At 42.0% G+C, this 41,358-nt stretch carries 31 protein-coding genes; 13 read left to right on the top strand and 18 right to left on the bottom strand.

Features of this window, described 5'->3' with window-relative positions; genetic code table 11:
* A partial coding sequence (locus tag V7K40_RS08765) for a hypothetical protein (protein ID WP_334958652.1) occupies positions 1-190 on the top strand: 190 nt, incomplete at its 5' end.
* An 82-nt stretch (positions 191-272) separates the two neighbouring features.
* On the opposite strand, the gene V7K40_RS08760 is transcribed toward V7K40_RS08765, so the two are convergent.
* Positions 273-911: a lysophospholipid acyltransferase family protein gene (locus V7K40_RS08760; protein ID WP_334958650.1), complete on the bottom strand. Its 639-nt coding sequence runs from the start codon at positions 909-911 to the stop codon at positions 273-275.
* Positions 912-1,275: 364 nt separating this feature from the next.
* Between V7K40_RS08760 and V7K40_RS08755 the strand changes: the two genes are divergently transcribed.
* Positions 1,276-6,732 (top strand): AAA family ATPase, encoded by a 5,457-nt coding sequence (locus tag V7K40_RS08755; RefSeq protein ID WP_334958649.1) that lies wholly within the window; start codon positions 1,276-1,278, stop codon positions 6,730-6,732.
* Here V7K40_RS08755 and fabD read toward each other — a convergent pair.
* The 4 genes from fabD to V7K40_RS08735 form a co-directional block, all read right to left on the bottom strand.
* Entirely contained in the window at positions 6,729-7,610 is an 882-nt protein-coding gene (gene fabD / locus V7K40_RS08750) for an ACP S-malonyltransferase (protein ID WP_334958648.1), read from the bottom strand. The two genes, V7K40_RS08755 and fabD, sit on opposite strands and share 4 nt — an antisense overlap.
* Before the next feature lie 331 nt (positions 7,611-7,941).
* Positions 7,942-8,934, bottom strand: a complete 993-nt coding sequence (locus tag V7K40_RS08745; RefSeq protein WP_334958647.1) for a beta-ketoacyl-ACP synthase 3 — start codon at positions 8,932-8,934, stop codon at positions 7,942-7,944.
* Between the two features lie 143 nt (positions 8,935-9,077).
* Positions 9,078-10,100, bottom strand: a complete 1,023-nt coding sequence (gene plsX / locus V7K40_RS08740; RefSeq protein WP_334958646.1) for a phosphate acyltransferase PlsX — start codon at positions 10,098-10,100, stop codon at positions 9,078-9,080.
* Positions 10,101-10,428: 328 nt separating this feature from the next.
* On the bottom strand, positions 10,429-11,910 hold the full coding sequence (locus V7K40_RS08735) for a leucyl aminopeptidase (RefSeq protein ID WP_334958645.1): 1,482 nt from the start codon (positions 11,908-11,910) through the stop codon (positions 10,429-10,431).
* A gap of 212 nt (positions 11,911-12,122) precedes the next feature.
* Here V7K40_RS08735 and V7K40_RS08730 point away from each other — a divergent pair, with 212 nt between their 5' ends.
* Positions 12,123-12,284: a hypothetical protein gene (locus V7K40_RS08730; RefSeq protein WP_334958644.1), complete on the top strand. Its 162-nt coding sequence runs from the start codon at positions 12,123-12,125 to the stop codon at positions 12,282-12,284.
* Between the two features lie 354 nt (positions 12,285-12,638).
* Here the strand turns inward: V7K40_RS08730 and V7K40_RS08725 are convergent, their stop codons facing one another.
* The 4 genes from V7K40_RS08725 to V7K40_RS08710 form a co-directional block, all read right to left on the bottom strand.
* Positions 12,639-13,805, bottom strand: coding sequence for an EcsC family protein (locus V7K40_RS08725; protein WP_334958643.1), 1,167 nt, complete (start codon positions 13,803-13,805; stop codon positions 12,639-12,641).
* Positions 13,806-13,957: 152 nt separating this feature from the next.
* The gene (locus tag V7K40_RS08720; protein WP_334958642.1) at positions 13,958-14,359 is read right to left on the bottom strand and encodes a type II toxin-antitoxin system PemK/MazF family toxin; all 402 of its coding nucleotides are present in this window, start codon (positions 14,357-14,359) and stop codon (positions 13,958-13,960) included.
* Positions 14,360-14,747: 388 nt separating this feature from the next.
* A complete protein-coding gene (locus V7K40_RS08715; RefSeq protein ID WP_334958641.1) occupies positions 14,748-15,563 on the bottom strand; it encodes an alpha/beta hydrolase in 816 nt (271 codons plus the stop codon).
* Positions 15,564-15,621: 58 nt separating this feature from the next.
* Positions 15,622-16,347, bottom strand: coding sequence for a 1-acyl-sn-glycerol-3-phosphate acyltransferase (locus V7K40_RS08710; protein ID WP_334958639.1), 726 nt, complete (start codon positions 16,345-16,347; stop codon positions 15,622-15,624).
* Between the two features lie 364 nt (positions 16,348-16,711).
* Here V7K40_RS08710 and metG point away from each other — a divergent pair, with 364 nt between their 5' ends.
* From metG to menH, 5 genes are all read left to right on the top strand, one after another.
* Positions 16,712-18,316, top strand: a complete 1,605-nt coding sequence (gene metG, locus V7K40_RS08705) for a methionine--tRNA ligase (RefSeq protein ID WP_334958637.1) — start codon at positions 16,712-16,714, stop codon at positions 18,314-18,316.
* 164 nt (positions 18,317-18,480) lie between these two features.
* Entirely contained in the window at positions 18,481-19,110 is a 630-nt protein-coding gene (locus tag V7K40_RS08700) for an NYN domain-containing protein (RefSeq protein ID WP_334958635.1), read from the top strand.
* Positions 19,110-20,312: an LPS export ABC transporter periplasmic protein LptC gene (gene lptC, locus V7K40_RS08695; RefSeq protein ID WP_334958633.1), complete on the top strand. Its 1,203-nt coding sequence runs from the start codon at positions 19,110-19,112 to the stop codon at positions 20,310-20,312. The genes V7K40_RS08700 and lptC overlap by 1 nt, the downstream gene beginning before the upstream one ends.
* Positions 20,313-20,411: 99 nt before the next feature.
* Entirely contained in the window at positions 20,412-20,813 is a 402-nt protein-coding gene (locus tag V7K40_RS08690) for a metal-sensitive transcriptional regulator (protein ID WP_334958631.1), read from the top strand.
* A 399-nt stretch (positions 20,814-21,212) separates the two neighbouring features.
* Positions 21,213-22,031 (top strand): 2-succinyl-6-hydroxy-2,4-cyclohexadiene-1-carboxylate synthase, encoded by an 819-nt coding sequence (gene menH, locus V7K40_RS08685; RefSeq protein WP_334958629.1) that lies wholly within the window; start codon positions 21,213-21,215, stop codon positions 22,029-22,031.
* 14 nt (positions 22,032-22,045) lie between these two features.
* Here the strand turns inward: menH and V7K40_RS08680 are convergent, their stop codons facing one another.
* Entirely contained in the window at positions 22,046-22,696 is a 651-nt protein-coding gene (locus tag V7K40_RS08680) for a glycoside hydrolase family protein (RefSeq protein WP_334958627.1), read from the bottom strand.
* A 1,009-nt stretch (positions 22,697-23,705) separates the two neighbouring features.
* Here V7K40_RS08680 and V7K40_RS08675 point away from each other — a divergent pair.
* Both V7K40_RS08675 and V7K40_RS08670 read left to right on the top strand, forming a co-directional pair.
* Positions 23,706-26,720: a S8 family serine peptidase gene (locus V7K40_RS08675; protein WP_334958625.1), complete on the top strand. Its 3,015-nt coding sequence runs from the start codon at positions 23,706-23,708 to the stop codon at positions 26,718-26,720.
* A gap of 77 nt (positions 26,721-26,797) precedes the next feature.
* On the top strand, positions 26,798-26,923 hold the full coding sequence (locus V7K40_RS08670) for a hypothetical protein (RefSeq protein ID WP_334958624.1): 126 nt from the start codon (positions 26,798-26,800) through the stop codon (positions 26,921-26,923).
* Positions 26,924-27,024: 101 nt separating this feature from the next.
* On the opposite strand, the gene V7K40_RS08665 is transcribed toward V7K40_RS08670, so the two are convergent.
* Positions 27,025-27,681, bottom strand: coding sequence for an NAD(P)H-binding protein (locus V7K40_RS08665; RefSeq protein ID WP_334958622.1), 657 nt, complete (start codon positions 27,679-27,681; stop codon positions 27,025-27,027).
* A 178-nt stretch (positions 27,682-27,859) separates the two neighbouring features.
* Between V7K40_RS08665 and V7K40_RS08660 the strand changes: the two genes are divergently transcribed.
* Positions 27,860-28,534 carry a DUF1997 domain-containing protein gene (locus V7K40_RS08660; RefSeq protein WP_334958620.1) on the top strand — a complete coding sequence of 225 codons (675 nt, stop codon included), beginning with the start codon at positions 27,860-27,862 and terminating at the stop codon, positions 28,532-28,534.
* Positions 28,535-28,595: 61 nt separating this feature from the next.
* Here V7K40_RS08660 and V7K40_RS08655 read toward each other — a convergent pair whose 3' ends face one another.
* A complete protein-coding gene (locus tag V7K40_RS08655) occupies positions 28,596-29,066 on the bottom strand; it encodes a DUF4079 domain-containing protein (protein WP_273766424.1) in 471 nt (156 codons plus the stop codon).
* A gap of 209 nt (positions 29,067-29,275) precedes the next feature.
* On the opposite strand from V7K40_RS08655, the gene V7K40_RS08650 reads away from it, so the two are divergent.
* Both V7K40_RS08650 and V7K40_RS08645 read left to right on the top strand, forming a co-directional pair.
* Positions 29,276-30,559, top strand: a complete 1,284-nt coding sequence (locus tag V7K40_RS08650) for an ankyrin repeat domain-containing protein (RefSeq protein WP_334958617.1) — start codon at positions 29,276-29,278, stop codon at positions 30,557-30,559.
* A gap of 430 nt (positions 30,560-30,989) precedes the next feature.
* A complete protein-coding gene (locus V7K40_RS08645) occupies positions 30,990-31,115 on the top strand; it encodes a hypothetical protein (RefSeq protein WP_334958615.1) in 126 nt (41 codons plus the stop codon).
* 238 nt (positions 31,116-31,353) lie between these two features.
* Here V7K40_RS08645 and V7K40_RS08640 read toward each other — a convergent pair whose 3' ends face one another.
* The 6 genes from V7K40_RS08640 to V7K40_RS08615 form a co-directional block, all read right to left on the bottom strand.
* Entirely contained in the window at positions 31,354-32,745 is a 1,392-nt protein-coding gene (locus V7K40_RS08640; RefSeq protein ID WP_334958613.1) for a PP2C family protein-serine/threonine phosphatase, read from the bottom strand.
* A 1,484-nt stretch (positions 32,746-34,229) separates the two neighbouring features.
* Entirely contained in the window at positions 34,230-35,882 is a 1,653-nt protein-coding gene (gene ftsY / locus V7K40_RS08635) for a signal recognition particle-docking protein FtsY (protein ID WP_334958611.1), read from the bottom strand.
* Positions 35,883-36,289: 407 nt separating this feature from the next.
* Positions 36,290-36,931 (bottom strand): transcription antitermination factor NusB, encoded by a 642-nt coding sequence (gene nusB / locus V7K40_RS08630; protein WP_334724298.1) that lies wholly within the window; start codon positions 36,929-36,931, stop codon positions 36,290-36,292.
* A 122-nt stretch (positions 36,932-37,053) separates the two neighbouring features.
* Entirely contained in the window at positions 37,054-37,818 is a 765-nt protein-coding gene (locus V7K40_RS08625; protein ID WP_334958609.1) for a DUF502 domain-containing protein, read from the bottom strand.
* A 1,064-nt stretch (positions 37,819-38,882) separates the two neighbouring features.
* Positions 38,883-39,791: a glycosyltransferase family 2 protein gene (locus tag V7K40_RS08620; protein WP_334958607.1), complete on the bottom strand. Its 909-nt coding sequence runs from the start codon at positions 39,789-39,791 to the stop codon at positions 38,883-38,885.
* Between the two features lie 124 nt (positions 39,792-39,915).
* Positions 39,916-40,758, bottom strand: coding sequence for an HpsJ family protein (locus V7K40_RS08615; RefSeq protein ID WP_334958605.1), 843 nt, complete (start codon positions 40,756-40,758; stop codon positions 39,916-39,918).
* Positions 40,759-41,358: the final 600 nt, after the last annotated feature.

The raw sequence follows: 41,358 nt of genomic DNA, 5'->3' as shown, positions 1-41,358 counted from the left end.
TTATTTCGGCGTACGCATTCGTTATTTCGGCGTACGCATTTGTTATTTCGGCGTACGCATTTGTTATTTCGGCGTACGCATTTGTTATTTCGGCGAACGCGTTTCTTATTTCGGCGTGTCCATAACGCACCCTACGAAACTACTAAAAGAGTTGAAACCTATGCTGGTCATACTTGTGTGTACACCCTAGCCCTACTTGGGAAAGGGATTTAGGGTGAGGGCAAAAACTACGGTTCTCAATATAGATGAGGTTTATGTATTGCTTGTCTAACTCATCTTCCTAAATCATGCATCTGGTTAATTACCGTGGCACACTTTTGTGTCAACGCTTCCAATTCCTCTTTATTAATAGAATTAGGCGCATCAATCAAGTTACCAATTCTCACAGTGATGGGAACTGCGCGAGGTCGGGACGATCCTTTTTCTAAAATCCTCTCAGTACCCCAGACACTCACCGGCAATATTGGGGCTTTTGCTTTCGCCGCCAGCAGTAATGCGCCTCTTTTGGGGTCTGTAATTCGACCATCTGGGGTGCGAGTACCTTGTAAGAAAACACCGATAGCCCAACCGTTATTGAGATATTCTAGGGCGGAACGGATGGCAGTGCGATCGGTATTTCCCCGACTCACCGGGTAAGCACCGTACAATTTAATCGCTTGCGCCAAAATGGGGATATTAAATAACTCTTCCTTAGCCATGTATGCCACTGGACGACGTACACAGTTGGAGACAATTGGCGGGTCAAAGTAACTAGCGTGATTACTGACTACCAATAGCGGCCCTGATTGGGGGACATTTTCCGCACCATAAATCTGGCCCCGGAAGTAAGCGTGAAGCATGGGGCTGACTACCGACCATTTAAAGGCGTGGTAAAGTGCCAGACTGATAAACGGTTCGCGGTTTTTGTCCACAGAAGATAATGCAAATCAAACTGAATTTAGCATACGCGATCGCAAGGCCCAGAGCAAACTCAAAAAAGTTGTAGAAACACAAGGTACTAATTTCGGCAATTTCAGTTGATGCTTGGTGAGCTTTTTTACTACATTCCCTACCTTTGAAAACATCATTTTAGGAACTTCCACTTATTCTAAAATACAAGGGTGCGTCAGGCGAAACGCTGTAATGCATCGTGAGCAATAAGATAGATATGGTGCGTTAGCGAAGTGTAACAGACTCTACGAATATCGGATAATTTCTTTTTTGGTATTCATTTAAATTATGAATTGCTTCACCTATCTGGGAACACTAAATCTGGAATTGTCAGGATTTAGCAGTATGGTTACCACTCTAGTTACTATTCCCGGATACCAAATTAAGGAACAACTTTACAATGGTTCGAGAACCCTAGTTTATCGTGGTTATCGAGAAACTGACTCTTTACCTGTAGTGGTTAAACTGCTGAAAAATCCATATCCGGGTTTTTGCGAATTGGTGCAGTTTCGCAATCAGTATACCATTGCCAAAAATCTCAACTCACCTCTAATTATCCAAACCTACAGCTTAGAACCTTACCAAAATGGCTATGTGTTGGTGATGGAAGATTTTGGGGGAATTTCTCTTAAAGAATGGGGAACAGGGTCAAGTTTACGAAATCTCACGGAGTTTTTACAGATAGCGATTGCCCTGTGCAATATCTTAAATATACTCTATCATCAGCGGATTATTCATAAAGACATCAAACCTGCCAATATTTTAATTAATCCAGAAACCAGACAAGTTAAAATAATTGACTTTAGTATTGCATCCCTACTACCACGAGAAACCCAAACACTCATCAATCCTAATCTATTAGAAGGGACACTCTCTTATATTTCCCCAGAACAAACAGGCCGAATGAATCGGGGGATTGACTATCGGACTGATTTTTATTCAATCGGTGTTACTTTTTACGAGTTACTTACAGGTGAGTTACCTTTTCAATCAAACGACCCGATGGAGTTGGTGCATTGTCATATTGCAAAACTTCCACCAAATATGAATAAATCTTACCTGCATAAAGCACCCTTTCCTTACCAAGGAGAGGGTTGCGGTGAGGTTGATTTTCCGATTCCCCAAGTTCTCTGTGACATCGTGATGAAATTGATGGCAAAAAATGCTGAAGACCGCTATCAAAGTGCATTAGGACTGAAATCTGATTTAGAAAATTGTTTAACTCAACTCCAAAAAACTGGTAATATTGAACACTTTGAAATTGCTCAAAGGGATGTGTGCGATCGCTTTGTTATCCCTAATAAACTTTATGGAAGACAAACAGAAGTAGAAATTCTCCTCCAAGCATTTGAGCGAGTTAGCTTGGGTGCAACCGAAATGATTCTGGTAGCTGGTTTTTCGGGTATTGGTAAAACTGCGGTTGTTAACGAAGTTCATAAACCCATTGTTCGTCAACGTGGTTATTTTATCAAAGGGAAATATGACCAATTTCAGCGAAATATCCCCTTCAGTGCATTTGTGCAAGTATTCCGAGATTTAATGGGGCAATTGCTCACAGAAAGCGATACTCAAATCCAGGAATGGAAAAGTAAGCTTTTAAAAGCTGTCGCGGAAAATGGGCAGGTAATTATTGAAGTAATTCCGGAATTAAAAAGAATTATTGGTATCCAACCACCAGCACCTCAATTATCAGGAACTGCGGCACAAAATCGCTTTAATTTATTGTTCCAAAAGTTCACTCAAGTCTTTACTCTTGCCGAACATCCATTAGTAATATTTTTAGATGATTTGCAATGGGCAGATTCAGCATCGTTAAAGTTAATTCAGCTATTAATGACTGATCCAGGGCATCTTTTGATTATTGGTGCGTATCGTGATAACGAAGTTAATTCAGTACATCCGTTGATGTTAACCTTGAGTGAAATCGAAAAAGCACTCTTCACGATTAATACGATTACTTTAGCACCACTGAGTCAAGTGCAAGTGAATTATTTAGTTGCTGACACACTTAAGTGTTCAGAAAATTTAGCTCTGCCTCTTTCTTTATTAGTATTTCATAAAACTCAAGGTAATCCGTTTTTCGCTACCCAATTTCTCAAAGCATTGCATCAAGATGAACTGATTGAGTTTAGCTTTGAGTCAAGCTGTTGGGAATGTGATATTACACAAGTTACTCAGCAAGCGGTGACAGATGATGTTGTTGCTTTTATGGCATTTCAATTGCAAAGACTACCGACATCAACTCAAAATGTATTGCAGTTAGCTGCTTGTATTGGGAATCAGTTTGATTTAGGAACTTTGACTATTGTTTCGGAAAAATCAGAGATAGAAACAGCAGCTTGTTTGTGGAAAGCATTACAAGAAGGGTTGATTTTGCCCACTGATAATATTTATAAATTTTATGTCGGGCAAGAAAGTCAAGCAGTTACTCAAGAAATTTCTCAGACTGTCAAATATAATTTTTTGCACGATCGCGTCCAACAAGCCGCTTATTCTCTGATTCCAGATGAGCAAAAGAAAACAACTCATTATCGGATTGGTCAACAGTTACTGAAAAACACATCTGAGAATGAACAAGAAGAACGAATTTTTCAGATTGTTAATCAAATCAATGTTGCTGTCGAATTAATTGAGCAGCCAACATCACGAGAGGAATTAGCAAAGCTAAATTTAATCGCTGGGTGCAAAGCTAAAAATTCTACTGCTTATAGTGCAGCGGTTAAATACTTTGCAGTTGGGCGCAATCTCTTAACTAGCGATCGCTGGCAAAGTCAGTATAACCTGACACTAGCACTGTATGTAGAAGCAGTGGAGGCAGCCTATCTCAATACTGATATAGATGAGATGGAACAGCTTGTAGAAGTAGTACTGCAACAAGCAAAAACAGCATTGGATACAGTCAAAGTGTATGGTGTGAGAATTAATGCGTATACATCACAGGGTCAGTTACTCGAAGCCATCAAGACTGGATTGACGATATTAAAGCAATTTGAGATCCCTCTCCCTGAATCACCAGATTTAGAAGATGTTGCACGAGTGAGTCAACAAACACAAGCTCTTTTAGGTAGTGAAAAACCTACGGATCTGCTAAATCTGCCAGAGATGACGAACCCTCAAATTTTGGCAGTGATGCAAATTCTCAATGAAATATCTGTCCCTGCTTATTTGACAAAACCAAATCTATATTTATTGATAGTCATGACGCAGATGAATTTGTCAATGACTTATGGAAATGCGTCTATTTCTGCATTAGGTTACTCTCAGTACGGATTATTTCTTTGTGCTGTTGCTGGCGATATTGAGCAAGGCTATGAATTTGGTCAATTGGCGTTGAATTTATTATCTAAATTCAAAGAAAAAAAGATTGAAGCTAGAGTATTATTTGTTACGTCTATTTTTATACTTCATTGGAAAGTTCATGCCAGAGAAACCTTAAAGCTGCTGCAAAATGCTTACTCTAGTGGTTGGGAAAGTGGAAGTTTAATCGACTTGGGCTACGCAGCTATGGGTTACGGCTTCCACGCCTATTTTATGGGTTATCAGTTATCCGAGCTAGAACAAGAAATGACAGCCTATAGCAAGGTGTTGTCACAAATTAATCAACAAACGCAACTTAACTACAATGAACTTTATCGACAAGCAATTCTCAACTTGCTTGGTCAAACGGCAAGTCCATTTCTGTTGCTTGGTGAAGCAAATAAAGAACAGGAACTGTTAGTACGATATCAGCAGACAGATGACAAAACAGGTTTATGGCATTTCTTTTTGAACAAGTTAATTCTGTGTTATTTGTTTCAAGAATTTGAGGCAGCGCTTGAGCATATTGAACGGGCAAAACATCATGCATCTGCGGGAAAAGGAATGTTTAATATTCCTGTGTTCTATTTTTATGCTTCTCTGGCTTGGTTAACTGTTTTGCCTAACTATCCTAAATCTGAGCAAGAAAATATCCTGCAACAAGTTGTAGCTCATCAGAAAAATATGCAGGAATGGACAAGTCATAACCCAACAAATCATCTACACAAATTTTATTTAGTAGAGGCAGAACGACATCGAGTTCTTGGTGAATATTTAGAAGCAATGAAAAATTATGACCTGGCGATTTCTCTTGCTAAAGAAAACGGCTACATCCAAGAAGAAGGACTGAGCAACGAACTCGCAGCCAAATTCTACCTCGACTGGGGTAAAGAAAAAGTCGCTCAAGCATATATGCAAGAAGCATACTACTGTTATGCTCGCTGGGGTGCGAAAGCCAAAACCGATGACTTAACAAAATGCTATCCCAAACTGTTGCAACCCATCCTGCAACAACAAATAATTAACTTCAACCCTCTAGAAACTATTGGCTTTTCTAGGACTTTTTCATCTACTCACACTTCTAGCACTAGTAGCACCAATATTTCCAATATTCTAGATTTTACCTCTGTCCTCAAAGCCTCTCAAGCTATCTCCAGTTCTCTGGAAATAAATCAACTCATTACCAGTCTCACCCGCATTATCCTAGAAAACTCTGGCGCGAAAAAATCTGCACTAATTCTTCCTCAAGGAGATACTTGGCAAGTTAAGGCAATTACCTTTATCAATCATGGATCAAATTCTCATATTGAGATACAAACCATTCTTAATTCACAACCACTAGATGCTTGTCAAGATATTCCCACAACAATTATTAATTACGTCAAAAATACCCAACAAACAGTTGTGATCGATAACTTGCAAACAGATATTCCTGGTGTAATTGGGGAATATATGTACCGAACAAAACCCCAAAGTGTATTATGTACCCCGATTATTAATCAAGGACATTTGGTAGGTATTATTTACTTAGAAAATAAACTGACTCCAGGAGTGTTTACTAGCGATCGCCTCAGCGTTATTAATCTCCTTTCTTCCCAAGCAGCAATATCTCTAGAAAATGCTCAACTTTATCAACAAGCCGGGCAAGCATTACAAGACTTACAACAAGCCCAATTACAACTTGTCCAAAGTGAGAAAATGTCTGCATTGGGTAATTTAGTTGCCGGGGTAGCTCATGAAATGAATAATCCTTTGGGCTTCATTTCTGCCAGCCTTCAACAAGCTAAACCTAGCCTTGCAGATATTGTTGAACACTTAAAACTCTATCAATCAAGTCTCCCCAATCCCGATGATGAAATTATCGACCATGCCAAAGAAATAGACTTGGATTATAGCTTAGAAGACTTACCTAAGATGATTGATTCAATGGTGATGGCGTGCGATCGCCTCAAAAATATCAGCACCAGTCTCCGCACTTTTTCCCGTGCTGATAAAGATTACAAAGTGCCGTTTAATATCCACGAAGGTATCGACAGTACGATTTTAATTCTCAAACATCGCCTGAAAGCTAACGAACAACGTCCAGCAATTGAAGTGATAACTGATTATGGGGATTTGCCCCAGGTTGAATGTTTTCCTGGGCAATTAAATCAGGTATTTATGAATCTTCTGGCAAATGCCATTGATGCGCTGGATGAATCAAATACGGGACGGAGTTTTAAGGAAATTAAGGCCAATCCCAACCGAATTATAATTAAAACCTCCCTCGATAATGAAAGTGTGAAAATTGCTATTATTGATAATGGCAAGGGGATGAATGAATCAGTGAAAAAAAAGATTTTTGACCACTTATTTACTACAAAAGGTGTAGGTAAAGGAACAGGATTAGGATTAGCGATCGCAAAGTCTATCGTTGAAGAAATCCACAATGGTAAATTGAGTTTTAACTCTGTTCTGGGTGAGGGTACAGAATTTTTAATTGAAATGAAGCTCCAAAAAAATTAAACAGGTAAATCAGCAGCACTTTGGATGTTTTCTAATATTAAGTCAGGGCTACTACGTTTAATCAAGCCAGTTAAGACTTTACCAGGGCCAATTTCAACTACTCGCTGGATACCGTTGGCTGGTAATTCCAGAGAAATTTCTCGCCATCTTACAGAACCAGTCATTTGTTTGTTCAGGCGTTGCTTTAAAATCTCGGCATCAATAGACGGAATTGGTTCTACATTAGACAACACTGGTACAATAGCTGGCTGAAATTCCACAGATTCTATAATGTCTTGGAATTGGGCAGCTGCTGGTGCTATTAAATGCGAGTGAAATGCTCCAGAAACTTTTAGGGGAATAGCACGCTTTGCTTTTACTTGAGTCATCACCGCTTGTACAGCCTCAGTCGTGCCTGAAATTACCACCTGAGCCGAACTATTATCATTTGCCAGCACCACATCAGGCGTTTGAGCAATGACTTTTTCTAACTGTTCGCGGTCAAAGTTCATCAAAGCCGCCATCATACCACCGACGGCATTATTCATAAGTTCTGCACGACGCTTTACTAGATATAAACCAGCCGACCACTCAAAGACACCCGCTATGTAAAGGGCAGTATATTCTCCCAAACTGTGTCCAGCAACTAAATCTGGGTGGTGTCCTCGTTCTCCAAGAAGGTCAGCAAGAATGCTTTCTACCACATAAAGAATTGGCTGAGTGTATAGCGTCTGTGATAACTTTTCTTCTTGGTTTTGACAGATTTCGGTTACAGACCAGCCCAAAATTTCCTTGGCTTGGACAAATTTGTTTTTAGCGGCGGGTATATCTAATAAGTCTATTCCCATTCCCAGTGCTTGGGAACCTTGTCCGGGAAACACCCATGCAGTTTTAGTCATTGGTCATTGGTCATTAACAAAGGATAAAATATTCACCGAATTTTAGATTTTAAATTTTGGATAATGGAATTGAATAATTCAAAAGCGTTCGACTAAGCGCTAACGCCGTACCACTTCGTGGAAGCAAGCTACGCGTAGCGTTCCGCAGGAAAGTTCAAAATTTAAAAAGGTCTCAGAGCAAGCGAATTTAAACGCGAGAACAAATCTAAAATCTAAAATTCTTGATCGTACCCCTACGGGGAAGCAAGCTTGGCGCAGCGTCCCGTAGGGAAGAAAGAGCATTCATGCATGGAATCAATCTAAAATCCAAAATCTAAAATCCAAAATTGAGTCACCTTCCCCATTGAAAAATTGCCGCACCCCAGGTAAGACCGGCACCAAAGCCGGATGCAGCAACGATGTCATTGGGTTTAATTTTACCTTGCCGCACTGCTTCATCCAAAGCTAAGGGAATGGAAGCAGCAGAGGTATTGCCGTACTCGGCGAGATTACTTATAACTTTATGTTCTGGGATATTTAGGCGTTGGGCAACGGCATCGATAATCCGCTGATTGGCTTGATGCAACAGCAGCCAATCTATTTGGTCAACACTGAGGTTGGCTTGAAACAAGGCTTTGTCAATGATTTCTGGCACTTTTTGGACAGCAAAGCGGTAGACTTCTTTGCCATTCATAGTAATGGGTTGGTAAGTGCCTTTAGTGACATTTACACCTGAAAGTAGTTCTTGGGAAGCGCCTGCATAGGCAAGATTGAGGTGATGGTTTTGAGTGCCATCACTTTTAAGTGCAAATCCTAACAAGCGATCGCTTTTGTTAGCCTGCAAAACTACTGCCCCTGCACCATCACCGAACAAAACACAAGTGCGCCGATCTTGCCAATCTACCCAGCGAGAGAGGATATCTGCCCCGATCAAAAGTACATTTCGGTAAACGCCTGTTCTAATATATTGGGCTGCTGTAACCAGACCAAACACAAAGCCGGAACAGGCAGCGGTCAAGTCAAACGCTACTGCGTTGGTGGCTCCCAATTGAGCCTGTACTTGACAAGCACTACCAAACAAATCATCAGGGGTAGAAGTGGCTAGTAGAATTAGGTCTAGGTCTTCTGGTTTAATTCCCGAAGCTGCGATCGCCTGACTGCTGGCGGCAGTAGCGAGTATACTCAAGGACTCAGATGGCTGTGCTAATCGCCGTTGACGAATTCCCGTTCTTGTGGTAATCCATTCGTCTGATGTTTCAACTACTTCACTCAATGTCTGGTTGTGTAAGGAAGTTGCTGGCACTGCCGAGCCGCTTCCGGTAATTGCTACGCCTAAATTATGCACTCCTAATCTCCCGAGCTATCAGCTTTTTGCCTTTTTTGCCTTGTCTTTTGTCCTACCCTGCCTTAAGCCGCCCTTCAGGCGTCTATGTCTTTCGTCCTGGCAAATGACAAATGACAAACGGCTCATGACTTATAACTGAATCGCTAACCGCTCTCGCGCTCTAGGATATATTGGGACTGAATTCGTTGTAGCACCTGGTTATCAACAGCTTCTTTTGCCATACGAATTGCATTAAAAATTGAAGGAGCTTGTGAGCTACCGTGACCGATAAAACAGACTCCTGCCACGCCTAACAGCAAAGCGCCGCCATGTTCTGCGTGATCCATCCGCTGCTTAACTCGCTTCAGGTTGGGTTTTAAGAGTGCTGAACCGATTTGACCGTGCAATCCTTGGGGTAATTCTTCCCGCAGAATTTGCAAAATCACTTCTCCGACGGCTTCGGCAAATTTTAACAATACATTACCGACAAACCCATCACAGACAATCACATCAAAGCGACCGGAAAGCACATCACGCCCTTCGGCATTGCCAATAAAATTAATTTGGGAATTTTCGCGGAGCATTTGGTGGGCGCGGACGGCTACATCATTGCCCTTAGAGTCTTCTTCACCGATATTCAATAAACCCACCTTAGGTTCGGTTGTACCCAAGACATATTGACTGTAAGCCGAACCCATGACACCAAACTGCTCTAAAAACTTGGGACGGCAATCTACATTTGCGCCGACATCAAGTACTAGCACTGGCTTACCAGCAATAATCGTGGGAAAAACTGTCCCTATGGCTGGGCGGTCAATTCCCGGCAATCTTCCTAAGCGAAGTAAAGCTGATGCCATCGCTGCCCCAGAGTGACCGGCAGAAAATACGGCATCTGCCTGCTGCTGCTTGACTAAATCCATCGCTACATTGATCGAAGCCTTGCGTTTGCGTCTAACTGCGTTTAAAGGCTCCTCATCCATAGCGATCGCTTCCTCAGCAGTCACGATCTCTACCTGCCCTAAATTCGTTTTTGGCGGCAAGGCAGCTTCTATTTGTTGGGGATCACCAACTAACAATACATTTACACCCAATTCTTCCCGTGCTCGCAGTGCGCCAGCAACAATTTCACCGGGTGCGTGATCCCCTCCCATTGCGTCAATTGCGATCCTTACACGAGTCGATCCCATTGCTCAGAGCTTTTAGAAACCTTATAAATTTTACCAGATGGCAATGCCCGAAAAAGCTTAACTTTCTGACCGCCAAATTATTTCTGTTACTATTGCAACAATTTTTGCTGGCAAGCTCAAGATAGCACGAATTGTTTGTGACTGGGCATTGGGCATTAGGCAATTCAATTTTGGATTTTAGATTTTGGATTTTAGATTGAAATTTAATCTAAAGTCCAAAATCGTTCGACTGAGCGACTTGCCTTGAGCGTACCCCTGCTCTTAAGCAAGCTTGGCGCAGCGTCTCCAAGAGTTGCCGAAAGGAGCCGAAGTCTAAAATCTAAAATTCTTACTCCCCACTCCCTAGTACCCAGTCAACTAGCGTCCGAACGCCGTAGCCAGTTGCCCCCGCGCCGTTGTAGCCATTTTCTTTATCTGTCCACACTGGACCGGCAATATCTAAGTGCGCCCAAGGGGTTTCTTTGACGAATTGCTTGAGGAAAAGAGCAGCGGTAATTGCGCCACCCGGACGCGGGCCTGTATTCTTCATGTCCGCGATCCCAGACTTTAGCCCTTCAAAATATTTTTCTTCCATTGGCATCCGCCAAATCTTTTCCCCTGATGTTTGGGCAGCTTTTTCTAGCTGGGAAGCTACAGCATCATCGGGAGTGTACAAACCAGCAATATCGTCACCCAAGGCAATGATGTTGGCACCAGTCAGGGTGGCTAAATCCACGATCGCATCTAATCCCAATTTTTCGGCATACACCAAGGCATCTGCTAAGGTCAAACGTCCTTCAGCGTCGGTGTTGTTCACTTCGATTGTTTTGCCGTTTGATGCTGTGAGAATGTCTCCAGGGTGCATGGCGTGACCGCTAATCATGTTTTCAGCTACCGCCGAGATAAAGTGAACCTCGACATCTGGCTTAATTTGAGCAATTGCTTTTGCCGCGCCCAAGGTAGCAGCTGCACCGCCCATATCCATTTTCATGGTTTCGATGCCGCTACCAGCACCTTTAATGTTAAGTCCGCCGGAATCGAAGGTTACACCTTTGCCAATAATTGCTAGCTTCTTTTTGGCTGTACCTTCTGGCTTATAAGTCAGGTGAATGAATTTAGGTGGCAACTCCGAACCTTGCGATACTCCCAAAAATGCACCCATGCCTAACTTTTCACAGTCTTCTTGTTCCAGAATTTCCACTTGTAAACCGTGATCGTTAGCGATCGCTTGAGCAGTTTCTGCCAAAGTAAGCGGTGTTACTGCATTGGCTGGCGCTGCTACTAACTGCCGTGCCATATTTACCCCGGAAACGATTTGATTGGCGCGGGTGATTGCTGCTTCTTGTCCAGCGAAACCTAGTAAATCTACGGTTTCAATTTGTGATCCTTTCTCTTCTGGTTCTGATTTAAAGCGAATATCTTGGTAAAGCGCCAATTCGATGCCTTCTGCGATCGCTTGGGCGCTGGCTGCTGGATCGTTGTTCCACAATGGAAAACTAAATCCCAAAATTTTGCTTTTTTGCTTTTTTCCTACCCTGGCTACAGCAGCAGCAGCGCGGCGCAGAGTATCTAGTTGTAGTGCATCTGGTTTTCCTAAACCTACCAAAATCAATTTCCGCACTGGGCTACCAGGATTCACACGGCTGAAGATGGTACTGTTGGCTTTACCTTTAAATTCTTCTTCAGCAATCAGTTCTTTTAAGACGCCGGAAAACTTTTGATCTAAAGTAGCGAGTTCTCCGGTTAACTCTACTGCATCTTCAAATAATCCAATTGCCAAACTATCGCCTGCCCACTCTAGCAAAGGCTTATCACTAAGTTGAATTGTCATTTTGGTTGGGATTTTGTGTAAATATTCCTTCTTGTACCAGTATTGCTCAAAATTCTTGTTTCAGGATGAGGGGAATGGGCACTTGTACTGAGCGTAGCCGTAAAGCCTGCGGCATAGCTACGCTTAGGGCGCAGCCTCTCCAAGAGTTGTATTGGGTATGGAGGAGCAGGGGTCAGTAGCTATAATTTAGCGAGTTAGTATAAATAGCAATCTTGAATGAGGCTTTGATACTCGTTAATCCACCTCAGAACTCCGTTAACGAGTCTTTGATACTCGTTAATCCACCTCAGAACTCCGTTAACGAGTCTTTGATACTCGTCAATCCACCTCAGAACTCCGTTAACGAGGCTTTGATACTCGTCAATCCACCTTAGAACTCCGTTAACGAGTCTTTGATACTCGTTAATCCACCTCAGAACTCCGTTAACGAGGCTTTGATACTCGTTAATCCACCTTAGAACTCCGTTAACGAGTCTTTGATACTCGTCAATCCACCTCAGAACTCTATTAACAAGTCTTTGATACTCGTTAATCAAGCTAGGAACTCCACTCTTTTACTTCCTCTGTCCCATGCCCAATACAACTCTTGGAGAGTCTGCGCCAACGGCTTACCTCGGCTTTGCCCTTCTCTACGAGAGGCTGCGCCAACGACGCCGCCCTTTTCTACGAGAGGCTACGCTCAAAACAAGCTCAGTACAAGTCGGCACAAGTCGCTCAGTACAAGTGCCCTATGCCCCAATTCCATTTGTGTCAATGTCAAACTTATTAGCGATCGCTGTGATTATATGTTGCTCAACTGGTGTAATCTGATTGTCAAGCTGGGCAATTTTGTAACACTGAGCCAACAAGGGTATGGCAAAATCACGATTTAGCTGATTGAGCAGTATATCTAAAGACTTAAGTGATTTGATATTTTGGGCAATGGTATCCAACGAGTTATGACTGAGGTTTATTGCTTGTAATTCTGGCAAAATTTCTTTTAAAGTCTTGTCTGGATGACTAGCTAGGATCATGTGAACTAAGATTTGATCCATAACGGCTTCTTGAGTGATCGCACTTTGGAGATACTTTTCACTCTCTGCTTTTAATGTTGCCAATGTCTGTGGCGATTCCAGGGAAGTTGATTCATCCAGCTTGGCTTCGTAAAATCGACAAGCAGCATAGCCCAATGAATAGATCATTGTCGCATTTGAACTAGCTGCGATCACTGCACCCGCCAAGGGTACATTTCGCAGCAAGCCTAATCCCGCAGCTTTCAACAGACGACTTCCACCCAAAGCTAAACCAAAAATTGCCAAGATTTCACCTTTACGGGCAGGATTTTTTAAATCTAGCCCGTAGACAGATGCAATTTGATAAAGCATTTCCGACTGCAATTTTGTTGTCGCTGTTAAATCAATTGCCAACAATGCCACTGCTATTCCTGGCAAAATACTAGTGGCTAGTCCAACTGTGCCTGCTTGAGTTGCTTTTTCCACCATGATTCGGTGAGCAATCTGGCTGGGTAATTCATTTGGATACTGTTTCTTCAGCTTGTTTACCGCAACTTCTGCTTTTTCCAAATCAACAAGATTAGTATCACTAATTAGCCAATTTAGATTTAACACTCCAGATAGTTTTCTAATCAGCCAATTTTCACTGAGGCGATTCACAACCTCACCGCTGGTTTGAGTTGTTTGCTCAATTAACTTGTGTGTTTCTTTCGCCGTCGCTTCTCCCACCCCTACTGCTGTGTCTAAAACTGCTTTGCCAGTCTCAGCAACAGTTTTAACAAAAGACTCTAATATAGATGGTTCATTTTCTACTGATGATTGAGTCTGGATTTTTACTTGTGAAGTTTCTCTAGGTGAATTAACTAATTTATTCACCTCTGGTTCTTGGGGTTTGTCTGCCATTGCTTGATACCATTCTGTAAAGCCTCTCTCTTTAAACTTGTAGCGAAGTATGAGCGGCTTGACATCTCCCAACAAGTACAATTTGCCAGAGTCAATAGGAATTATTCTGAGACTTAACTATAGATGTGCCAAGAGTGACAGAGGTTCTGATTTTACAACTGATAACCTAATGTCAACAACACTTTACCTTCTAAAATAGTGAGTATTTCTGGAGTCATAACGTCCACTTTTATTTGCAATCTTGTTTTGTCAATTACCCGCAATTGGTAGCTAAGAGCAACTGCTCGTTCTAATCCACCTTCACCACTTTGAATTAATAAACAGGTTGGCAAAGACACACGACGTAAATTTGTTGTTAGAGGAATAATGATGACAGTGGTGGAAAATTCGGCAACGATATCATCTTGAAAGATAATAACTGGTCTTGTGCCCCCTTGTTCAGAACCCTTAGTAGGGTCTAAAAAGCCCATTCCGTAATACTTTTGACTTTTGACTTTTGACCTTTGACTTCCGCCTTGCGGTATTAGCCATACTTCACCTCGCTGAACCCTCATTTCAAATCTTCTTGTCTAAGAAGTTCTGCATATTCATCTAATCCTGCTTCAGCTAGTTGACGATCTTCCTGGGCAAATTCCCTGTAAAGAGCAGCCATTTTATTTTTATCTATTTGCCAACTAATATTTCTGCTGCGGAATTTGAGAAAGGCAATAAAATCACTAACTTATTTGAGTTGTTCTTCATTCAATTTGTCTAATTCTAAGCTAAGGAACTCTTTGAGAGCAAGCATTTGAGAGTCTCCAAAAATATGTAGTTAAGGTTTTTGAGGACACAAACATTATTTGAAGGTGACGATATATTAGCTTTTTTTACCCTATCTTCTCACCAAACAAGGCAAAAGAAACAAAGGTTGTGAACTGCTTGAATTTATGTTTAGTACACTTTTTACCTTTTAATACCTATATCAGCATTAGTTTCTAAAAAGTTGTTAGCTTTAAGAATTTCATAGAGATTAATATCTTCCTCTAACAAACAAGCGTGTCCGCAATTGGGCAGCACCACAATTTTGGTATTTGGTAAAATATTCGCGATCCGCTTCACTTCTGTTACAGAAGGCAAAAGGCGATCGCTAGCACCAGCAATCAACAAAACTGGTTGAGTTAAGCGAGTTAACTGCTCGTCATCAACATCAAACTCTCGCAGTAAAGACAACCGCCAAAGAACGGTTTCTGCTGGGACAGAACGCATAGTTTTCAGCAGCTCATGGCGATCGCTCCCAGATATGCGTGGCAAAGATGCTAGAAACGGCAACAACCCCAGTGCGCCAACATCATACAACCCTAATGGCACCAAGGAAGTAAATTGGGATGCCCAATTCAACCAAGGGCGAAGACGAAAGGCAGAAGCTGGGTTAATTAAGATAATTCGCTTAAATAACTCTGGTGCTTGGATTGCAACTTTCATTGCCAAGCAACCACCAAAGGACTCACCACACAAGTAAACTGGCCTTTGAGAGCTTTTTTCTAATTCAGCATCGATCAAGTCCAATACACTTTTAGCTAGCACATCCCAAGTGTTCAGGTCTTTCCGTGGTAGCGCCAAACAACGGACATCAAAGCCAGTTTCTAATCCAGCGGTTTGCGATCGCAATAATTGACCTGTTCCATCCATTCCAGGCAAATATACCAACAGCGGATACTCTGGCTGTACTCGTTTAGGAGTCAGGAAACAAGGGTTTAGCTCAACTTCTGTTATAGTCATTGGTAGATAAATTTTGGACTGGTAATTGTTAGTTATAAAAGTTTCGGTGCTTTTGATTCTAATAGCAACCTTGACGCAGTAAATTGCTAATTTCGCCGTGACAGTGTTCTGTCAATTCAGCCACAACAGTTCTAGCTTGTTTCCCGTGATATTTTTTCTGCTGTTGGGGCGTAATCCAATAAGGGCGACCGATTAACACAGCAACCCGACGATAAATTACCAGAGGATGCCAACCAGGTTGGTTAAATAAAGGTTCTGAAGGGTCAAAAACACTCAAAAGCCTTAAGGGAAAACCAGAAGTGTTTACCTCTTCTAAGGAAGCGATCGCGATCGGTAAAATAGCTAGATCTTGCACATCAGCTCGCAATGCCAAATGGGCAAATCCCCGCTGAAATTCACCCAGCTGATTTGGCACAGTAAATTTCACCATTGGTTCAGTTCCTTCTGGAAATACTCCCACCATCTGCTTGGACTGTAATAGCAGCTGCGACTGGCGAAAAAAGCTTTGCTGGCGGTTTTGAGTTTCTTCCAAAGGGAAACACCCCATAAGTCCGGTGACAATCTCCCGCATTACTGGCACTTGTCCCATGTAGTGATGGCAAGCAAAGCGAATCGGACTTGATAACGCCGCCATTAAAATCAGTGCATCCATAAAGCTGCGATGATTGCTGACTACCAATACACTGGCATCCCGGGGAATGCGATCCTCGTAATAACGAAACATTTGCGTTGAGAGTGCTGCCATCAAAGCGTGAGAAATTTCCAGGGGGCTATTTAGACTCATACCTAATCAATATATTTTCCGGTAAAGATGGCAGTTTATCTTAATTTTATTTTTACATTTCTTTACTATTGCCATGACTGTCTTAAGATAGAAGTGTCTAATCCACAAACCCAGCTAGATTTTCTGCGCTTGGGATTCTGTATTTTTGAACACAATAATATCTAATAGAAAGTATTTAAAAAAATTATGATTAGTTAATTTCCAGATTTTAGGCACAAATTAGCTGAATTGATGGATATTACAAAACAATTATTGACTTGAGAAATTTGCTAATATAAAAAAAGTATGGGAAAAATATAAATAATATTGTATAATTTATTTTTTTTGCCGATAAAAACGTTTTAAGAAGTTGATTTTTTTTTGCATGAATCTAGTGAAGAAAACAGAAAAGACATTTGCACTGACAACACCGCTATATTATGTAAACGATATTCCTCATATAGGCAGTGCTTATACGACGATCGCAGCAGATGTAGTCGCGCGATTTCAGAGGCTGCTGGGGTATAAGGTATTACTAATTACAGGTACAGATGAACATGGGCAAAAAATCCAGCGAACGGCAGAAAGTTTAGGCAAAGCACCACAAGAGTTTTGCGATGAAATTGTCCCTAGCTTCATGAGTTTATGGGAGTTACTAGACATTCAATATGATCGCTTTAGTCGGACTACTGCGCCTCGTCATGAGGCGATTGTTAAAGAATTCTTTGAGCGAGTATGGGAATCTGGTGATATCTACCAGGGACAACAAAAAGGCTGGTACTGTGTATCCTGCGAAGAATTCAAAGAAGAACGGGATCTGCTAGAAGGACACCGTTGCGCGATTCATACTAACAAAGAAGTCGAGTGGCGAGACGAGCAAAACTATTTTTTTCGCTTATCCAAATATCAAACTAAGCTGACAGAATTTTATCAATCTAGACCGGATTTTATTCAACCAGAAAGTCGGCGGAATGAAGTCCTCAGCTTTGTAAATCAAGGGCTGCAAGACTTTTCCATTTCCCGGGTGAATCTAGATTGGGGTTTTCCTGTACCAGTTGATCCTAAGCACACCCTTTATGTCTGGTTTGACGCGCTGCTAGGTTATGTCACAGCATTACTAGAACCAGATGCAGAACCGACTTTAGCAAATGCTTTAGAAACATGGTGGCCAATCAACCTGCACCTAATTGGTAAGGATATTCTGCGCTTCCATGCAGTTTATTGGCCCGCAATGTTGTTGTCGGCTGGCTTACCCTTACCAGGGGGAGTATTTGGGCATGGTTTTTTGACTAAAGATGGTCAAAAAATGGGTAAAAGTCTGGGTAACACCCTTGATCCTGTGGCGTTAGTTCAGCGCTATGGTAGTGATGCCGTTCGTTATTACTTCCTTAAGGAAATCGAATTTGGCAAGGATGGAGATTTTAATGAAGTTAGGTTCATTAATGTTCTGAATGCAGATTTGGCGAATGATTTAGGTAATTTGCTCAATCGCACCTTGAGCATGGTGAAGAAATACTGCGCTGACAATAATGTCCCATCAATCGGCAATGAAGGAATTCCTGACGAAAATCCTTTGAAAAAAATTGGTTTACGTCTAGGGGAACATGTAAAACATGCATATAAAGAGCTAGCTTTCAGTCAAGCCTGCGAGGCCATCCTTTCACTGGCGCAAGCCAGTAATAAGTTTATTGATGAACAAGCTCCTTGGACATTATATAAACAGGGACAGCAGGAGTCTGTGGAAAAAGTTCTCTACGCAGTTCTAGAATCAGTTAGACTAGCAGCTTATCTCCTATCCCCAATTATTCCGAACATCAGTAGCGATATTTATCAGCAACTGGGCTTTGGAATAAACTTTAACGATCAAATACAAAGTTCAGTTACCGCTCCTTTTGCCACCCATGCAACATGGGGAATACTATCGAGTAAACAACAGTTGGGTACACACCAACCAGTTTTTAAGCGAATAGAACCCCCTAAAAACGATTAGTCCTTATCAAACTCTGATTTTGTTCAATTTCTTATTCTCTTGTAAAAATTTATCGGGGCTTAACTTAAATTAGCCCCGGAACATTATCATAAGCCGCTGTGACTAGCATCTAAAAGTTCGTAAGTATCAAAAATAACAAGGATAAAAATCGAGGTATGAGAACGATGTTGAATAATTTAGAAAACGATTCAATATTTACGCCAGAACAAGTTTTAGAGAATCGGGGCAGGGTCGCCATATTTATTGATGGCTCAAATCTATTTTACGCTGCACTGCAACTAGGGATTGAAATCGATTATACGAAGCTATTGTGTCGATTAACAGGAGGTTCTAGACTCCTGCGTTCTTTTTTCTACACTGGTGTAGACCGGACAAACGAGAAGCAACAAGGGTTTCTGTTGTGGATGCGTCGCAATGGCTATCGAGTCATTGCTAAGGATTTGGTACAGCTACCAGATGGCTCTAAAAAAGCTAATTTGGATGTAGAAATAGCAGTAGACATGATGGCGTTAGTAGATTCTTATGATACCGCAGTTTTAGTCAGCGGTGATGGGGATTTAGCATATGCGGTCAATTCAGTGAGCTATCGTGGCGTGCGAGTAGAAGTGGTGAGTTTGCGTTCAATGACCAGCGACAGCTTAATTAATGTAAGCGATCGCTACATTGATTTAGAAGCCATCAAAGAGGATATTCAAAAAACCCCTCGCCAAAGCTATCCATATCGGCCGTTATCTGGTATTGGTTTTTTGGAAGACCCCAGAACTAGTGATGAACACTTAGAAATCCAAGAATAATGGCGCATCAATTTCATCAAAGGGGGAGAGAGGGGGTAAAAAAAATTCAAAATTACTCTACTCCCTCCTTGCTGCTTTTTCCTTTGACTTTTTTCTTGGTATTTGGTTTAGTTGCCTGCGGGGGTAAATCCCCCCTAGCTTCTCAACAAAATACTGCGGCTTTATCTAATCAAGATAGCAATTTAACCTTCTTTGATGTCACATTAGAACAAGCAGATGAAGTGGGAAGACCGATTTGGAAAGTTAGGGCTAAAACCGCAAAATACACTAAAGAAAAACAAATTGGGCAAGCTGAAAGTCCTTATGGTGAACTATATCAAGATGGCAAAGTAGTTTACCAAATTAAGGCAGATGTAGCAGATATTGAACAAGATGGGAAGCAGTTGTTTCTTAAGGGTAAGATATTTGCCATAGATCCTAGTAATGGGATTGTGTTGCAAGGTAATGAATTAGAATGGCGTCCCAAAGAAGATTTGTTGATTGTCCGCAAGCAGATTAATGGTAATCATAAACAACTACAAGCAGTGGCGCAGGAAGCGCGAGTTAAAACCCGCGAACAGCGCATGGAATTTTCTGGAGGGGTAGTGGCAAATTCCACTGATCCCCAGATGCAAGTAAGAACTGAGCATTTGATCTGGAATATTAAAGAAGAAAAACTCATTGGCGATCGCCCGTTACAAATTGACCGCTACAAAGATAATAAAATTAGCGATCGCGGCAAGGGAAATTCTGCCGAAGTCAACTTAAAAACAAAAATTGCCACTATTCAACAGAATGCTCAATTAGAATTACTAGACCCACCAATGCAAATAGCTAGTAACTCTATGACCTGGAACATGAACGCAGAAACTGTCACCACAAACTCGCCCACGCGAATGTTCCAGCGTGCCGAAAATGTTACAGTGACAGCCAATCAAGGTGAAATGAAAATACCGCAAAAAACCGTTTATTTAACAGGTAACGTCAACGCCGTTGGTCAGCGTCGCCAGTCTCTAAGATCCAATACACTAACTTGGTATCTAGACAATAAGTTAGTTGAAGCTCAGGGAAATGTGATTTATCGGCAAGTTGACCCGCCGTTAAATTTTGCGGGTGAAACAGCCGTTGGTAATCTGCAAACAGAAAATATTGTTGTCAAAGGTGGCAGTTCTAGCGGTAGAGTAGTAACGGAGATTATTCCCCAAGAAAGAGCCAATCGTTAGTAGTAAAGTCAGGGGGAATGGGGCCCACCCTGACCGATAAATTTTGGGTTGGTCGAGTACTAGGCTAGGATCTTAGTACTATAAGTCTTTTAATAACTCATGAATGGATCAAACCGATTAGGTAAGGAATCCTTGCCAACATCCCAGCAAGCAGAACATTCCCACGATCACCATATAGACCACGAACATACAGATCATGCTCATGGGACTGGAGAGTCGGCTCATTCTCATGTCCATAGCGAAGAGTCTTTACGGCGAATTGTCAATCGATTATCGCGGATAGAAGGACATGTTCGCGGTATTAAGACAATGGTGCAGCAAAGTAGCCCTTGTCCTGATGTTCTACTGCAAATTGCCGCAGTGCGCGGCGCATTGGATCGGGTAGCGCGAATTGTTTTGGATGAACATTTAACTGAGTGTATTGGTAGAGCCGCACAAGAGGGTAATATTGACGTTGAAATTAAACAGTTAAAAGCTGCTTTGGATCGATTTTTACCTTAAAAATTAGAAAAATAAAAAATTATAGGGGTTCTCATCCTGGTGAGGTACGTTTTCAAAGCTATTAACCTTGGTAAAAAAGATTTGGGTGTACCTCAGTTGCTTAGGAAGCCCGATAACTAGCACAACAAAATATTTTGTAGAGAGCCAAAATTTTGTGTATTTACTTAGGTAGAGTGTTATTTTATGCAAAAACTAACATAAGTATTTCACAGTCATAGCTGATAGTTTGGGCGGTTCCAAAGCAGTTACAGGGCAGTAAATAGACCCTAAAATTTGTAGTAAGCGCTTACTAGAAACCTTGTGGATAAGCCATAAAATAATCCGGTGTGTGATCGCACTTAATTTCTACTGTAAACGAGCGATCGCGCTAACGTAATTTATGCGCCAACTTACTAAAATATGATTCTGAAAAATTATCAATTTCATTATTCTTTAATTGGCACTTTATATAAACCACTAATTCTTTTTTTGCATGGCTTCATGGGTAACATTGATGAATTTGATGAAACCATAAAATTACTATTAGACGAATTTTCTTATTTAACAATTGACCTTCCTGGACACGGAAAAACTAGAGTTGTGGGTGGGGATGATTACTATACAATAACAAACACGGCCCATGCCTTAATCAACTTGCTGGATGAGTTAAAAATTGCCAAATGTTTCTTAGTTGGTTATTCAATGGGTGGAAGATTGGCTTTATACCTCACCCTACATTTTCCCGAACGTTTCTTAAAAGTTGCGCTAGAGTCAGCTTCCCCAGGTTTATTAGCAAAAGCAGAACAATTAGAACGCATTAAACTTGATAGGCAAATAGGTAGAAAATTAACAAGAATTGTTACTAAAAGTGATTTTGCTGCTTTTCTATCAAATTGGTACAATCAACCAATTTTTGGTAATCTAAAAAATCATCCAGAATACGATCGCATGGTAGAAAGTCGGTTGCAGAACAATCTCCATGAATTAGATAAATCACTGTGCTTTATGGGGACTGGCTGCCAACCATCTTTATGGGAAAAGCTACAAGATAATAAAATATCTATGCTTTTACTAGTCGGTGAATATGATGAAAAATTTATATCTATTAATACAAAAATGGCTAAAGTATGTGAAATTGCCCAGCTAAAAATAATTAGTAATGCTGGACATAATATTCACTTTGAAAATACCTTGGCATTTGTAGAAAATATCAAATATTTTTTGTCCGCAGCAAGTTAAAAATTAGGATAACTTCACTGCTTCTTTACTGCCTTGCTAGAAGGAGTTGGAGATGGTGTCAATTTCGGGGCTGTTCGTTGATTAGCTGCGGTTAATTCCTCTTGCAACATTTTCTGATAAACCTTAGGCAAAGAGCTACTAACAAAATTAGTTTCTATACCATATCCTAGACTTGTCCAAGTGGGAGAAAGTCGCCGCAAAACATCATTTAACTTTCCTTGACGCAATAGTTGAGAAATATCAGTTCCCCAAACTTTAGAATCACTTAACCAACGGTAAACTACTATATCTTGATATTCTGCTTCAAAACTATAAGTAGTCCAAAACATCATCTGCATCGGCTTTGGGTGATAACGGGGGGCTAAACGATACCAAGTAATGTTGATAATTTGATATCTGCCAGCAGCCGTAGAACAATTACCTGTGTTGGGACCTGTGACAATTGTGACGCATATTTCAGGATGTCTGCTAAGGTCGTTGACTTGCTGTCCACCATATAACAACGAATAGGGACGGTTGCCACTGGCTTCACTCGCTGAGATGGTTCGCATTAAAGCGCGGATATAGGGGTCGCCCTGTTTCATGACCAAAGGCGGCTGTTTAACTGCAAAGATGGGATCAGAAGGCGATCGCAAGTCTCCAATATACCATTGCAACAAATACACAAAGCCAAGAAGCGCGGCTATTGGCCCAATAAGTTTTTCAACACCTTTGAATTCAAAGCCTTTCAGAGTCCGACTCCTTCAAATTCGCTCTCTTTGCTAACAAAAATCATCGACGAACTCATTCTGACAAAGTTCACACCTGATTGTTAGTTATTATTTTCGATTTGCTCATTTTTTTAGAAATTAGGAAAAAAGGGGATGAATAAGTATAGCAAGCGAGATACTCCCAACAATACCGATTAAGTATAAGAAAATGTTTGGAAAGTCAAAAAAAGCTTAAGTAACAATATTCTGTCAGTAGATAAAAATGCGACAGATTTTTGAGGTTGTACATCGTCCCACTCAAACAAAGGCTTTGTCCTTTTGCCCAGACGTTGGGTTGTGGAGCGTAGTAATGGGAGGGTTTAATTGGTGCTGTCGATTGAGCAATTTCAGTTAGTGCCAAAAGCCTTTAAAGACTTACACGAAAACTCTCTGAAACTCTTATTTCTTCGTGTCTTTTGCGACGGCAGTCGCTCATGGGGGAAACCCCCTACAGCCCTTTGGGCATCCTACGGCAGGCGCTAGCCTCTCCCTTTGGGAGAAGACCGCGCTGCCTCCCCTTTGTGCTTCGTTCTTTCTTAATTTTGGGTAAGTCCTGTTCTTAACTGAACCCTATTGAGGCATAGCTTCAGTATTATAGTACGTGAATCGGAGTATCTTCGAGTGGCAAAATACTTTAATTTGCAAGTGAAAAATACCTTTAATTTTTAAATTAAAAATTTTTAATAATGAAAACATAAGTCCTTTAGTTATGCATAAAAAATCAATTTAAAGCTATTCATTTTAGAGATAGAATGTCAGAATATTTAAATGGAGTTAGAGGATGTTTGAAAAGTTGACAGTTGAGTAAAAAAAGCTGTAATGGTCAGACGACTTGCATAATTTTTTATCCCCTTCGACTTTTCAAACATCCTATAAGTCCTTAGTCAAGGATTGTTTGTTTATAATATTTGGAGCAAATTTAAGGATGTTTGAAAATTCAGATTTTTACATCGATTCATCTTTGTCAACATTGGGTAATACCTCAAATTATTTAGGTAATAATTCGGTAAATCCTTTGCAAGCGGATTGGACAGGATTTAATTCCCAGAGACTTTTAACGTTAGCAGGTGAGATGCTGATTAACGTATGGCAAAACCAAACTAACCCAACCCAAGTATTGGTTTACACTGCTGCGAGTATTTTCAATCCTAATTTTGCGGCTAATGCTCAGGTTGCCTTTGGAGAAACCTTTGATATTAGCAAAGGACAAGCATTAGGTGCTGACATACTGGGTGGAATCTATGGTGTCTTGCCAGATGTGAAATTTCTTTCCAATTCTGAAATGAATGGTGCTTCGGGCGCGTATGCCAAAAGTAGTAACACAATCTACCTTAACAGTGTTTTTCTGACGCAGAATGCGTCTAATCCAACCGCTATCGGCAAAGTTCTTGTTGAAGAAACAGGACATTTCCTAGATGTTTACGCCAGTCATATTGGCTCACCTGGCGATGAAGGTAACATCCTTGCACGGCTCAAAAATAACGAAAAAATCTCTAATGAAGCATTAAAGGGATTAAAGTCTGTAATTGGTAGCTCTGGAAACGATATTCTTACTGGCAACAGCTTTAATAATAGCCTCAATGGCAACAGCGGTAATGATGTTTTGGATGCCTATGGTTCTGGTCTTCTTGAGCCAGATGATTTGCTGAGTGGTTTAGGAAGCGATCGCTTTATTCTTGGAGATGCTAACAATACTTATTATGCTCGAAGCGGAAGCAGTGATCTTGCTGCGATCGCTGATTTCACGATTGGTGAAGACACTATTCAACTTAGACAGCTTTCTAATTCTGTGACGAATTCTAGTCAAGCCTATGGCTATCGTTTAAACACAGTAGGAAAGAATACAGAAATTCGTTTAGACAACAATGAACTCATTGCTATCCTGAATGGTGTGACAGGTCTAGATCTCACTAGCTCTGCTTTTCAATTTGTTGGTACTGTTCCGCCTCCTGACTATGCAGGAAATAGTATCAGTACAGCTTCTAACATTGATATATTAAATACTTATCGTAGTTTTAGTGATTGGGTAGGTGCAGCAGATACAAACGACTACTATCGCTTCTCTGTGGAATCTCAAAGTAACTTCAATCTCAGTTTAACAGGTTTAAGTGCTGATGCTGATGTCCAGTTACTCGATGATTTAGGTAATGTCATTACCAGTTCTACTAACAATGGAAGTAGTTCCGAGTCTATTATCCGTCAGTTAAGTGCAGGTACATACTTTGCGCGGATTTATCCTTTGAGTAATGCCAATACTAACTACAACCTCAGCTTGACGGCAAACCCAATTCCTAACATTAGCTTTAGTTCTTTTAATGTTTTTGATGCTGCGGGTGACAGTACTATCAACAGTGTCTTCCAAGGTGGAGCCATTCAGTTAAATTATGGTTTGTCAAATGTTACATCTTTATCAAGTGTTCGCTTAGAAGCTCTAAGAAACGGTAGTACTATAAATCTAGGAACTTGGACTGGAGCTAGTTTATCCAACTCCTTAATCAACCTTGCTGATTTCTCCAGCTTAACGGGAGGTGATTATCAATTCCGTGCAGTCGCTCGCACTACCAGTGGTCAAGACTTTTTCTCTAGTTCCCAATCAATGAAAATTTTGTCTTGGAGTCAATCTAGCAATACCACTTATGGAACTTTTGCTGGTGAAACACTTAATTACTCTGGTGGATTAGGTACAGGCGCTGTTGTTGTGGGACGCGGTGGAACAGACACTTTGAATCTCTCTGGTATTTCCCGCTCTAATGTGACTGGTATTAATGGCGTCAGTCTTGGGTATTTTAATCCCTTCTATTCAACTAATCAAGCAATTTTTAGAGGCACAAGTTTTGACTATCTAACTTTAGCTGATGGTCGAGAAATCTACCTCCAAGGAATTGAAAGCCTCCGCTTTGGTGATGGCTCAACATTAGAAATGCAAGTCCGTACCAATGATACTTACTTCAATTCTCAGTGGAATCTAAGTGTATCTGATGTCGGGAGTGCATGGCGCTTTACCCAAGGTGCAAATAACGTATTGATATCATCTTTGGATTCAGGTGTGTTAACGGCGGCTGGCAAAAGCGGTAGTGTTGTGGATATTTCAACAAACCGTTTGATTACTGATCCAACAGATGATGATAACTACAATCCTCCAGGGCATGGACATGAAGCAATCAGTATTATGTCTTCAACGGCTAACAATGGTTCTGGCGTTGCTGGCATCAACTGGAATAGCAGTGTGTACGTGAATGATGTGTATAATGGCGTAGATTTACAGCAAGCAATTCGTGACACTATTGCTTATGCAAGAGCCAGGAATCAGCGCGTTGTTTTCCAAGGTGGTATTCAAGGTGAGAATTGGCTGACCAAGGGTGGTACACAAGCACAACTGGAGCAGTTAATCCGAGATAACTCTGACATTGCTATATTTGCCATAGCAGCAGGTAATGGTGGAATTGATATAGACAACTCTAGTGTCTTACAGCGCTACAGTGGTGGTGTTGCAAGGCTTCAAACTACTTACAGTAATGTGATGTCTGTAGGGGCGCTTCAGCGTTCAGGACAATCGACTGTGAATGGTTTGGCAAATGCTACATCTGTAAGTAGAGCCTCTTACTCCAACTTTGGCTCCAGCCTCACACTCATGGCAGCAACAGACTCACCAGCGATGAAACCAGATGGCAGTGTGAACTTAATGTTTAACGGAACCTCTGCTGCTAATCCCAATATGGCTGGAATTGCTTCACTGGTTTGGAGCGTTAACTCTAGCCTCAATGGGGTGCAATTGCGTCAAATTCTGATCGATACAGCAATGGATTTGGGTGCAACAGGTCGGGATGACAATTTTGGAAATGGTTTAGTTAATGCAGATGCTGCTGTACGCCGCGCATTGGCACTAAGCCGTAACAATCAACTTAGCAATCTTTATTCTGGACGATCAGAATTTGCATAAGGTTATTTAGATTAAGGCAAAAAGGGTTCATAACTGGAATTGTAGAAAGGCGATCGCCTTTCTACAATTCCAAAATAATGATCGCATTTTTTGTTGTCGTGAAAAATGGGGTGCGTTCACGTAAATGTAAAGCGATCGCTCTCTCCTTCACAGACAAGCGATCGCTTTCGGGAGTGGAATCAAGGGGCGGTCAATTTATATGAGGTAAGCTAATTGACATGCGACGCGCAATAGCCCGTCGTAAACATCGCTTTTCCATGAAGATGTGAGCCAATCATTTTGGGGAATAGAATCCAATCGAATATCAGCACTGTTGAAATAGCTCCTTAAAGCTTTTTGAAGCTGCTTCAGGTTTGGCAACAATTTCGACAATTTTATTGCGTGCATCTGCTTCAAACAGTGCCTCAACTGCAACTTGGGCGACTTTTTGCCTGGGGATGCTACCGTCGAACAGTGTATCAGCGCTCTGCATCACGATCGCGTCGAGGTTATCTTCATTCTTCAACCCACCAGGTCGCACAATCGTATAAGTAAGACCACTTTTCTGGATATACTCTTCAGCTTGTTTTTTCCACACCAAAATCAGCCAAAACAAGTTCAGTGGATGAAAAAACTGGGAAGTACACAATGAAGAAACGAAGACAAAATGCTCAATTCCCTTTACCTTAGCAGCATCTACTAAATTTTTACTCCCTTCAAAATCTACCTTATAGGGCCCAGTGGGGTCAAAGCTAGGTTTTGCCCCACTAGCAACCAACACAACTGTGCTATCTCCCAACCCAGCAGTCAGACTTTCTGGTTGTAACACGTCGCCTACCACTAATTCGACTTCAGGAGACAAAATACCCCTGGCTTTCTCTACATCCCGCACCAAGGCTCGGACGGGAATATTCCGCGCTATTAATTCTTGCACAATCCGGCGACCTGTTTCACCCGTTGCCCCTGCTACAAATGCTTTCATGAGAAATGCTATCCTGGGAAACTATTGTGTGCTTGTTCAGTTCTTTATTTTAGTAATTCTATGGAGGTAATGGCAGATTAATGAGGTTTCGGTCAAAATGGGATCTGAATGCGAAATGACCCAGGCGCATGGGGAATTATTAATATAGATCAACGCCAAAATATACAGTAATGCATTTATGCTTTCAACAAAAGGCGAATATAAATCCTGGGAAATAACAGAAGCAGTTTTACCTGTAGCGTCCAGCCAACAAGAAGCCGAGGACACATTAACAGAAGCAGATGTAGCGACGCTCACAAAATTGTCCGGTCATTATCAAGATTTTATGGAAATGCCTGCCCCAGTAGAGAAGGTTGCTGAGTATCTCAATGCTCACGCCTCATGGTTTTGTCGTTGCGCTGAACCCATGAAGGTGGAATCACTTGGGGAAAATGGCTATGCTTTAGTAATTGGTCGTTTTGGTGCTTTTGGTTATGAAGTAGAACCGAAAATTGGTTTGGAATTGTTGCCCCCAGACGAAAGTATTTACCGCATCCGTACAATCCCCATTCCTGACTACCAACCGCCTGGCTATGACGTAGACTATCGGGCATCTCTACAATTAATAGAAAACGATGCTTCCACTAACATCGGTGAGGTTACCAGAGTTGAATGGGAATTGGATTTAATGGTTAATTTGCACTTTCCCAGGTTTATTCAGCGATTACCCAAGTCTATAATTCAATCTACAGGCGATCGCTTACTTAACCAAATCGTCCGCCAAGTCTCTCGCCGCTTAACTCGCAAAGTTCAGGAAGATTTTCATAAATCTTTGGAAATACCTTTTGCTGCTAATTCTAAGCAAAAGCTGTGATTCAACAGTTATTTTTTGTCATTTGTCAAAAATTAGTGACAAATGACAAACTACTACTTAACTATGCTTGAGTCAGAATTCTTTGGACAATTTGCACGCCAGTAACAGCCTGCCAAGCAAAAAGTCCCAAAAGGATAGAATTCAACAAAATGTGAGTTGCACGCGCCCAATTTGCCCCTTTCTGCATATAAGGAGACAAAGCAGCAGAAAATGCAATCAAACTCATCATACCCAGTCCTGCTAGTAGGTGAGACCCGAAAAATAACTTACCATTATTGATGTAAGTGACAGCCATAGCAGCGATCGCACCTGCCACCATCAAAGCTAGGAGTATAGACCCGATTTGGTAGTGTCTGACATTATATCTACCTTTAATCAGTTCTTTCTTTTCTTCCCCCTTAGCATTTCTGGTATGCTGTACTTGCAGCCCCAAGTAGGCAGCATAAATTGAGAGTGCTAATAGTGCCCACATGAGCACCGGATGAATGAAGTTCAGCCAATATTTAATTGATGGAGTAAGTTGCAGACTCATCGTGTTCTCGCCTAATTATTAAATCTTCATAAAAATTAGCATAACTCTAGTTTCTGTGGTTAAAGCTGCACAGAGTAAAAGAGAATAAGGAAAATTCTGTTCTCCCATCTTTCCTACTATTTTGCTTCACCCTCTTGCCAAAGTGGATAATCAATCTCAGACTGAATTTTAAGGGTAGACGAACAAACCCCCTGTGTGGGATCTCATCCATGACTGAAAACAACGATACTTTGCTGCTGAAAGCTGCTAAAAGTGGTGATATTAAGGGGCTATGTGCGCTACTAGGTGCTGGTGCCTTGGTGGACACGTGCGATCGCCAAGGCACGACGGCGTTAATGTTTGCTGCCAATTTAGGCTATACCGAAATTGTGCGATCGCTGCTGGATGCTAGGGCAAATATCAACTTGAAAAGAAAACTCTATGGTTTGACAGCTTTGATGTTGGCAGCTAGTGCCAAACAGTTTGACATTGTGCAGCTTTTACTATCCAAAGATGCTGATGTAAATGCCACTAATGAAGATGGCAGCACAGCTTTAATGGCAGCAGTACTCAAAGGCCATGTAGATATAGTGCGAGTCTTATTGGCTGCTGGTGCGAAGGTGAATATCGCAGATAAAGATGATGATACTGCCTTGAAACTCGCCGTTAAGCAGGGACAAATAGAAGTTATAGAAGCAATTCTCCAAACTGGTGCCGATGTCAATATCCAAGATGAGGAGGGTGAGACACTCTTAACATTAGCGGCAGACTTGGGACATCTGGAGATTGTGGAAGCACTGCTAGCAGCAGGGGCTGATGTGAATGTGAAAAACGCTAATGGTGGAATTGCCCTATCGGCAGCAGCAGCAGCAGGACACAGTGCGATCGTAGCAGCTTTACTAAATCGAGGTGCCGAGATTAATCTCCAAGATCAAGATGGTGAAACTGCCCTACACCTTGCCGTTGTGGAAGGCTACATTGATGTCGTACAAGTGTTACTTAACAGGGGTGCAGATGCTCAAATTAGGAACCACCTGGGTGATACGCCACTGCTTGTAGCAGCATTGCAGGGACATAGCCAAATTGTCCAGGCACTGCTGCGTTCTGGGGGAGATATTAATGATAAAAATCTTGGTGAACTACCTTTGACGTTGGCTGCATCACAAGGACACACCCAAACAGTGAAAGTGTTGCTAGACTATGGTGCTGATGCCAAGACACTGGGAGATGATGGCAAAACTGCTTTGATCAAGGCAACCGAACGCAAGCACACAGAGATTATACATTTGCTGCTGGCAAAGGGGGCAGATGTGAATTTTCAAGACTCAGCGAGGGCAACATCTTTGATGTGGGCTGCCTCAGCAGGTTATGACGAAATAGTGCAGGTATTACTCCAAGCTGGGGCAGATGTGAATTTGAAAAACAGTGGTGGTTATACTGCTTTGATGATTGCAGAATTTAATGGTTATAAGAATGTGGTGCGGAGTCTACAAAAAGCTGGGGCGCAAGAATAGCCATCTGAATTCTGAATTTAAAATATTTTTAGAAATATCTTGACAAATCATTAAATGAAGGTTATCAACTTAAATACTAAGGAACTTGACAACAAACAAGTCTAGACCTGAGAAATAAATAAAGCAAAACTCCGTCGTTGCTGTTGTGAACTTGCTACGGCGGAGAAAAGAAAAATAAAAACGCCAAAACGGAGCAGGCCAAATGCTTGCGTCACAAGGATAGAAAGAAAGCAAAAATGAAGAAGTAAATTTACCTTTTACTTTTTACCTTGTACATTTTACCTTTTACCTGGTCTCCCCCTCGGCGTTTCCTACTGTGCTAGATGTGCAAAATATATAGTTTTTACTTGAACAGAAAAGTATTCTAAGGATCATTTTTTATGTATTATTCTAAAGGCTAAACACAAACGATTCACTAAAAAAGGTTGATGTGCGGCCATTTGGGCGATCGCTACAGAAAGTCGAAGAAAAAATAATTGAAGAAGAATTTATCTATTTAGAATCTAGGAATCAGAATCAAGACGCCAAGGGACTTGCTACCGCTGGCTATCAGTGAGGGATTCAGACACGCAACTACGAAAGTTGGCTACCAAATCATAGATTTGGTGGGGGTGGCAAGAGTAGCCACTGTGTTGGGCAAGGCAATGCCCTTCTCACATTGCCAGAGGCTAGTGCCTGCCGTAAGATGCCCGAACGCAAGAGCGTCTCCTGTCTTGAAAAGGGCTGTAGGGAGAAGCAAGTGGCGTGAAAGTGCGCCCCAGTGCGGGTGGGATAGTTTTATTATGGGTAAATGACTATAAAATTTGCAGAACAACTAGTGTCATATCATCAGTGTTTTGTTTATCAGCACCAATGAATTGCTGAACTTGGTCAAATAAGTAATCCACAATCTCCTGTGGCCCATTGCAGTACTTGCAAGCCGTATTGAAGCCAGTGACAAAGTTGTCTTCGTCGAAGCGATCGCCACCAGCAGCAGCGGCATCGGTCAAGCCATCTGTATAGTAAATAATTGTATCCCCAGGCTCTAACTGTGCCTGGGCATCTTCATATTGGCTGTTAGCATCCAAACCGATTAACATTCCTAAAGTATCTAAACGGCTGACAGTTTTCGTGGCTGCGTGCCACCACAAGGGAGGATTATGTGCCGCATTACTATAAGATAAAATTCGGGTATGGGGATTATATTCTGAGTAAAATAGCGTTACAAAACGCTGGGAATTGTCCAAATCTGCATACATAACTCTATTTAAGTTTTGCAGAATTCCTGCTGGGGAATTACCATGTAGCACTTCTCCGCGTAGCATTCCCCGCATCATCGTCATAATCAGCCCAGCGGGGACACCTTTGCCCATGACATCTCCAATAACTAAACCCCAACGACTAGTTTCCGTGCTGCCTTTGGTCTTGGGCTGAATCTTATTGTGATTGGTAGCAATAAAGTCGTAGTAGTCTCCGCCAACGCGATTGGCAGGTTTACAACGTGCCGCCAGGACAGCACCAGGGATTATGGGGCATTGACGTGGCAGAAGTCGCCGTTGAATTTCTGCGCCAATTTCTAGTTCTTGGTCTAGGCGTTCTTTTTTTCTTAATTCTACAGCTAGTTCATCGTTTTCAATCGCTACTGCTGTTTGGTCTGCCACTAACCTAACTAACTTTTGCCTAGTTTCTGTCCAACTATATTCTGGATCGCGGCTCAAGACATAGAGCCATCCCCGTTCTGTATGCTTCACCAGAATCGCCGTACCAAAGATTTGCACATCTGGCCCCAAATAGCGATGCATCTGGTCATCCAAAATCCCCGTGGCATTCGCTAGAGGGGCAGTATTGGGCATAAGCGTGATTTGACTGCTGGCTATTTCTAGCGCTTTGCGGATATTTTTTCGCTGACGACTATCTTGCCAATGTAACTGCTCTAACCTGACTTGACCATTAGGTTTGTAGAGGAACAAGGCGCTACCGTCTGCATCTGTCACTCTTGTTGCCATCAGCGGGATCAGTTCCAAAAACTGATTCAAATTATTGAAACTTCTCAGGGCAAATCCTAAAGAACTTAGCAAATCTTGAATTTTGTTCTGTTCCCGGTGTAACCTTGCCACGAGTTCTTTGAGTGCCACGACTGGTGTGACATCTGTCGCGGTACTACTATTGTTGTCAGTGGGTTGAGAGGGCAGTTGAGACACAGGCACAGGTACTATTGCACTTTATATTGGCAGATTTTAGATTACTTATAAATCTTTTGGCTTTGGCATTGCTAAACCATATTTAGACAAGACTTGTCACTTTAGCAAGAGTATAAAGACGTAACAGGCAACTTTTATCAGTATTTTATTTGCTTATTATATTTTTGATGTAATAATTAGTAATTTAAAATCATGTATTTTTAGTCAAAACCCAACCCGTAAAAATTACTAGTTTCCGTGATATTAAGAAAGTTTTCCATTTTTTCATAACTTAATTCCCAAAGCATATCTCTAAAGTAATAAAAATACTTTATTCAAAGAATAATTTATAACGTTTTCAGAGTCACTATTTGGGTAGAGACAAGTAGGAGACTAGAAGTCTTTTTAGTGAAAACCTCTATAAGCGCTAAAATCGAGCTTGGTTTGGGAAAAAACAGACTTACATTCATTCCCAAACCTGAGAATATGTAAATAAGTCTTCAAATACTTAATTTCTATCCCATAATTGCCGGAATAATCGCCAATATTGAGCTTTTTCATTTTGAATTTATCGTTTTGCAAATTTTGACTTGCTCAATACACAAAAATTAAACCCATTGAAACAGGATAAAAGTGAGATAACTTAATCTTTCGAGTCAGCGGGAACAGACTTAAAGGATTAGCCTGTAATTGATTTTAGGTGGGAGTCATTTGATAAGTGTAAGATATGAATAGAAGAGATGACACTAAATCTAGAAAAATCTCCTCCAAGAACTTTAAGTCAAAAGCCAGAAAGAGTGTTGTCATTTAACTATCAGAGTTTAAACCTCTCGATTTACTACAAAAAATATTTGTGGATACTTTCGCAAATAATATCTGAGAATGCACCTGGGAGTGTTGAACCAGCTTACTTACACCAATTCGCTTTTTGAGTCCACAGTGGACGATTCTCCGAAGTTTTGATGGTCGGAAGCCGTCCTTTTCCTGAGGTCAGCGCTGGGCAAACAGCTGACACTCGTACTCCTACTCTTAAGTAAGTTACGTGCAGCATGCACCTCTTTCGACTCGCTAACGCGGTTGCTTTAAGTCGCCATAGCCAATACCAGTCACTTGCGGAGGAAAACCCTGCCTCAGTGCTGGACTCACCTGCGCTGGCTCCACAACGCACTACTCATCGCTAACACTGCTGTCCATCCCACAATAGTTGTATTTGTAGGGGTAAGCGTCTCGACTACTCTTTAAATTGCTGCAAGATGCAAATATTACGGGCTTTTATGTGTCGCAAATAAATGCCCGCTGCTACATTTAAAAAGCCCATTCAGGGCGTGAAAAAAGGGCATTAGCTTGAAATTTTAGCAAAACATCACCCATCTATTGTGGCAAACTCATGATTTTAGGACTTGAGCTGTTTCCAGTATTTTGTTTCTAATTAGTTCAAGTGATAATACCAGATCAGTCATCCCTAAATTTATCAGTTTGTCAAGAAAAATTTTTAACTATAAATTTTTCAACTAGCCACTCAAGAGAGCTTCGACAAACTCATAGCTAGAAAAGGGGCGCAGGTCTTCAATTCCTTCGCCAGCACCAATAAAGCGAATGGGTAAACCTAGCTGCTGCACAACGGCAAGGGCAACACCGCCTTTGGCGGTGCCGTCCAGTTTGGTTAAGACAACGCCACTTAGTTGGGCAGCTTGGGAGAATACTTCGGCTTGCCGCAGTCCATTTTGACCTAAAGTAGCATCTAAAACCAACAGAGATTCTACTTTGGCATTTGGGGCTTTTTTGTCGATAATTCGCCGGATTTTGCTGAGTTCGTCCATTAAATTTTTCTTGTTTTGCAATCGCCCAGCTGTATCTACCAAAAGTAATTCTGTTTGACGCGCTTGGGCGGCAGCGATCGCATCAAATACAACTGCTGCCGGATCTGTATTTTTCCCAGGATTGGCAATTACTTCTACACCACTTCTACTACCCCAAACCTTGACCTGTTCCACAGCAGCGGCGCGGAAGGTGTCTGCTGCCCCAATCAAGCATTTATAACCAGATTTTTGTCCCAAGTGGGCAATTTTGCCGATAGTAGTGGTTTTACCGGCACCATTCACCCCAGTGATTAACCAAATGTTTAGGGTTTCTTTTTCTAAGGTAAAGATAGTTTTATGGGATACCTTGCTCGGTGCATCCAGCATATCCCGGAGGATTTTTTTCAGGTAAGCGATCGCTTCTTCAGGTGCGGTGACTTCTTCTCGAAGTTTTTTCTGTAGGGCATTGATAATAAAGTCTGTCGCCTCTACACCCACATCAGCTTGCAGGAGCAATGCCTCAATTTCTGTCACAGCAGCAAGGTTTAGCGGCCCTTGACCAACGATTGCCTTTAGTTGGTTGAGGATGCTACGACGAGTTTTGTCTAAGCCTTGCCGGAGCTTTTTTAGCCAGGTAATTTCTTCAATAGAAACGTCTTCTGGACTTCTACCTTGAGCTGCTAGGACTTTCGCTGACCAGACAAACCCATCATCAAATACCAGTCCAGGAATTTCCTCTCCTGTCTCTGAGGTTGCAGCTACTGGTTGTACTACCTCCGGTTCTGAAACTTCAATGGCGGTGGCTATTAGTTGTTCCAGCTTGGCTTGCCGTTCTGCCGCCGCCCGTTCTAAGAAGGATAAGGTAGCTGGTGCTGTTGGCTGTGTTGCGTCTGGCGTAGCTAATGGTTCGCTGGGCGTTGGTTCAACTTCACTTGCCTTTATTTCTGGGCTTTTGACATCTGGCTCTTCAGGAATTGCTGCTACTGAGGAATCTTCTGTACTTTCTTCCTCAGTAGCTACTTGGATAACTTCTGGCTGTGCAGTTTCTACAGTTGTACTAACAGGTTCCTCAGTTGCTTCTGGTTCAGTGATTTCCGCAATTGCCGTTTCTGCGGTTTCAGGTTGTGCTGAATCAGGTGAGGTTTCTACTACCTCAGCTTGTTGTTTTTGCTGAATATTTTTGTAGGCAGCTTTAGCAAACGCCAATAGGTCTGCCGTTGTGTCTGGTGCAGTTTCAGCAGTTGGTGTTGAGGTTTCGGCTGGCTCTGGTTGGGGTTCTTGTACAGCAGGAGTTTCTTCCTGTTTCTGATCAGAGGGAGTGTTAGAGGAATCGTTATATTGACGACGGAACCAATTAAAAACCATTGCAGCAGTATTAGTTATATCAGTTATAAGTTATGAGTTTAATTTAACTTTGCACTTTTTCTTGGGGTGAAAACTTCCGGGTTATCCTTACCTTTCAACGCCAGTTTGAGGAGAATCGGTACAACAGAGGGTTCCTTGCGTTCGTGCAGCGTCTTACGCCACTTGACGCCAGTCCGCTCAAGTCGGGAGATCCGCCCACACGCCTGGCTCCTCTACTTGGAGAAACCCCTCTGAGCGAGTGGCTCCCTTCTCACATTACCAGAGGCTAGCGCCTGCCGTAGGATGCCCGAACGCAAGAGCGTCTCCTGTCTTGAGAAGGGCTGTAGGGAGAATCTCGGAGGAAGCCGCTTCTGCGGCTACAGACTTTTCTCCACGGCAGTATAGGAATTACGAATTACGTAGCAATACTATGCTGTTTTTTTCTGCTCAGTGACTCGGCGCAAAACACCGTTAATAAACCGATGACCGTCGTCTCCACTGTAGCGTTTGGCTAGCTCCACAGCTTCGTTGATCGCAATACTATCTGGAACTCCTAAGAACTTCATTTCTGCCACAGCAATTTGTAAGATATCCCGGTCAATTTGGGCGAGGCGAGTTACTTGCCAATCTACTAAGGCACTAGAAAGGAGTTCATCTATAATGTGTCGATTTTCGTTGACGGTAATCACAAGCTCTTTAGCGTAATTCCGGACTCCCTTATCCTGATTAGCTAACTGAATCAATTCTGGGAAATCAACTGCTGTACCCAACTGATTGATTGCTGTCTGGGTGCAGGCGATCGCCTCTTGAAGCATTGTTCTAGCACTATTGAGGTCGGAGGCCCGAGTTTGGCTACTTAAGATGCGATCGTTACTGCGTTGCAGTTCACCTGCGGCATTATCAAGGGTATCTTGTACTTCTGAGGTCAGGGTGCGTACTGCTCCTAGCACCAACTTGGATACTAGTTGATCGTCTGCCAATTTATCTAATTTCTTTGGGTTAACTGGCAATTGGCTAAGGCTTAAAAGCGCTAATTCACGAGCAATTTGCTGGGGTTTACGAGGTTGCATAAAAATGAGAGGTGATTGTGCGAGAACTGATGAACTAGGCAGGACAAACTTACAAGCCTATCAATTTTGGCACAGTCCAACAACAACATTAGGCATTTGCTTGTGACTTTGCCAGATTGATTTTAAGTTTCTTCAACGGGAATAACCTGCTGCTTGATTTGGTCGTGTTTAACTTCCAGTGTGGACTCTTTGGGGAAAACCAAGGACGTATTGGGGGCGACAATGCCACCTGATACAACTATTTTAAAGGCGTCTTCAATCGACATGGAGAGGTTCACCACCTCGTCTTCAGGAACGACTGCGTACCATCCGGTAGTCGGATTCGGGGTGGTCGGGATAAAAACACTTAGCACGGGGCGAGACATCTGGGCTTGGATATCACTGCTGATTACACCAGTAACAAAGGCGATCGCCCAAATTCCTCGGCGGGGATACTCTACCAAAATTACCCGGCGAAACTTGCCATTGGAATCTTTGAGTATTGTTTCTAAAAGTTGCTTCAGGGTTTTATATACCTGTCCCGCTAAAGGAATTGCCTGTAATAACCGCTCACCAAAATCTAGCAACCACCGCCCAGCAATATTGCGAGCCATCAAGCCCATCAATAAGATACTCAGTAGGGGTACAGCCAATCCTACTAATAAATTCAGTAAATTTACTAAAATTGGGTTTAAGCCATCAAAGGGATTCAGCTGTTTGGGAATTTGGGTGAGGAAGTTGATTACCCAAGTAGCAATGGTAATTGTCAGCCAGATAGTGGTTGCTAGCGGAATTACTACCAACAAACCAGCAATCAGGTCGTTTTTTAAGTCCTGTTTTAGGCGATCAATTACCAAGCCCCGATTCTCCTGTTTTAAGCTAGAGGAACTTTTTTTATTGGTATCCATACCAGCATATTAGGGACTTCCAGTTAAAAAAACATCCCATCCCTGCGGGACGCTCCGCGAACGTAGGGGCACAAGCCTTGCACCCCTACAAATGTACAAATAATTTTGGATAATTTATTTTTTGTCAGTTTCTTAGTCAAATAACAAAGGCTTTACTTGAAGCAGCTTCTGCCACAAGTAACTTTCCAAAACGCTAGCAGCTTGGCTGCTACCGCCAAAACACATACTTCTTGCTGGAAATCAGCTATTTTCCTACAAGCATACACATAGATATAAACCAATCCGATGGCGACTGGTTATTCTCAGAGGATGTTACTTTTGTTTGTAAGACTTGTAAATGATTGTTGCAAGTCCTTAAGTATTACAAATCTACCGCGCTCAATCAAAAGCTGCTCATGATTGTGAAAGGATCACCAGGTAAACTGAGGAATTATTTTATCTGGTCAGTCACTCACATTTGAGCCAGAGTGGCTTTTATGAAAATATTCTGTTAAAAATATTAATTTATGATGGTGGTTCTCGTTTAGGTGGAATACGCGATAGGAGTGCACAGCTACCTGTGCGCTCCTACTTCTAAATTCTGATTTTGCGATCGCGTACCCGCTTACCGTAGGCGATCGCTGCTTTAAATTGCATAGGACTTACGCAAAAAACCTCTCAAACTCTCATTCCTCCCTGTCGCGCCAGTTGCTTCAAGTCGGGGAACCCGCCCAACGCACTGGCTTCTCTGTGTCTCTGTGGTTCGTTCTTTCATAACCCGTGCGTAAGTCCTGTTGCAGTGCGTAATCCTTCTAAGACTTAGGCAGAGGACATCCCCCAACCCCCTTATAAAAGTTAGCTCTTAAGGTTTCCCTTTTTTAAGGGGAGCCACTCGCTTACAGAGGTCTCCCCAAGTGCATAAGCCAGCTGCGTGGGCGGGTCTCCCACGCCACTCCTTTAGCGAGGGAACTACCGCAAGCGGCTGGCTCGACTTGAGCGGACTGGCGTCAAGTGGCGTGGGTTATGAGGGATCTAGGTTTCAGGTTTTCAGTGCGTAAGTCCTGCCTTGTAATCTCCAGTCACCTTTACACCGCATCAGCCTGTGTAGTTTCAGAATCCGCGCACTGCACCTGTTGTGTACTCTCTTGTGCCAGAATTGCTGTTGCGTCTAAATTAGGTTTTGGTAAATACTTCATTTCCCAAACTTTGAGCAAAATCAGGTATTCGTAGAATGCCTGCAATATACACCAAGCAAGTCCAGCGCCTCCATCTAAACATCCGCCTAAGATAAAATACATATATACAAAGCGTAGCAACGGCCTTGCGGGTAAACGCAAAGACAAATCTTTTAGGGCACGGCGTTTCTCGATTTCCGATTTGCCAAAAAATAAATCTTGCCAGTTAACCTTCCCTTGTTCTAGTTGATACAATGTTTCTTGAGCTTCATCTGTAGAATAACGGTTATGTTTTTCAATCCAGCGGCTCAAGCCTTTGCTACAAGTGTAATGAGGGTATGTTTCTTTTAAAAAGCTAGTTGCACCCTCACAAACTTCCCGTTCAGTATGACCATAGTCTGTAAACCACACTTTACCGTAGCGGAAGAGGCGCATTTGGTAACGGGGATACTGTGTGCTGTAACGAATCCAACGATTCATGAACATGACACGTTCAGCTACGTAGTAACCGATGTAGTCTAGATTCTGACTTACCTTTTCACATTCCACGAAAAGCTCTGGTGTCATGCGCTCATCAGCTTCGAGAATGTAAACCCATTCGTGCTTCGGGGGGATAGACTCTAACATCCAGGTGCGTTGGCGTCCGTGGCTTTCAAAAGCGTGTTGGATAACGCGGATGGGATAGCAACTAGCGATTTCCACAGTGCGATCGCTACTGCATGAATCCACAACAATGATGTCATCCGATAGCATCGCCGATTCGATACAAGCAGCAATATCTAGCTCTTCGTTATATGTCAGTATGTAAATTGAGAACATTACCCAAGTTTTATAGCGATTTTACTAATTGATAATTGCCTTTTATTGTTATTAGCTATTAGGCGCATGGCAGTATGGGCTGTCAACAATTATTGGATAGATCCTACTGCCATACTGATGTGGATTAGCGGGCGGTAGCTCTAGGTTTAGCACCTTGTAAAGCACCTCTACCTCTTAAGCCTGTCCAGCCGATGATAATATAACCAATGGACAACAGCAAACTGCTAATCCCAATCCGCAGTCCAGACTTCCAAGCAGCATCTTTAGCTTGTTGCTCTGCTTCGTCTCTGCGCTGGCGAACTTGGCTCAGTTGTTGATTTCGCAGCGTCTGAAGATCTGTTTGTTGTTCGATAGCTTTGTCAAGTACTTGGGGATCTGTTTTAGCCTTCTTGAGTAAATCTTTTATATTTGCGGGAATTTGAGGGCTTTCAAGTGCTTGCTTATATTTTTGCTCATCTTTGAGGATTTCACCAAACTGAGCTTTGGTTTGGTTTCGCAGCTGCTCTAGTTGAGCTTTTCCTTGGTCAGTATTCAGTTGTGCTTGCAATTGCGATAATCGATTGTTCAGTTGATTTTCTGCCTGATCTGCTTCTTGGGTGATGCGGTTGAGTGTTTGAGTCTTAGCTTGATTGACGTTATTGAGGTGCAGCGGAAAAATCAGCAAGAACATCAACCCTAAAATACTTGATAGGATCAGGGCGGGAAATCTTAAATCGATACCTTGGGGGCGATCGCTTGTGGTATCAGCACTATCAATCCAATAGGCAGCAAACAGAAGCCCTAAACCTACTAAAGGAACAATTCCCCGATCAACTAGCGCTGTTGCCAAGTTGATTTGCCATACCCGATCAGTAGGTTGAAAAGGTAACAATAGAATCAAAAAGTCAACGAAAAAGGACAAAATGCAGATTATTCCAACTACCTTAACTGTGAGAGCAGTGCTCACGGAAGCAAAACGGTTAACCATAATTTTTCAAACTTGTGGTGAATACGAGTGATTTTCATATTTCAAGCTACTTAAATATTGTGCCCATGACTGTGACTATTGTGTAGAAATACAAAGCAGATTCAATACTGGTCAAGGCTATCTGCTTCTTGGTTTTCAACTAGGCCAGAGTAACATTTGTTATGTATAGTGTCTTCAGGAAATCCCTGGTGTTTTAAGATACGAATTTAATGCGGGCTGGGGAGCAGAATCTTACTGAAGCTAGATTTAGATCCCCGACTTTTTAAAGAAGTCGGGGATCTGGGCAGCAATTTTTGCTTAAGTAAGTACCATTCAGTTCTAAAGTCCGACTCATTTATTACCTTATCTTCCTCATCCCCCTCATCTCCCCTGCAAGGGCTTGTTCCCAAATCGGCATATCTTTCGGTCGGTCAACATCAGCAAAAAGCGACAAGTTCACATGTGATACCAAGTTGCAATAGATAATATTATTTAAGGGAAGTAAAATCGGTGTACAGCGATGCCCCGTACTCGGATTAAGATCATTCCTCACCTGGATTAGGCAGAATTAACCCAACGCTACCGACGTTGTAGAGAAGTAAAAGAAGGCACACGATGGTT

Origin of the sequence: Nostoc sp. (genome assembly GCF_036917195.1) — a bacterium.
GTDB lineage: Bacteria > Cyanobacteriota > Cyanobacteriia > Cyanobacteriales > Nostocaceae > Nostoc.
The sequence above is the reverse complement of the archived record's forward strand: the minus strand, read 5'-3'. Positions and strand labels throughout refer to the sequence as shown.

Excerpts from the sequence above, each read along its gene's own strand:
- V7K40_RS08755 (WP_334958649.1), top strand. The coding sequence starts at position 1,276 with ATGGTTACCACTCTAGTTACTATTCCCGGATACCAAATTAAGGAACAA.
- fabD (WP_334958648.1), bottom strand. The coding sequence starts at position 7,610 with ATGACTAAAACTGCATGGGTGTTTCCCGGACAAGGTTCCCAAGCACTG.
- plsX (WP_334958646.1), bottom strand. The coding sequence starts at position 10,100 with ATGGGATCGACTCGTGTAAGGATCGCAATTGACGCAATGGGAGGGGAT.
- V7K40_RS08735 (WP_334958645.1), bottom strand. The coding sequence starts at position 11,910 with ATGACAATTCAACTTAGTGATAAGCCTTTGCTAGAGTGGGCAGGCGAT.
- V7K40_RS08725 (WP_334958643.1), bottom strand. The coding sequence starts at position 13,805 with ATGGCAGACAAACCCCAAGAACCAGAGGTGAATAAATTAGTTAATTCA.
- V7K40_RS08720 (WP_334958642.1), bottom strand. The coding sequence starts at position 14,359 with ATGAGGGTTCAGCGAGGTGAAGTATGGCTAATACCGCAAGGCGGAAGT.
- V7K40_RS08715 (WP_334958641.1), bottom strand. The coding sequence starts at position 15,563 with ATGACTATAACAGAAGTTGAGCTAAACCCTTGTTTCCTGACTCCTAAA.
- V7K40_RS08710 (WP_334958639.1), bottom strand. The coding sequence starts at position 16,347 with ATGAGTCTAAATAGCCCCCTGGAAATTTCTCACGCTTTGATGGCAGCA.
- metG (WP_334958637.1), top strand. The coding sequence starts at position 16,712 with ATGAATCTAGTGAAGAAAACAGAAAAGACATTTGCACTGACAACACCG.
- V7K40_RS08700 (WP_334958635.1), top strand. The coding sequence starts at position 18,481 with ATGTTGAATAATTTAGAAAACGATTCAATATTTACGCCAGAACAAGTT.
- lptC (WP_334958633.1), top strand. The coding sequence starts at position 19,110 with ATGGCGCATCAATTTCATCAAAGGGGGAGAGAGGGGGTAAAAAAAATT.
- V7K40_RS08690 (WP_334958631.1), top strand. The coding sequence starts at position 20,412 with ATGAATGGATCAAACCGATTAGGTAAGGAATCCTTGCCAACATCCCAG.
- menH (WP_334958629.1), top strand. The coding sequence starts at position 21,213 with ATGATTCTGAAAAATTATCAATTTCATTATTCTTTAATTGGCACTTTA.
- V7K40_RS08675 (WP_334958625.1), top strand. The coding sequence starts at position 23,706 with ATGTTTGAAAATTCAGATTTTTACATCGATTCATCTTTGTCAACATTG.
- V7K40_RS08670 (WP_334958624.1), top strand. The coding sequence starts at position 26,798 with ATGATCGCATTTTTTGTTGTCGTGAAAAATGGGGTGCGTTCACGTAAA.
- V7K40_RS08665 (WP_334958622.1), bottom strand. The coding sequence starts at position 27,681 with ATGAAAGCATTTGTAGCAGGGGCAACGGGTGAAACAGGTCGCCGGATT.
- V7K40_RS08660 (WP_334958620.1), top strand. The coding sequence starts at position 27,860 with ATGCTTTCAACAAAAGGCGAATATAAATCCTGGGAAATAACAGAAGCA.
- V7K40_RS08655 (WP_273766424.1), bottom strand. The coding sequence starts at position 29,066 with ATGAGTCTGCAACTTACTCCATCAATTAAATATTGGCTGAACTTCATT.
- V7K40_RS08650 (WP_334958617.1), top strand. The coding sequence starts at position 29,276 with ATGACTGAAAACAACGATACTTTGCTGCTGAAAGCTGCTAAAAGTGGT.
- ftsY (WP_334958611.1), bottom strand. The coding sequence starts at position 35,882 with ATGGTTTTTAATTGGTTCCGTCGTCAATATAACGATTCCTCTAACACT.
- nusB (WP_334724298.1), bottom strand. The coding sequence starts at position 36,931 with ATGCAACCTCGTAAACCCCAGCAAATTGCTCGTGAATTAGCGCTTTTA.
- V7K40_RS08625 (WP_334958609.1), bottom strand. The coding sequence starts at position 37,818 with ATGGATACCAATAAAAAAAGTTCCTCTAGCTTAAAACAGGAGAATCGG.
- V7K40_RS08620 (WP_334958607.1), bottom strand. The coding sequence starts at position 39,791 with ATGTTCTCAATTTACATACTGACATATAACGAAGAGCTAGATATTGCT.
- V7K40_RS08615 (WP_334958605.1), bottom strand. The coding sequence starts at position 40,758 with ATGGTTAACCGTTTTGCTTCCGTGAGCACTGCTCTCACAGTTAAGGTA.